The 56972-nt window shown below is 72.2% G+C and carries 56 protein-coding genes and 1 riboswitch (1 of these 57 cut by a window edge); of the genes, 44 read left to right on the forward strand and 12 right to left on the reverse strand.

Annotated features, from left to right (window positions below):
• Positions 1 to 166, reverse strand: partial view of a TetR/AcrR family transcriptional regulator gene (locus ACZ6S0_RS07885; RefSeq protein WP_465914454.1) — the beginning only. 440 nt of this gene lie to the left of the window's left edge; the window shows 166 of its 606 coding nt (coding positions 1-166); its start codon is at positions 164 to 166; its stop codon lies off the left edge, out of view.
• A gap of 97 nt (positions 167 to 263) precedes the next feature.
• Between ACZ6S0_RS07885 and ACZ6S0_RS07890 the strand changes: the two genes are divergently transcribed.
• Positions 264 to 1454: a cytochrome P450 gene (locus tag ACZ6S0_RS07890; RefSeq protein ID WP_465914457.1), complete on the forward strand. Its 1191-nt coding sequence runs from the start codon at positions 264 to 266 to the stop codon at positions 1452 to 1454.
• A gap of 6 nt (positions 1455 to 1460) precedes the next feature.
• Positions 1461 to 1652, forward strand: a complete 192-nt coding sequence (locus ACZ6S0_RS07895; protein WP_465914458.1) for a ferredoxin — start codon at positions 1461 to 1463, stop codon at positions 1650 to 1652.
• 854 nt (positions 1653 to 2506) lie between these two features.
• On the opposite strand, the gene ACZ6S0_RS07900 is transcribed toward ACZ6S0_RS07895, so the two are convergent.
• The 7 genes from ACZ6S0_RS07900 to ACZ6S0_RS07930 all read right to left on the reverse strand — a co-directional run bounded on the left by ACZ6S0_RS07900 (position 2507) and on the right by ACZ6S0_RS07930 (position 10835).
• Positions 2507 to 4318, reverse strand: a complete 1812-nt coding sequence (locus tag ACZ6S0_RS07900) for an SAV_6107 family HEPN domain-containing protein (RefSeq protein ID WP_465915221.1) — start codon at positions 4316 to 4318, stop codon at positions 2507 to 2509.
• Between the two features lie 297 nt (positions 4319 to 4615).
• A complete protein-coding gene (gene bldD / locus ACZ6S0_RS07905; RefSeq protein ID WP_026214021.1) occupies positions 4616 to 5110 on the reverse strand; it encodes a transcriptional regulator BldD in 495 nt (164 codons plus the stop codon).
• A gap of 312 nt (positions 5111 to 5422) precedes the next feature.
• Positions 5423 to 5602 carry a hypothetical protein gene (locus ACZ6S0_RS07910; protein ID WP_465914459.1) on the reverse strand — a complete coding sequence of 60 codons (180 nt, stop codon included), beginning with the start codon at positions 5600 to 5602 and terminating at the stop codon, positions 5423 to 5425.
• 600 nt (positions 5603 to 6202) lie between these two features.
• Positions 6203 to 7624, reverse strand: a complete 1422-nt coding sequence (locus ACZ6S0_RS07915; RefSeq protein ID WP_465914461.1) for an amino acid permease — start codon at positions 7622 to 7624, stop codon at positions 6203 to 6205.
• A gap of 10 nt (positions 7625 to 7634) precedes the next feature.
• Positions 7635 to 8570, reverse strand: a complete 936-nt coding sequence (gene arcC, locus ACZ6S0_RS07920; protein ID WP_465914463.1) for a carbamate kinase — start codon at positions 8568 to 8570, stop codon at positions 7635 to 7637.
• A complete protein-coding gene (argF, locus tag ACZ6S0_RS07925; protein ID WP_465914465.1) occupies positions 8571 to 9575 on the reverse strand; it encodes an ornithine carbamoyltransferase in 1005 nt (334 codons plus the stop codon).
• A 15-nt stretch (positions 9576 to 9590) separates the two neighbouring features.
• Positions 9591 to 10835, reverse strand: a complete 1245-nt coding sequence (locus ACZ6S0_RS07930; protein WP_465914467.1) for an arginine deiminase — start codon at positions 10833 to 10835, stop codon at positions 9591 to 9593.
• Positions 10836 to 11095: 260 nt separating this feature from the next.
• Between ACZ6S0_RS07930 and pyrR the strand changes: the two genes are divergently transcribed.
• The 29 genes from pyrR (at position 11096) to ACZ6S0_RS08075 (ending at position 42623) form a co-directional block, all read left to right on the forward strand.
• Positions 11096 to 11701, forward strand: a complete 606-nt coding sequence (pyrR, locus tag ACZ6S0_RS07935) for a bifunctional pyr operon transcriptional regulator/uracil phosphoribosyltransferase PyrR (protein ID WP_465914470.1) — start codon at positions 11096 to 11098, stop codon at positions 11699 to 11701.
• Entirely contained in the window at positions 11698 to 12615 is a 918-nt protein-coding gene (locus tag ACZ6S0_RS07940; RefSeq protein ID WP_344889647.1) for an aspartate carbamoyltransferase catalytic subunit, read from the forward strand. Before pyrR ends, ACZ6S0_RS07940 begins: the two co-directional genes overlap by 4 nt.
• 48 nt (positions 12616 to 12663) lie before the next feature.
• Positions 12664 to 13971 carry a dihydroorotase gene (locus ACZ6S0_RS07945; protein ID WP_465914476.1) on the forward strand — a complete coding sequence of 436 codons (1308 nt, stop codon included), beginning with the start codon at positions 12664 to 12666 and terminating at the stop codon, positions 13969 to 13971.
• Positions 13968 to 15113, forward strand: a complete 1146-nt coding sequence (carA, locus tag ACZ6S0_RS07950) for a glutamine-hydrolyzing carbamoyl-phosphate synthase small subunit (protein ID WP_465914480.1) — start codon at positions 13968 to 13970, stop codon at positions 15111 to 15113. Before ACZ6S0_RS07945 ends, carA begins: the two co-directional genes overlap by 4 nt.
• A 3-nt stretch (positions 15114 to 15116) precedes the next feature.
• On the forward strand, positions 15117 to 18404 hold the full coding sequence (carB, locus tag ACZ6S0_RS07955) for a carbamoyl-phosphate synthase large subunit (RefSeq protein ID WP_465914483.1): 3288 nt from the start codon (positions 15117 to 15119) through the stop codon (positions 18402 to 18404).
• 38 nt (positions 18405 to 18442) lie between these two features.
• Positions 18443 to 19294 (forward strand): dihydroorotate dehydrogenase electron transfer subunit, encoded by an 852-nt coding sequence (locus ACZ6S0_RS07960; RefSeq protein WP_465914484.1) that lies wholly within the window; start codon positions 18443 to 18445, stop codon positions 19292 to 19294.
• Entirely contained in the window at positions 19284 to 20261 is a 978-nt protein-coding gene (locus ACZ6S0_RS07965; protein ID WP_465914488.1) for a dihydroorotate dehydrogenase, read from the forward strand. Before ACZ6S0_RS07960 ends, ACZ6S0_RS07965 begins: the two co-directional genes overlap by 11 nt.
• A gap of 73 nt (positions 20262 to 20334) precedes the next feature.
• Entirely contained in the window at positions 20335 to 21027 is a 693-nt protein-coding gene (gene pyrF, locus ACZ6S0_RS07970; RefSeq protein WP_344889664.1) for an orotidine-5'-phosphate decarboxylase, read from the forward strand.
• Positions 21028 to 21520: 493 nt separating this feature from the next.
• Positions 21521 to 21844: an integration host factor, actinobacterial type gene (mihF, locus tag ACZ6S0_RS07975; RefSeq protein WP_020541698.1), complete on the forward strand. Its 324-nt coding sequence runs from the start codon at positions 21521 to 21523 to the stop codon at positions 21842 to 21844.
• 115 nt (positions 21845 to 21959) lie between these two features.
• A complete protein-coding gene (gene gmk / locus ACZ6S0_RS07980) occupies positions 21960 to 22553 on the forward strand; it encodes a guanylate kinase (protein ID WP_344889674.1) in 594 nt (197 codons plus the stop codon).
• A gap of 4 nt (positions 22554 to 22557) precedes the next feature.
• Positions 22558 to 22827 (forward strand): DNA-directed RNA polymerase subunit omega, encoded by a 270-nt coding sequence (gene rpoZ / locus ACZ6S0_RS07985; RefSeq protein WP_090930634.1) that lies wholly within the window; start codon positions 22558 to 22560, stop codon positions 22825 to 22827.
• A gap of 8 nt (positions 22828 to 22835) precedes the next feature.
• Positions 22836 to 24503 carry a bifunctional phosphopantothenoylcysteine decarboxylase/phosphopantothenate--cysteine ligase CoaBC gene (coaBC, locus tag ACZ6S0_RS07990; RefSeq protein ID WP_465914494.1) on the forward strand — a complete coding sequence of 556 codons (1668 nt, stop codon included), beginning with the start codon at positions 22836 to 22838 and terminating at the stop codon, positions 24501 to 24503.
• A 347-nt stretch (positions 24504 to 24850) separates the two neighbouring features.
• A complete protein-coding gene (locus ACZ6S0_RS07995; RefSeq protein ID WP_465914497.1) occupies positions 24851 to 25093 on the forward strand; it encodes a hypothetical protein in 243 nt (80 codons plus the stop codon).
• A gap of 128 nt (positions 25094 to 25221) precedes the next feature.
• Entirely contained in the window at positions 25222 to 26409 is a 1188-nt protein-coding gene (gene metK / locus ACZ6S0_RS08000) for a methionine adenosyltransferase (RefSeq protein WP_465914500.1), read from the forward strand.
• Between the two features lie 336 nt (positions 26410 to 26745).
• Positions 26746 to 29097, forward strand: coding sequence for a primosomal protein N' (locus ACZ6S0_RS08005; protein ID WP_465914504.1), 2352 nt, complete (start codon positions 26746 to 26748; stop codon positions 29095 to 29097).
• Positions 29098 to 29146: 49 nt separating this feature from the next.
• Entirely contained in the window at positions 29147 to 30616 is a 1470-nt protein-coding gene (locus ACZ6S0_RS08010) for a hypothetical protein (RefSeq protein ID WP_465914506.1), read from the forward strand.
• Between the two features lie 37 nt (positions 30617 to 30653).
• On the forward strand, positions 30654 to 31994 hold the full coding sequence (locus ACZ6S0_RS08015) for a hypothetical protein (RefSeq protein WP_465914508.1): 1341 nt from the start codon (positions 30654 to 30656) through the stop codon (positions 31992 to 31994).
• Between the two features lie 64 nt (positions 31995 to 32058).
• Positions 32059 to 32607 carry a peptide deformylase gene (def, locus tag ACZ6S0_RS08020; protein WP_465914509.1) on the forward strand — a complete coding sequence of 183 codons (549 nt, stop codon included), beginning with the start codon at positions 32059 to 32061 and terminating at the stop codon, positions 32605 to 32607.
• Positions 32608 to 32611: 4 nt separating this feature from the next.
• Positions 32612 to 33538, forward strand: coding sequence for a methionyl-tRNA formyltransferase (fmt, locus tag ACZ6S0_RS08025; RefSeq protein WP_465914511.1), 927 nt, complete (start codon positions 32612 to 32614; stop codon positions 33536 to 33538).
• Positions 33535 to 34962, forward strand: a complete 1428-nt coding sequence (locus ACZ6S0_RS08030; RefSeq protein WP_465914513.1) for an RsmB/NOP family class I SAM-dependent RNA methyltransferase — start codon at positions 33535 to 33537, stop codon at positions 34960 to 34962. The genes fmt and ACZ6S0_RS08030 overlap by 4 nt, the downstream gene beginning before the upstream one ends.
• 70 nt (positions 34963 to 35032) lie before the next feature.
• Positions 35033 to 36016 (forward strand): phosphatase PAP2 family protein, encoded by a 984-nt coding sequence (locus ACZ6S0_RS08035; RefSeq protein WP_465914515.1) that lies wholly within the window; start codon positions 35033 to 35035, stop codon positions 36014 to 36016.
• 69 nt (positions 36017 to 36085) lie between these two features.
• The gene (rpe, locus tag ACZ6S0_RS08040) at positions 36086 to 36766 is read left to right on the forward strand and encodes a ribulose-phosphate 3-epimerase (protein WP_465914517.1); all 681 of its coding nucleotides are present in this window, start codon (positions 36086 to 36088) and stop codon (positions 36764 to 36766) included.
• A gap of 73 nt (positions 36767 to 36839) precedes the next feature.
• Complete coding sequence (locus tag ACZ6S0_RS08045) at positions 36840 to 37649, forward strand: oxygenase MpaB family protein (RefSeq protein ID WP_465914518.1); 810 nt, start codon at positions 36840 to 36842, stop codon at positions 37647 to 37649.
• A gap of 78 nt (positions 37650 to 37727) precedes the next feature.
• Positions 37728 to 37858: riboswitch (FMN riboswitch) on the forward strand.
• A 109-nt stretch (positions 37859 to 37967) separates the two neighbouring features.
• A complete protein-coding gene (gene ribD / locus ACZ6S0_RS08050; protein ID WP_465914519.1) occupies positions 37968 to 39152 on the forward strand; it encodes a bifunctional diaminohydroxyphosphoribosylaminopyrimidine deaminase/5-amino-6-(5-phosphoribosylamino)uracil reductase RibD in 1185 nt (394 codons plus the stop codon).
• The gene (locus tag ACZ6S0_RS08055; protein ID WP_465914520.1) at positions 39152 to 39742 is read left to right on the forward strand and encodes a riboflavin synthase; all 591 of its coding nucleotides are present in this window, start codon (positions 39152 to 39154) and stop codon (positions 39740 to 39742) included. Before ribD ends, ACZ6S0_RS08055 begins: the two co-directional genes overlap by 1 nt.
• Positions 39739 to 40398, forward strand: a complete 660-nt coding sequence (locus ACZ6S0_RS08060) for a nicotinamide mononucleotide transporter family protein (protein WP_465914522.1) — start codon at positions 39739 to 39741, stop codon at positions 40396 to 40398. The genes ACZ6S0_RS08055 and ACZ6S0_RS08060 overlap by 4 nt, the downstream gene beginning before the upstream one ends.
• Positions 40395 to 41654, forward strand: a complete 1260-nt coding sequence (locus ACZ6S0_RS08065) for a bifunctional 3,4-dihydroxy-2-butanone-4-phosphate synthase/GTP cyclohydrolase II (protein ID WP_465914523.1) — start codon at positions 40395 to 40397, stop codon at positions 41652 to 41654. Before ACZ6S0_RS08060 ends, ACZ6S0_RS08065 begins: the two co-directional genes overlap by 4 nt.
• Positions 41651 to 42118 carry a 6,7-dimethyl-8-ribityllumazine synthase gene (gene ribH, locus ACZ6S0_RS08070; protein ID WP_344889831.1) on the forward strand — a complete coding sequence of 156 codons (468 nt, stop codon included), beginning with the start codon at positions 41651 to 41653 and terminating at the stop codon, positions 42116 to 42118. Before ACZ6S0_RS08065 ends, ribH begins: the two co-directional genes overlap by 4 nt.
• 19 nt (positions 42119 to 42137) lie before the next feature.
• Complete coding sequence (locus ACZ6S0_RS08075; RefSeq protein WP_465914526.1) at positions 42138 to 42623, forward strand: PH domain-containing protein; 486 nt, start codon at positions 42138 to 42140, stop codon at positions 42621 to 42623.
• 30 nt (positions 42624 to 42653) lie between these two features.
• On the opposite strand, the gene ACZ6S0_RS08080 is transcribed toward ACZ6S0_RS08075, so the two are convergent.
• A complete protein-coding gene (locus tag ACZ6S0_RS08080; RefSeq protein WP_344889826.1) occupies positions 42654 to 42902 on the reverse strand; it encodes a hypothetical protein in 249 nt (82 codons plus the stop codon).
• A gap of 294 nt (positions 42903 to 43196) precedes the next feature.
• Here ACZ6S0_RS08080 and ACZ6S0_RS08085 point away from each other — a divergent pair, with 294 nt between their 5' ends.
• Genes ACZ6S0_RS08085 through ACZ6S0_RS08100 form a run of 4 tightly spaced genes read left to right on the forward strand, consistent with a single transcriptional unit; the run spans position 43197 to position 46857 of the window.
• Entirely contained in the window at positions 43197 to 44087 is an 891-nt protein-coding gene (locus ACZ6S0_RS08085) for an AAA family ATPase (RefSeq protein ID WP_465914529.1), read from the forward strand.
• The gene (locus ACZ6S0_RS08090) at positions 44080 to 45180 is read left to right on the forward strand and encodes a vWA domain-containing protein (RefSeq protein WP_465914531.1); all 1101 of its coding nucleotides are present in this window, start codon (positions 44080 to 44082) and stop codon (positions 45178 to 45180) included. The genes ACZ6S0_RS08085 and ACZ6S0_RS08090 overlap by 8 nt, the downstream gene beginning before the upstream one ends.
• Complete coding sequence (locus ACZ6S0_RS08095) at positions 45173 to 46288, forward strand: XdhC family protein (RefSeq protein ID WP_465914533.1); 1116 nt, start codon at positions 45173 to 45175, stop codon at positions 46286 to 46288. Before ACZ6S0_RS08090 ends, ACZ6S0_RS08095 begins: the two co-directional genes overlap by 8 nt.
• Positions 46285 to 46857: a nucleotidyltransferase family protein gene (locus ACZ6S0_RS08100; RefSeq protein ID WP_465914535.1), complete on the forward strand. Its 573-nt coding sequence runs from the start codon at positions 46285 to 46287 to the stop codon at positions 46855 to 46857. Before ACZ6S0_RS08095 ends, ACZ6S0_RS08100 begins: the two co-directional genes overlap by 4 nt.
• Before the next feature lie 22 nt (positions 46858 to 46879).
• Here the strand turns inward: ACZ6S0_RS08100 and ACZ6S0_RS08105 are convergent, their stop codons facing one another.
• The gene (locus tag ACZ6S0_RS08105; RefSeq protein WP_465914537.1) at positions 46880 to 47767 is read right to left on the reverse strand and encodes an endonuclease/exonuclease/phosphatase family protein; all 888 of its coding nucleotides are present in this window, start codon (positions 47765 to 47767) and stop codon (positions 46880 to 46882) included.
• Positions 47768 to 47857: 90 nt separating this feature from the next.
• On the opposite strand from ACZ6S0_RS08105, the gene ACZ6S0_RS08110 reads away from it, so the two are divergent.
• The 3 genes from ACZ6S0_RS08110 (at position 47858) to ACZ6S0_RS08120 (ending at position 50437) form a co-directional block, all read left to right on the forward strand.
• Positions 47858 to 48901, forward strand: coding sequence for an LLM class F420-dependent oxidoreductase (locus tag ACZ6S0_RS08110; RefSeq protein ID WP_465914540.1), 1044 nt, complete (start codon positions 47858 to 47860; stop codon positions 48899 to 48901).
• An 82-nt stretch (positions 48902 to 48983) separates the two neighbouring features.
• Positions 48984 to 49082, forward strand: coding sequence for a putative leader peptide (locus ACZ6S0_RS08115; protein ID WP_425568729.1), 99 nt, complete (start codon positions 48984 to 48986; stop codon positions 49080 to 49082).
• 74 nt (positions 49083 to 49156) lie between these two features.
• Entirely contained in the window at positions 49157 to 50437 is a 1281-nt protein-coding gene (locus ACZ6S0_RS08120) for a dicarboxylate/amino acid:cation symporter (RefSeq protein ID WP_465914542.1), read from the forward strand.
• A gap of 68 nt (positions 50438 to 50505) precedes the next feature.
• Here ACZ6S0_RS08120 and ACZ6S0_RS08125 read toward each other — a convergent pair whose 3' ends face one another.
• Positions 50506 to 51474 (reverse strand): helix-turn-helix transcriptional regulator, encoded by a 969-nt coding sequence (locus tag ACZ6S0_RS08125; RefSeq protein WP_465914545.1) that lies wholly within the window; start codon positions 51472 to 51474, stop codon positions 50506 to 50508.
• Positions 51475 to 51537: 63 nt separating this feature from the next.
• Here ACZ6S0_RS08125 and ACZ6S0_RS08130 point away from each other — a divergent pair, with 63 nt between their 5' ends.
• Positions 51538 to 52011: a VOC family protein gene (locus ACZ6S0_RS08130; RefSeq protein ID WP_465914547.1), complete on the forward strand. Its 474-nt coding sequence runs from the start codon at positions 51538 to 51540 to the stop codon at positions 52009 to 52011.
• 77 nt (positions 52012 to 52088) lie between these two features.
• Here the strand turns inward: ACZ6S0_RS08130 and ACZ6S0_RS08135 are convergent, their stop codons facing one another.
• Positions 52089 to 52391: a hypothetical protein gene (locus tag ACZ6S0_RS08135; RefSeq protein ID WP_465914549.1), complete on the reverse strand. Its 303-nt coding sequence runs from the start codon at positions 52389 to 52391 to the stop codon at positions 52089 to 52091.
• A 192-nt stretch (positions 52392 to 52583) separates the two neighbouring features.
• On the opposite strand from ACZ6S0_RS08135, the gene ACZ6S0_RS08140 reads away from it, so the two are divergent.
• The 5 genes from ACZ6S0_RS08140 to ACZ6S0_RS08160 all read left to right on the forward strand — a co-directional run bounded on the left by ACZ6S0_RS08140 (position 52584) and on the right by ACZ6S0_RS08160 (position 56964).
• Complete coding sequence (locus ACZ6S0_RS08140) at positions 52584 to 54260, forward strand: serine/threonine-protein kinase (protein ID WP_465914551.1); 1677 nt, start codon at positions 52584 to 52586, stop codon at positions 54258 to 54260.
• A 71-nt stretch (positions 54261 to 54331) separates the two neighbouring features.
• Positions 54332 to 55369 (forward strand): M24 family metallopeptidase, encoded by a 1038-nt coding sequence (locus ACZ6S0_RS08145; protein ID WP_465914553.1) that lies wholly within the window; start codon positions 54332 to 54334, stop codon positions 55367 to 55369.
• A gap of 26 nt (positions 55370 to 55395) precedes the next feature.
• Positions 55396 to 55956: an elongation factor P gene (gene efp / locus ACZ6S0_RS08150; RefSeq protein ID WP_344889791.1), complete on the forward strand. Its 561-nt coding sequence runs from the start codon at positions 55396 to 55398 to the stop codon at positions 55954 to 55956.
• 1 nt (position 55957) lies between these two features.
• Complete coding sequence (nusB, locus tag ACZ6S0_RS08155) at positions 55958 to 56368, forward strand: transcription antitermination factor NusB (protein ID WP_465914556.1); 411 nt, start codon at positions 55958 to 55960, stop codon at positions 56366 to 56368.
• A 257-nt stretch (positions 56369 to 56625) separates the two neighbouring features.
• On the forward strand, positions 56626 to 56964 hold the full coding sequence (locus ACZ6S0_RS08160) for an MmcQ/YjbR family DNA-binding protein (RefSeq protein ID WP_465914558.1): 339 nt from the start codon (positions 56626 to 56628) through the stop codon (positions 56962 to 56964).
• Positions 56965 to 56972: the final 8 nt, after the last annotated feature.

Here is a 56972-nt window from a genome sequence, read left to right on the forward strand (position 1 = left end):
CCTTGCTGGCGAAGTAGCTGAAGAACGTGCGCGTCGAGACGTCGGCCCGCGCCGCGATCTCCGCCAGGGTGGTCTCTTCGAACCCCTTGTCGTCGAACAGCCGGAGCGCCGCCTCGATCAGCGCCTGGCGTGTGCGCTGCTTCTTGCGCTCCCGCAGTCCCACCATGGGCGGAACTATACTGCATGGTTTTATTGTTTTCACCCATTGAAATTTTGCATCCAGAGAGGTTTTCTGAGTGGTGAGCCAGGAAAGGAGCCGGAACATGTCCGAACTGACCCTGCCCACCGCTCGCCAGCGTCCCCTCGATCCACCCGACGAAGTCACGCGACTGCGACAACAAGCGGCGATCCACCGCATGACGTACGCCGACGGCCACCAGGGCTGGCTCGTCACCGGTTACGCCGCGGCCCGCGCGATACTCGCGCACCCCCGCTTCAGCAACCTCCCCGAGAACATGCACCCGCCCATCCCGGCCAGGATGGAGCTGCGCAAGGAGTCGGAGTTCCGGTCCCCACCCGGCTTCTTCCTGCGCATGGACGCGCCCGAGCACACGCGCTTCCGCAAGCTGCTGACCGGTCAGTTCACGGTGCGGCGGATGAAGATGCTCGAACCGCGCATCGAGGAGATCACCAACGCCTGCCTCGACGCCATGGCGGCCGAGGGCGGGCCGGTGGACCTCGTCGAGGCGTTCGCGCTGCCGATCCCGTCGCTGGTGATCTGCGAGCTGCTCGGCGTGCCGTACGAGGAGCGCGAACAGTTCCAGCAGGACTCCAAGATCCTGGTCAACCTCGAGACCAAGTCCGACGACGCCGTGGCGGCGATGCGGCGGATCTGGGCGTACCTGCACGGGCTCATCGAGCGCAAGCGCAAGGACCCGGCCGACGACCTGCTCAGCGGGCTCATCGAGGGCGGGGAGCTGACCGACGAGGAGCTGACCGGGGTCGGGGTCCTGCTGCTGATCGCCGGGCACGAGACGACGGCCAACATGCTCGGGCTCGGGACGTACGCGCTGCTCACCAACCCCGCCCAGCTCGCCGCCCTGCGCGAGGACCCTTCCCTGATCGACAACGCCGTCGAGGAACTGCTCCGCTACCTGACGATCATCCACCTCGGGCCGGTACGCACGGCGCTGGAGGACGTCGAGATCGAGGGCACCACGATCAAGGCGGGCGAGTCGGTCACCATCCACCTGCCCGTCGCCAACCGCGACCCCGCGCGCTTCGCCGACGGCGAGGACCTCGACGTCACCCGCCCCGCCGGCGGGCACCTGACCTTCGGCCACGGCATCCACCAGTGCCTCGGCCAGCAGCTCGCCCGCGCCGAGATGCGCATCGCCTACCCCGCGCTGCTGCGCCGCCTGCCTGGCCTACGCTTGGCGGTAACACCCGAGGAGGTGCCGATGCGCTCGGAAATGAGCATCTACGGAGTCCACCGCCTCCCTGTCACTTGGTAGGTCACCATGAAGATCAAGGCAGATGAATCGGTGTGCATCGGGGCGGGCATGTGCGCGCTGACGGTGCCGCAGGTGTTCGATCAGAGCGAGGACGAGGGCACGGTCGTCCTGTTGCAGGACGCGCCTGCGCAGGAGCTGGAGGACGCCGTCCGCCGCGCTGTGACGCTCTGCCCGTCGGGGGCCATCTCGGTCGAATGACCGCCTTGACGTCCCTTTGAGACACCGGTCCAGCACCGCTTCGCCGTCGCCGCAGCTAGACCCGCGGCGGCGGCCCTGTCGTTTCTGCGCGCCTCCCCGTCCGGGCCTGTACGCCTCCGCGTCCGGGCCTGCGCGCCTCCCCGTCCCGCTCTGTGCGCCTCCCCGCTCGGGCCAGAAGCACCCGCCCGACACCGAACCTCCAGGTGGGCCTCGCCAAGCACCAGAGCCCGCGGGGGGCTTCTCGGGCGCGAAGCGGTCGCCAGAAAGCCCGCGAAGGCAAGCCCGCGAAGGCAAGCCCATGAAGGGAGGTTCACGAAGCGCCGCACAAGTGCCCTCAACACGTGCCCGCTGCCCGCCCCCAACATGTGCCCCAGGCCCACCCTCAACACGTGCCTCAAATCCGTGAGCTGGGGTCCGGAGGCGGGTGGGCGTCCATGCCAGACCCTGATCGGCCCCACTGGGCACCGACCGGCGGCTCCGCGGAAAACGGCGGCTGCGGGCGGCGGGCGGGTTGTGAGGGACCGGATGGGCCATGAGGGGGGCGACCGCGCCATAGGCGGGCGACCCAGGCCAAGGAAGGGCGGACCCAGACGAAGGAAAGGCGGACCCAGGTTCGCGGACCCAGACGAAGGAAGGGGCCCAAGTCAAGGAAAGGCGGGCCCAGGTAGGGAGCGATGAACCAGGGGCCAAGGCGTGATAGTCCCCCGACCACGGAGCGATGGATCGGGGCGCGGAGGGAGGGCCGGGCTATGGGGGCCGGGCAGAGCTTGATGACCGGCGAGGGCTATGAGGGCGGATCGGGGGCTATGGGGGCGGTTCGGGGTCGCGGTGCCGGTCGTGGGCGGGCCCCGAGGTCAGCCCGCCAAAGGGACGTCCACCGGGATCTGGGGCTGACCGGGGACGCCCAGGAGGTCTTCGATCGTCGAGACGAAGGTCTCGGCCTCGGCGAGGATCTCGTCGGCGTCGGCCGCGCTGATCCGCCGCACCATCCCCGCCTCCGCGGCGGCGCGCTTGGCGGCGGTCATCGCGAAGTAGGCGGCCCACTCCGCCAGGCTCGGCTCCGCCTCGGGCAGCAGGTCCCAGGCGCTGCGCAGGCGGCGCCGACGGCCCTCCATGGGACGGGGACGGGCAGCCAGGATCGCCGCCGCCGCTCGCAGAGCCGCCAGGTGGGCGGCAACGTATCGGGATGCCGGGGTGCGAGCGCCGGTCGCCTCCGCCAGGCATGAACGTGAGTCGGTCAGGTGTGCCCGAACCGCAGGCGACAGCCGGGGCCCGGGCGTTTCTCTAGGCCGTGGTGCCATCTTGCGCGCCTCCTTTGGAGTCGTGGGCGGCGCCGGCGTCCGCGCCGGTGAAGCCAACAATCGCAGACGCCACCGACATTTCCGCCGGGCCGGCCGGACGAGGAGCTTCCCCTCTCCCCGTCCGGCCAGGACACGCCCACTCGTCTCCGCCGACGACGAGGACGCGCCCTTCGCCCGAGGAGCCTGGCCGCGGGGATCGCTTGGGGAAGCGAACGGCCCGCGACCAGGTCCTGGTGACGTTGAGCCGCGAGCCCCACCGTCACTGGATCGAACATAATTTCGATCACCCTCGGTGTCAACCTGTTCCACGAACATAGGTTCGATGATGTTGAAGAGAAGGCACCGACACGCGACAGAGCCCGCCGGTCCGCAGGGCCAGGCACGACCAGGGGCCCGCCGCTCCGCGGCACCCCGGCACCCCGGCACGTACGAGCGGAGGCAGCACCGGTCCGTGGGAGGGAGGGGCTTGGAGGCGGGCGTGCATGGGTGGAGGCCGCATCTTGGGAACGTCCCCAGCGTATGGCGTGCGGATCCGGGCACGAACGGCCGCGCCGCGTTGGCGCACCGAGCCCAGCGGACGTCCGCGAGAGCCCTCAGGGCTGGAACGGGTGCGTGCGGGGCGGGGATGGGCGGGTGCCGCTCGTGTGCGGGGCAGACGCCGCCCCTGGCGCGCTGGGCTGCGCCGCGGGCGCGCGGCGGGCAGTCCGTGGCGTGCAGCGGGCGGTGCGATGGGTGTGCGGCAGGCGGTCCGTGGGCGTGCGGCGGGCGGACGTGGGTGTGTGGCGGGCGGTGCGGTGGGCGTGCGGCGGGCGGACGTGGGTGTGTGGCGGGCGGGCGGTGCGGTGGGCGTGCGGCGGGCGGACGTGCCCATGATGTCCAAGGCGTCAAGGGAGGCCGGGGGCGCACACGGCCGGGTGGCGTGGCAGGGCGGGTCGTGCGGGGATCGCCGGACGGTGTGGGAGGTGGGTGATGCGGGAGGTGGGGCGACCCGCATGGCCGGGTGGCGCGGGAGGTGGGGTGACCTCGAGCACGCTGGTCGCGCGGGAGAGGAGGCGCGCGGGTATCGCCGGATGGCGCGGGAGGTGGGCGGTGTGGGAGACGGGCCACACCCACGTCGTCGGATGGTGCGGGAGATGGGTGGCGTGAAGGCCCGCAGGGTGGGTGCGGGAGAGGGGCGCGCGGGGTGGTGCGTGAGAGAGCGCGTGTGGAGATCTCGGGGTGGTGCGGGGGGGGAGGGGCGCGCGCGGGGTGGTGCGTGAGACGGCGCGCGTGGGGATCACGGGGTGGTGCGGGGGAGGGGTGCGGGATCGCCGGATGGTGCGGGAGGTGCAGTGCCCGTATGGCCGGGTGGCGCGGGAGAGGCATGCGCGAAGGCAGTCAGGTGGTGAGGGCCGGTGGGACGCGCAGGCGCAGCCGAATGTCGCGGGAGGAACGTCGCACGGGCTGAGGGGAACGTCGCGCGGGCGGGGAGGTGGGGTGCGCAGGCGCGGCCGGGTGGCGCGGAAAGTACGTCGCGCGGGTACGGCGGTGGGGTGCGTGGGTGGTGCCCGGGGGCTCGCGGGGAGGCGGGAGCCCTCGGTTGAGCGGTGGGCTCAAAGGCGACCTCGGGCCGGGCGGCGGGCGGAAGCGCCGGCCCGAGGTCACAACGACCTCAGGACGGCCTCAGAAGGACTCCACGGCCCGGCGGGCCTCGGCGTCGAGGACGCCCCAGCTGATGAGTTCCTCCGTCAGCTCGCTCGGCGACTTGTCGTAGATCACGGCCAGGGAGCGCAGGTCCTCCTGGCGGATCGACAGCACCTTGCCGTTGTAGTCGCCACGCTGGCTCTGGATCGTGGCGGCGTACCGGGCCAGGGCGCCGGCCTTCTCCTTCGGCAGCGTCGCCAGGCGCTCCAGGTCGATCACAAGCTTGGGCGTCGGCCCGAGCGGGCTGGGGGCGGCGCCGCCCGGCAGCAGCTCGGAGACGGGCACCCCGTAGAAGTCGGCAAGCTCGGCAAGCTTCTGCACGGTCACCGCTCGGTCGCCACGCTCGTACGAGCCCACGACCACGGCCTTCCACCTGCCACGCGACTTCTCTTCGACTCCATGCAGGGACAGGCCCTGCTGGGTGCGGATGGCGCGGAGTCGTGCACCCAGCGACTTTGCGTACTCAGACGGCATCGTGTGGCCCCCCGGCTCTCGTATGTATCGCTCTCAGTAGATTGTGCTCCCTTGCGGCGTATGCCCGGACCACCGGGGGGTCTGGTGCCAGGCTCGGCACCATCGGTAGCCATGGCCCTGGGTTTACCCCAGAACGCCGCGAGGTGTGGTTACGCACAGTGACGGTAAAGGGGTGGACGCCTGAGGTCAAGCTGATTGGAAAAAAGATGCCGAATCCGGTCCGGTAGGGATCGCCGCAAACGCCCCCCATGTCCCACTGGTAACCCTACTTCGTCACAGTTTGACGAGACTCCGCCGACCTGGTCAGGGCAGTCAGGACCGCCGGGTGCGAATCATGACCGGGCGGGTCGAGACCCTGATGATCTTGATCGAGGTGTCCCCGAGGAAGATCCGCCTGAGTGGCCCGGTGTCGCTGGAAGCGCATATGATCATCTCGCCGGGCAGCCACGAGGTCGTCCCGAGCGCCTGGGCCACGTCGCCGCCCTCCAGCACCTCGACCTCGACCTCGACGGTCGGTCAGTCGCCGCTGCCCCCGCGCTGCGGCACGCAGGTCCGCCGCGGCCTGCTCGCGCAGGCGTACGAGCGTCTCCTCCGCGATCCTCGCCCGCCTGCCGGCGCTGACCACCAGCGTGACCAGCCGCAGGGGCACGTCGAGCGCGAGGGCCGCCCTGGCCGCGTCCTCGACCGCCGGATCGCAGCGGGGCCGCGGCGGTAGGCGACGGTGAGGCGGTCGAAGGTGGTCGAAGGCGGTCGGCGGCGCCTCGCCGAAGCCGCACGGCGCGAGCAGACAGGACGGGAACGGAGGACGGGTGCGGGAGCTGGTCGGTGGTGCCGCCCACCGAGAGTCGGCTGTGCCGCCCACCGAGAGTCGGCTGTGCCGCCCACCGAGAGTCGGCTGTGCCGCCCACCGAGATGCGCCCTCTGCCGCCGCCCGGGGGCCGAGCCGATCACCACCACGCAGGCGCCGCGCACGCGTGCCGGTTCCACCGGCCCGCGTCCGCCGCCCCGGTGGGTATGGACGACGCACTCGGCCTGCCCGTCCCTCCCCCCGGGCCCCGGCACGTGGCCGGCCGGTACGTCGTCCAGCCTCGTTCACCGCGCCTCGGCGTTCAGCCGCGAATGACCGTAGCCGTACAGGAAGTAGCAGATCAGGCCCGCGAGCATCCACAGCCCGAACGCCACCCAGGTCACCCTGGCCAGCCCCGCCATGACCACGACGCACAGGATCGCGCCGAGCACCGGCGTGACAGGGAACAGCGGGGTGCGGAAGCCGCGCGGCAGCTCGGGACTGCGGCGGCGCAGCACGAGCACGCCGACGTTGACGATGGCGAAGGCGAACAGCGTGCCGATGCTGGTGGCCTCGGCGAGCTGCCCCAGCGGCACGAGCCCGGCCAGCACCGAGACGAACGCCGCCACGATGAGCGTGTTGGCGACGGGCACCCGGCGGCGCGGGTTCACCCGCTGGAAGACGCGGGGGATGAGCCCGTCGCGCGACATCGCGAACAGGATGCGGGTCTGGCCGTAGATGGTGGTGAGCACGACGCTGGCGATGGAGACGACGGCGCCGAACGACACGACCAGGCCGGGCCAGGTGGCCCCGGAGGCCAGGTCGGCGATGTGCGACAGGCTCGCCTCGGTGCTGCGGGGGTCGAAGTCGGTCCACGGCAGCGCGCCGACGGCGGCGACGGCCACGAGCACGTAGACGATCGTCACGAGGACCAGTGACAGGAGGATCGCCAGCGGCAGGTCCCGCCTGGGATTCCTGGCCTCCTCACCGGCGGTGGAGGCGGCGTCGAAGCCGATGTAGGAGAAGAAGACCTGCGAGGCCGCGGCCGTGATGCCGGCCACCCCCATGGGCGCGAACGGCGCCAGGTTGCCCGAGCGGAAGGCCGTGAACGCCACCACGCAGAAGAACACCAGCACCGCGACCTTGACCAGCACGAAGACGGCGTTGGCCGTGGCGCTCTCGGAGGCGCCGTACAGCAGCAGCCAGGTGGCCGCCAGCACGATGACGATCCCGGTCACGTTGACCACGCCGCCCTCCTGGCCAGGGGAGCGGGTGATCGCCTCCGGCAGCTCGAAGCCGGACAGCGAGCGCAGGAACGCGTTGAGGTACTCGCCCCAGCCCACGGCCACGGCCGCCACGGAGACGGCGTACTCGAGCATCAGGCACCAGCCGCAGACCCAGGCCACCAGCTCGCCCAGCGTCGCGTACGCGTAGGAGTAGGACGAGCCGGACACCGGGATCGTCCCGGCCAGCTCGGCGTACGACAGGGCGGAGAGCAGCGCCGTGACCGCCGCCAGCACGAACGCCAGCACCACCGCGGGCCCCGCCTTGGGCACGGCCTGCCCGAGGATCACGAAGATGCCGGTGCCCAGCGTCGCGCCGACGCTGAACAGCGTGAGCTGCCACAGCGACATCGTGCGCCGCAGTTCGCCGCCCTCGCCGCGCCCGCCCTCGGCCACGAGGCGCTCGGTCGGCTTGGTACGGAGGAGCCGCCGGGCCAGCGTCACCGGAGACCCCCTACAGCGTGCTCGTCAGGGGCCACCTGCCGTTGGGGGTGACGATCGTGCCCGCGGTGCCGGCGAGGATGCGTACGGCGTCGTCCAGCCTGCCGATGGCGGCCATGTCGCCGGTCTTCTCCACGAACCGGCAGGCCGCCTCGACCTTCGGCCCCATCGACCCCGCGGGGAAGTCGAGCGCGCGCAGCTCGTGCGGCGTGGTGTGGCCGATCTCGCGCTGCTCGGGCGTGCCGAAGCCGCGCATGACGCGCGGCACGTCGGTCAGGCTCAGGAACGCGTCGCACTCCAGGGCCTCGGCCAGCAGGGCGCCGGTCAGGTCCTTGTCGACGACGGCCTCCACGCCGGTCAGCCGGCCGCGCTCGTCGCGTACGACGGGGATGCCGCCGCCGCCCGCGCACACCACGATCACGCCCGCGCTGATCATCTTGCGGATGAGGCGGGTCTCGACCACGCGCTGCGGCGCGGGGGAGGGGACCACCCGCCGCCACTGCCGCCCGTCGGGCCGGACGGTCCAGCCGTGTTCGGCGGCCAGCTTCTCCGCCTGCTCGCGTTCGTAGACCTGGCCCACGAACTTGGCGGGCGCCTCGAAGGCCGGGTCGACGGCCGACACCAGCGTCTGCGTGACCATGGCCAGCACCGGCCGGCCGGGCAGCGCGTTCTGCAGGGCCTGCTGCATCCAGTAGCCGATCAGCCCCTGCGTCTGCGCGCCCAGCGCGTCGAACGGGTACGGCCTGCTCAGGCTGGGGTCGGCGGCGCTCTCCAGCGCGAGCAGCCCCACCTGGGGGCCGTTGCCGTGGGTGATGACCAGCTCGTGCTCCTTGGCGAGCTGGGCCAGCGGCTTGACGGCCGCGCGCACGTTGGCGAGCTGCACGTCGGCGTCCGGCCGCTGGCCGCGTCTGAGCACCGCGTTGCCGCCCAGCGCCACGATGACCCGCATTCAGTCTCCCAAGGTCGCGACCATGATGGCCTTGATCGTGTGCAGCCGGTTCTCGGCCTGGTCGAAGACGATCGAGCGCGGCGACTCGAACACGCTCTCCGTCACCTCCAGCGCGTCGAGCCCGGTCCGGTCGAGGAGGTCGCGCCCGACGGCCGAGCGCCGGTCGTGCAGGGCGGGCAGGCAGTGCATGAACTTGACCGACGGGTTGCCCGTGGCCCGCACCACGGCGTCGTTGACCTGGTAGGGGAGCAGCAGCTTGATCCGCTCGTCCCAGATGGCGGCCGGCTCGCCCATCGACACCCACACGTCGGTGTAGAGGAAGTCGACCCCTTTGACGCCCTGGTTCACGTCGTCGGTGACGGTGATCCTGGCGCCCGTCGAGGCGGCCACCTTCTCGGCCGGCCCGACCACCTGGCCCTGGTCGGGCCACAGGGCCCTGGGCGCGACCACGCGGACGTCCATGCCGAACATGGCGCCCGTCACCAGCAGCGAGTGGCCCGTGTTGTTGCGCGCGTCGCCCAGGTAGGCGAACGACAGCTCGCGCAGCGGCCGTTCGCCGTGCTCGGTCATGGTCAGCGCGTCGGCCAGCGTCTGCGTGGGGTGCCACTCGTCGGTCAGCCCGTTCCACACGGGCACCCCCGCCAGCGCGGCCAGCTCCTCGACGTCGGCCTGGCTGGCGCCGCGGTACTCGATGCCGTCGAACATGCGCCCCAGCACCCGCGCCGTGTCGCCGACCGACTCCTTGTGCCCGATCTGCGAGCCGGCCGGATCGAGGTACGTGACGTGCGCCCCCTGGTCGTGGGCGGCCACCTCGAACGCGCAGCGGGTGCGCGTGGAGGTCTTCTCGAAGATCAGCGCGATGTTCCTGCCCCGCAGCCGCTGCCGCTCGGTACCGGCGTGCCTGGCCGACTTCAGCTCGGCCGACAGCCGCAGCAGGAACCCGAGCTCCTCGGGCGTGAAGTCCAGCTCCTTGAGGAAGCTGCGGTTGCGCAGATCGGATGTCATCGGATCACGTTCCCCCTAGACGGCGTCACGTTCGAGCGGGCAGCTCATGCAGCGCGGCCCGCCGCGCCCCCGTCCAAGTTCGCTGCCCCTGATCGTGATCACCTCGATGCCGTTGTCGCGCAGGTGGTTGTTGGTGGTGGTGTTGCGCTCGTACGCGACGACCACGCCGGGCTCCAGCGCCAGCCCGTTGCAGCCGTCGTCCCACTGCTCCCGCTCGGCGGCGTACACGTCCTGGGTGGGTGTCAGGACCGTGATGTCCGGCAGGTCGAGGGCGTTCGCGATGGCTTTGTGCATGTGTTCGGGAGGGTGGTCGGTGACCTTCAGCTCCTTGGAGGTCTCCCCGGGCTCGATCGTGTACGCCGGCAGCATCCCCAGGCCCGCGTACTCGGTGAACACCCCCACGTCCAGCATCGTCATCACGGTGTCGAGATGCATGAACGCCCGCGCCTTCGGCATGTCGAGCGCGACGATCACGCGTGCGGAGCCGGCCTCGAACAGCCGCTGCGCCAGCATCTCGACCGCCTGCGGCCGGGTGCGCTCGCTCATGCCCACCAGCACCGCGCCCCGGCCGATGACCAGCACGTCGCCGCCCTCGATGGTGGCCGGTCCGACCGCCTGGCCCGGCATCCAGCAGTGGTATCCGCCCTGCCCCGGCCGGTCGAAGCCGTCCGCGAACGTCGGGTGATACATGTAGACGGCCTCCATGTTGACCGTCTCCCGCACGCGGGCCTTCTTCTTCATCGCGTTGATCGACACGCCGTCGTAGATCCAGCACGACGTGTCGCGCGTGAACAGGTGGTTGGGCAGCGGCGGCAGGATGAAGCCGTCGTCGGCCGTGGCGTGGAACGTCACCGACTTGGGGTCGCAGCCCAGCTCCCGCAGCTCGCGCTTGGTGATGCCGCCCGTGAGGTAGACCTGCAGCGTCGCGGAGTCCATCCCGTCGAGGGTGTTGCGGATGTCGTCGATGGCGACCGGGCCGAGCCAGCGCTCGTGGATGACCGCGTCGAGGATGTGCCTGCGCGCCTCGGGGATGTCGATCGTCTCCCTGAGCAGGTCGGACAGCAGGTGGACGCGTACGCCGTGGTCGGTGAGGACCCGCTGGAACTCCTCGTGCTCCTCGACCGCGCGGTGGACCCACAGCACGTCGTCGAAGAGGAAGGCGTCCTTGTTGTTCGGGGTGAGCCGTTTCAGCGCCAGGTCCGGCTCGTGCAGCAGGACCTGCCGCAGCCGCCCGACCTCGGAATCGACATGGAACGTCATCTCACCTCTATCCCCCTCCCCGGCGCGGAAGTCACGCGTGACGCCCGCCCCCGCGCCCGGGTGACGTGCCCCGCGCGGCCCGCCCCGACACGGGCGGGAGCCGGGAAATTACCTGATCCGGGAGGTCGCCCGGCGGCCGCCCGGGGTGCCCGCCCACGTGAGGGCGCTCACGTCGTGGCTGGTAGCCCCTGGTACTGTGTGTCCCGACCGACACCCTTTAAGACCCGTCCCGTGAGGCGGGAAAGGTGGTGAGATCCGTCATGTCCGATTCCAGAGTGCCCGATCCCGGAGGCCCCAATTCGCGGGGAGCCGACGTCAAGGGGACCGACTCCAGGGCCGTGCTCGAGGCTCCTGACATCCACCGGGCGCTGACCCGCATCGCGCACGAGATCCTCGAACGCACCAAGGGCGCCGACGACGTCGTCCTGCTCGGCATCCCCACCCGCGGCGCCACCCTGGCCCGGCGGCTCGGCGAGCGCATCGAGCAGTTCGAAGGCGTCAAGATCCCCGTCGGCTCGATCGACATCACGATGTACCGCGACGACCTGCGGCGCGGCCCCGTCCGGCCGCTCGGCCGCACCGAGGTCCCGTCCGACGGGATCGACGGCAGGGTCGTGGTGCTCGTCGACGACGTCCTCTACTCGGGCCGCACCGTGCGCGCCGCGCTCGACGCGCTCAACGACCTCGGCAGGCCCACCGCCGTGCAGCTCGCCACGCTGGTCGACCGCGGCCACCGCGAGCTGCCCATCCGCGCCGACTACGTCGGTAAAAACCTGCCCACCGCCAAGAGCGAGAAGGTCAAGGTCTACCTGCAGGAGATCGACGGCCGCGACGCGGTGCTGCTCATGAAGGGGGGCGCCAGGTGAACCGGCATCTGATCTCCGCGGGCGACCTGGTCAAGGACGACGCGCTGCTCATCCTCGACACCGCCGAGGAGCTGGCGAGGGTCTCGGAACGTTCCATCAAGAAGCTGCCGACGCTGCGCGGGCGCACGGTGGTCAACCTGTTCTTCGAGGACTCCACCAGGACGCGCATCTCGTTCGAGGCGGCGGCCAAGCGGCTGTCCGCCGACGTGATCAACTTCTCGGCCAAGGGGTCGAGCGTGTCCAAGGGCGAGTCGCTCAAGGACACCGCGCTCACCCTGGAGGCCATGGGCGCCGACGCGGTCGTCATCCGCCACAGCGCCTCCGGCGCGCCGCACCGCCTGGCCAACTGGGTGCACGGCAGCGTCGTCAACGCCGGCGACGGCACCCACGAGCACCCCACGCAGGCGCTGCTCGACGCCTTCTCCATGCGCCGCCGCCTGGGCAACCTGGAGGGGCGCAGGGTCACCATCGTCGGCGACGTGCTGCACAGCCGGGTCGCCCGCTCCAACGTGCTGCTGCTGCACACGCTCGGGGCGGAGGTCACGCTGGTCGCGCCGCCGACCCTGCTGCCCGTCTCGGTCGGGACCTGGCCGTGCGAGGTGTCCTACGACCTCGACGCCGTGCTGCCCAAGTCCGACGCGGTGATGATGTTGCGGGTGCAGAAGGAGCGGATGAACGCCGCGTACTTCCCGAGCGAGCGCGAATACTCCCGCCGGTACGGCCTCGACCGGGCGCGGTTCGCGAAGATGCCCGACGACGCGATCGTCATGCACCCGGGCCCGATGAACCGGGGCATGGAGATCGCCGCCGAGGTGGCCGACTCGGCGCGCTCCACGATCGTCGAACAGGTTGCCAACGGCGTGACCATCCGCATGGCCGTCCTTTACCTGCTGCTCGGGGGAGAGACCGCGTGAGCCGGCGCAGCGAACCAACCGAAGAGCCCAACCGAGGAGCGCAGCAGCATGATCATCCGTAACGTGCGGATTCTCGGCGGCGAGCCCGTGGACCTGCGGATCGCCGACGGGGCGATCGCCGCGATCACGCCCGCCGCCGAGCGGGCGGGCGCGGGCGGCCCCGGCGACCAGGTGGTCGACGGCGAGGGCGCGATCGCGCTGCCCGGCCTCGTCGACCTGCACACGCACCTGCGCGAGCCCGGCAGGGAAGACGCCGAGACCGTGCAGACCGGCACCCAGTCGGCCGCCCGTGGCGGCTACACCGCCGTGCACGCCATGGCCAACACCTCGCCCGTCGCCGACACCGCCGGCGTGGTGGAGCAGGTGTGGCGGCTCGGCCGCGAGTTCGCGCACTGCGACGTGCACCCGGTCGGCGCCGTCACCGTCGGCCTGGAGGGCAGGCAACTGGCCGAGCTGGGCGCGATGGCCGACTCGGCCGCCCGCGTTCGCGTCTTCTCCGACGACGGCAGGTGCGTCGACGACGCGGTGCTCATGCGCCGCGCCCTCGAGTACGTCAAGGCGTTCGACGGCGTCATCGCGCAGCACGCCCAGGAGCCCCGCCTCACCTCCGGCGCCCAGATGAACGAGGGCGTCGTCTCCGGCAGGCTCGGCCTGACCGGCTGGCCGGCGGTCGCCGAAGAGGCGATCATCGCCCGCGACTGCCTCCTGGCCGCCCACGTCGGCTCCCGGCTGCACGTCTGCCACGTCTCCACGGCCGGCTCCGTCGAGATCCTGCGCTGGGCCAAGTCCAAGGGCTGGAACGTCACCGCCGAGGTCACCCCGCACCACCTGCTGCTCACCGACGACCTGGTCGAGGAGTCGCCGGTGGGCGCGTACAACCCGATCTACAAGGTCAACCCGCCGCTGCGCACCCGCGCCGACGTCGAGGCCCTGCGCGCCGCGCTGGCCGACGGCACGATCGACATCGTGGCCACCGACCACGCGCCCCACCCGGTCGAGGACAAGGAGACCGAGTGGTCGGCCGCGGCCATGGGCATGGTCGGCCTGGAGACCGCGCTGAGCGTCGTCCAGGAGGCCATGGTCGAGACGGGCCTGCTCGACTGGGCGGGCGTCGCCGAGCGCATGTCCGCCGTGCCCGCCCGCATCGGCCGCCTGGCCGGTCAGGGGCGGCCGCTCGAGGTGGGCTCGCCGGCCAACATCACCCTCTACGACCCGACCGTACGCACGAAGGTCGACCCCGCCGCATTCGCGTCCAAGAGCAGGAACACCCCGTACGAGGGGATGACGCTGCCCGGCCGGGTGGTGGCCACGTTCCTGCGCGGCAGGCCGACCGTACTCGAAGGGAAGCTGGTTTGAACACAGCGGTGCTCGTCCTGGAAGACGGCCGGGTCTTCCACGGATCCCCGTACGGCGCCGAAGGCGAGACGTTCGGCGAGATGGTCTTCAACACCGGCATGACCGGCTACCAGGAGACCCTGACCGACCCCTCCTACCACCGGCAGATCGTCGCCATGACGGCGCCGCACATCGGCAACACCGGCGTCAACGACGAGGACCCCGAGTCGGGGCGCGTCTGGGTGGCCGGATACGTCGTGCGCGAGCCGTCCAGGGTGGTCTCGAACTGGCGGGCCAACCGCTCGCTCGACGCCTACCTCAAGGAGCAGGGCGTGGTCGGGATCGCGATCAGCGGTACCCGCGCGCTCACCCGCCACCTGCGCGAGCGCGGCGCCATGCGCGCCGGCATCTTCAGCGCGCCGTCCGAGCCGGTCGAGGAGCTGGTCGAGCGCGTACGCCGCGAGCCCGCCATGGAGGGCGCCGACCTGGCCGCGGAGGTGGCCACCGCCGAGCCCTACGTCGTGCCCGCCGTCGGGGCCAAGCGGTTCACCGTCGCGGCCGTCGACCTGGGCATCAAGGGCATGACGCCGCACCGGATGGCCGAGCGCGGCTGCGAGGTGCACGTGCTGCCCGCGACGGCCACCTACGAGCAGATCATGGCGGTCGGGCCCGACGGGGTGTTCTTCTCCAACGGCCCGGGCGACCCGGCCACGGCCGATGTGACGGCGCTGCGGAAGGTCCTGGAGTCGGGGGTGCCGTTCTTCGGGATCTGCTTCGGCAACCAGCTCTTCGGGCGGGCGCTGGGGCTGCCGACGTACAAGCTGCGCTACGGCCACCGCGGGGTCAACCAGCCGGTCCAGGACGTGCGCACCGGGAAGGTGGAGATCTCGGCGCACAACCACGGGTTCGCGGTCGAGGCGCCGCTCGACGGGCCGTTCGAGACGCCCTTCGGGCCGGCCGAGGTCAGCCACGTCAACCTCAACGACCGCTGCGTGGAGGGCCTGCGGCTGCTGAGCGGCCGGGCCTTCAGCGTCCAGTACCACCCCGAGGCGGCCGCCGGGCCGCACGACGCGGCCTACCTTTTCGACGAGTTCTGCTCGGTGATGGCGGCCGGGCGGCACGACACCGGGCAGCATCCGATTTCGAGTTCTGTGAGGTCATGAGCCGTGCCCAAGCGTGAGGACATCAGGTCGGTCCTGGTGATCGGCTCGGGGCCGATCGTGATCGGCCAGGCCTGCGAGTTCGACTACTCCGGCACCCAGGCGTGCCGCGTGCTGCGGGCCGAGGGATTCCGCGTGATCCTCGTCAACAGCAACCCCGCCACGATCATGACCGACCCGGAGTTCGCCGACGCCACGTACGTCGAGCCGATCACCCCCGAGTTCGTCGAGAAGATCATCGCCAAGGAGCGCCCCGACGCGCTGCTGCCCACGCTGGGCGGCCAGACCGCGCTCAACACCGCCGTGGCGCTGCACGAGTCGGGCGTGCTGGAGAAGTACGAGGTCGAGCTGATCGGCGCCGACTTCGACGCCATCCAGGCGGGCGAGAACCGCGAGCGGTTCAAGGAGATCGTCGCCGAGGTCGCCCGCGAGCACGGGTTCAACGCCGAGTCGGCCAGGTCGCTCATCTGCCACACCATGGACGAGTGCGTGGCCGCCGCCGCCGAGCTGGGCTACCCCCTCGTCGTACGCCCCTCGTTCACCATGGGCGGCGCCGGCTCCGGCTTCGCCTACCACGAGGACGACCTGCGCCGCATCGCCGGCGCCGGGCTCGACGCCTCCCCGACCACCGAGGTGCTCCTGGAGGAGTCGATCCTCGGCTGGAAGGAGTACGAGCTGGAGGTCATGCGCGACAAGGCCGACAACGTCGTCATCGTCTGCTCCATCGAGAACATCGACCCGATGGGCGTGCACACCGGCGACAGCGTCACCGTCGCGCCCGCGCTGACCCTGACCGACCGCGAATACCAGAACATGCGCGACGTCGCCATCGCCGTCATCCGCGCGGTCGGCGTCGACACCGGCGGCTGCAACATCCAGTTCGCGGTCGACCCCCGCACCGGCCGCATGATCGTCATCGAGATGAACCCCCGCGTGTCCCGGTCGTCCGCGCTGGCCTCCAAGGCCACCGGCTTCCCGATCGCGAAGATCGCGGCCAAGCTGGCCATCGGCTACACCCTCGACGAGATCCCCAACGACATCACCAAGGAGACCCCGGCCTCCTTCGAGCCGACGCTCGACTACATCGTGGTGAAGGTGCCGCGCTTCGCCTTCGAGAAGTTCAGGGGCGCCGACCCGACCCTCACCACGCACATGAAGTCGGTGGGCGAGGCCATGGCCATCGGCCGCTCGTTCCCCGAGGCGCTGCAGAAGGCGCTGCGCTCGCTGGAGAAGAAGCACTCCTCCTTCACCTGGGCGGGCGACGTCCAGCCCAAGGACGAGCTGCTCGCGGCCTGCCGCACCCCGCACGACGGGCGGCTGCGTACGATGCAGCAGGCCATCAGGGCGGGCGCCACGCCCGAGGAGCTGCACGAGGCCACCAGCGTCGACCCGTGGTTCGTCGACCAGCTCTTCCTGCTGCACGAGGAGGCCGAGGCCGTCGCCGCGGCGCCCGAGCTGACCTCGGAGGTGCTCGAACGGGCCAAGCACCTCGGGTTCAGCGACGCGCAGCTCGGCGAGATCCGCGGCATCGACGAGGCCAGGGTGCGCGACCTGCGCCACGCGCTCGGGTTGCGGCCGGTCTACAACACCGTCGACACGTGCGCCGCCGAGTTCGCCGCCACGACGCCCTACCTCTACTCGACCTACGACGAGGAGAGCGAGGTGCCTGTCGGCGAGCGGCAGAAGGTCATCATCCTCGGCTCCGGGCCCAACCGCATCGGGCAGGGCATCGAGTTCGACTACGCGTGCGTGCACGCCTCCTTCGAGCTGTCCAGGGCCGGGTTCGAGACCGTCATGGTCAACTGCAACCCCGAGACCGTCTCGACCGACTACGACACCTCCGACCGGCTCTACTTCGAGCCGCTCACCCTGGAGGACGTCCTGGAGGTCGTGCACGCCGAGCAGCAGACCGGGCCGGTCGCGGGCGTGATCGTGCAGCTCGGCGGGCAGACGCCGCTCGGTCTCGCGCAGGCGCTCAAGGACGCGGGCGTGCCCGTGGTCGGCACCTCGCCCGAGTCCATCCACCTGGCCGAGGAACGCGGCGCGTTCGGGCGGGTGCTGGCCGAGGCGGGGCTGCCCGCGCCCAGGCACGGCACCGCCCTGACGGTGGCCGAGGCCACGGAGATCGCCGAGGAGATCGGCTACCCCGTGCTGGTCCGGCCCTCGTACGTGCTCGGCGGCGCGGGCATGGCCATCGTGTACGACGAGCAGACGCTCACCACGTACATGGCGGCCCAGGAGGGCGGCCACCCGGTGCTCATCGACAAGTTCCTCGACGAGGCCATCGAGATCGACGTCGACGCCCTCTACGACGGCGAGGAGCTCTACCTGGGCGGCGTCATGGAGCACATCGAGGAGGCCGGCATCCACTCCGGCGACTCGGCGTGCGCCCTGCCGCCCATCACGCTCGGCGGCGCCGACATCAAGGCCATCCGCGCCGCCACCAAGTCCATCGCCCACGGGGTGGGCGTGCGCGGGCTCCTGAACGTCCAGTACGCGATGTCCGCCGGCGTCCTGTACGTGCTGGAGGCCAACCCGCGCGCCAGCCGTACGGTGCCGTTCGTGTCCAAGGCCACGGCGGTGCCGCTGGCCAAGGCGGCGGCCCGGGTGATGCTGGGGGCGTCGATCGCCTCGCTGCGCGAGGAGGGCATGCTGCCCGCCCACGGCGACGGCGGCACGCTGCCCCTCGACGCGTCCATCGCGGTCAAGGAGGCGGTGCTGCCGTTCAACCGGTTCCGCGGCGTCGACACCGTCCTCGGGCCCGAGATGCGCTCCACGGGCGAGGTCATGGGCATCGACGAGTTCTTCGGGATCGCGTACGCCAAGTCGCAGGCGGGCGCCTACGGCGAACTGCCGACGAAGGGACGCGCGTTCGTATCCGTGGCCAACAGGGACAAGCGTGCGATGATCTTCCCTGTGAAGGCGCTGGCGGATCTCGGATTCGAGATCCTGGCCACCGAGGGTACCGCCGAGGTGCTGCGCCGTAACGGTGTCCATGCCAAGATCGTGCGAAAGCACAGCGAGGGGACGGGTCCCGGAGGTGAGCCCACGAGCGTGCAGGCCATTCTCGACGGCGAGGTCGACCTGATCGTCAACACGCCCTTCGGCAGCCCCGGGCAGTCGGGGCCGCGGCTCGACGGCTACGACATCCGCACGGCCGCCGTGCTGCGCGGCATCCCGTGCATCACCACGGTCTCCGGGCTCGCCGCGGCGGCGGCCGGCATCCAGGCGATCGTACGCGGCGACATCGGCGTACGGTCCCTGCAGGAGCACGCACAGGCACTCCGGGGCTGACCCCGCACGGGAGGTGAAGACGACTGGCCGGCACACCGGTGCAGGTGACGGGCACGGTGCTGACCACGCGCCGGGTCGACGCCTACCATGCGCTGACGGTGGTGGCGCCCGGCATCGCCGAGCGTTACCGCCCCGGCCATTTCGTCTCCGTGGCGGTCGGCGGGGCGTACACCTCGATGGTGACGCGCCGCGCGCTGTCCATCCACGACGTGAAGTCCGACTACGGCGGCACGGTCGAGCTGGTCTTCACCACCCGTGGGCCCGGCACGGCGTGGCTGGCCGAGCGGCGCGCCCGTGACACGCTCGACCTGGTCGGGCCGCTCGGGCGGCCGTTCCCGCTGCCGCGCGACCCCGTCCACTGCGTGCTGGTCGGCTCCGAGTACGGCTCCGCCGTGCTGTTCCCGCTGGCCGACGCGCTGCTGGCGCGGGGCTGCCGGGTCGACTTCGTGCTCGGCGGGGCCGGCGCGGAGCGGGTGTTCGGGGCGATGCGGGCCCGCAGGATGTCCGAGACGACCACGCTGACCACCGAGGACGGCTCGCTCGGGCTGCGCGGCAAGGTCACCGACGCGCTGCCCGCGGTGATCGCCGACACGCGGGCCGACGCCGTCTACGCCTGCGCGCCGATGGAGACGCTGCGGGCGGTGACGGCGGTGGCGATGGAGTTCGACATCCCGGTGCAGGTGGCGGTCGAAGAGGCGATGGCGTGTGGCATCGGCGTGTGCATGACGTGCGTGCTGCCCGTCATCGGCGACGACGGGACGACCAGGATGGTCAGGGCGTGTGCGGAGGGGCCGGTGTTCCGGGGGGAGCGGGTGCGCTTCGAGGACGTGGGAACGATCCCGTTCGACGCGCTCGGCGCCCCCGGGGGCGGTGCACGACATGTCGGTTGATATGCGGACATTTCTGGCGCATGTGGAGCTGGCGAACCCGATCACCACGGCCGCCGGCTGCGCCTCCTCGGGGCGGGAGCTGGCCCAGTTCTTCGACCTGCACCGGCTCGGCGCGCTGACCACCCGCTCCATCACTATGGCGCCGCGCGCCGGCCGGCCCACGCCCCGCATGGCCGAGACGCCCTCGGGCATGCTCAACGCCGTCGGGCTGCAGGGGCCGGGCATCGAGGCGTTCCTGGAACGCGAGCTGCCATGGCTGGCCCAGCGGGGCGTCAAGACCATCGTCTCGATCGGCGGCGGCACCGTCGCCGAATACTCCGAGCTGGCCCGCAGGCTCGCCGACGCGCCTGGGGTGACCGCGCTGGAGGTCAACCTCTCCTGCCCCAACATGGAGGACCGCGGGCGCGTCTTCGCCCGCGAGGGCAGCGCCGCGGCCGAGGTCATCGCCTCCGTACGCTCCATCATGCGCTACGACGTGCCCGTCATCGCCAAGCTCGCCCCCGACGTGGCCGACATCGTCTCCGTCGCGCGGGCCTGCGTGGACGCGGGGGCCGACGCGCTGTCCATGATCAACAATCCGCTGGGCATGGCCATCGACACCGAGGCGCTGCGGCCGTCCCTGGCCGCCGTCACCGGGGGGCTGTCGGGGCCGGCCATCCTGCCGCTGGCCGTACGGTGCGTCTGGCAGGTCCACGCCGCCCTGCCCGGCGTGCCCCTGATCGGCGTCGGCGGCGTGATGAGCGGCAGGGACGCCTTCCAGCTCGTCCTGGCCGGCGCCTGCGTGGTCGGGGTGGGCACGGCGCTGTTCCACGACCCGTACGCCTGCCTGCGCATCGAACGCGAGCTGGAGGACCTGCTGCGGGCCCGCGGCTTCCACCGGCTGGCCGACGCCGTCGGCCTGGCCCACCGCCCGCCCGGGAGCGCCCCCCGGCACCTGCTCGTCGACACCGAGGACAGCACGCCTTGACCTCGACCAGTGCGAACGTGGCCCGGCGCCGAGCAGAGCCTGACCTGATCCCCGAACCTTTGGAGAGCCCGCCTTGACCCCCGCCCCCATAGCCGTCGCCCTCGACGCGCCCGACCTGGAGACCGCCGCCCGGTGGGCCGCCCTGGTCACGCCCCACGTCAGCACGGTGAAGGTGGGCCTGGAGCTCTACCTGCGCTACGGGCCCGACGTGATCGCCTCCGTACGGGGGGCCAGCGGCGTACGCCTGTTCCTCGACCTCAAGCTGCACGACATCCCCAACACCGTCGCGGGCGCCGCGCGGGCCGTGGCGCGGCTGCGGCCCTCGATACTCACCGTGCACGCCGCAGGGGGGCCCGCCATGATCAGGGCCGCCGTGGAGGCCGCGCCGCACACCCAGATCGCCGCCGTCACCATCCTGACGTCCCTGACCGAGGACGACCTGGGACGCATCGGCCTCCTGGGACCGGCCGACGACGCCGTCCGCCGCCTGGCCGCGCTGTCGGTCGAGGCGGGCGCGACCGCGCTCGTGTGCTCGCCGAACGAGGTGCGGGCGGTGCGCGCGGAGGTGGGCGAGGGGATCACCCTCATCACTCCCGGCGTCCGGCCCGCGGGGGCCGCCACCCAGGACCAGGCGCGCGTGGCCACCCCTGAACAGGCGCTCGCCGACGGGGCCGACCTGCTGGTCATCGGCCGCCCCATCACCGGCTCCCCGGACCCGGGGGCCGCCGCGGCCGCCATCGCCGCCTCGCTGCGCCGGGCCTCCTGACGTGACCGCGCCGACGACCCCGCACCCGTGCCGCCCGCGACCGATCCGCAGCGGAACCCTGGAAGGGCGCACGCCCCGTGGGCACCGCATGCCCCGAGCCCGTCCGGCACCACCGGGCGCCACGAACGGCCCCCCGGACGGACGGCCGCCGCGACACGCCCGCAGGGCCCCGCTAACAAGATCGTAATGCATCCGCGCAGCCCTCCGCACGCCACCGCCCGCCCGGGTTTCGGCCCTGGTCTGGGCTGGATTTCGGACATCGGCGCGGGACGGGACCCCGATCGACGTCGCATTTCGCGACGTCGTCGCGGGCCGATGGGCGAAGGGGGAAGTGAGGGCGATTTGATCAGCGCAATGTGATTTTACGAACACGGAGAGTGATGAAGTGGATTTTGTGGCGAGAGAAACCGCTCTTGACGTTGCTTAGGGGGCGATGACCAGCTAGTTTCCCTTCCCGTCCGAGTACATCGACAGAAATTCGAGGTGACCCGGCGTGGCTCTTCCTCCCCTGACCCCTGAGCAGCGCGCCGCAGCCCTGGAGAAGGCTGCCAAGGCCCGTAAAGAGCGTGCCGAGGTCAAGAACCGGCTCAAGCATGGCGCGGTTTCTCTGGCTGAGGTGCTCAAGGATGGGCAGACCGATGACGTCATCGGCAAGATGAAGGTCTCGGCCTTGCTTGAATCGCTCCCCGGAGTGGGCAAGGTCCGCGCCAAGCAGCTCATGGAGCGGCTTGCGATCGCCGAGTCCCGCCGTGTGCGGGGCCTCGGCGCGAACCAGAGGGCCTCCCTCGAGCGCGAGTTCGGTGGCAACGAGAGCTAATCTCTGTTCCACACGAAACCGCGGGTTCAACGGGGGGTAGGAAGTGACCGAGAGGTCCTGGTCCGGCGACGTCAGCGCCCACGAGGCGGTCGGACCGGGAGCCGAGGTCGGCTTCCTGCCCTCATGCGAAAGACGGCTGACGGTCCTGTCGGGGCCGTCGGGCGTCGGTAAGTCCACGGTCGTCGCCGAGCTCCGGCGGGCACATCCAGAGGTGTGGCTGTCGGTCTCGGTGACCACCAGGCGGCCCCGGCCCGGCGAGGTCAACGGGGTCCACTACTTCTTCGTCGACGGCGAGGAGTTCGACCGGCTCGTGGCGGCCGGAGACCTGCTCGAATGGGCGGAGTTCGCGGGCAACCGCTACGGCACGCCGCGTGAGCCGGTGCTGAAGAAGCTCGCCGAGGGCATCCCGACACTGCTCGAGATCGACCTCGAGGGCGCCAGGCAGGTACGGCGGAGCATGCCGGAGGCGCTGCTGGTGTTCCTGGCCCCGCCCACGTGGGAGGAGCTGGAGAAGCGGCTGCGCGGTCGCGGCACCGAGCCGGAAGACGTCATCACGCGCCGGCTGGACGCCGGACGGGTCGAGATGGCCGCCGAGTCGGAGTTCGACCTCACGCTGGTCAACACAAGCGTCCAAGATGTGTGCCATCGGCTGATAGCCTTGATGACTGACCCTCAGGGGGTCACGACAACCACCAACCGAGAGGTCTGACATCGTGGCAGGTAGCACCCCGGCCGCGGAGGGCATCACCAACCCGCCGATCGACGCGCTGCTCGACATCGTCGACAGCAAATACTCCCTGGTGATCATGGGCGCCAAGCGCGCTCGCCAGATCAACGCCTACTACTCCCAGCTCGGCGAGGGCCTGCTGGAATACGTCGGGCCGCTGGTCGAGACGCATGCACAGGAAAAGCCGCTGTCCATCGCGCTGCGCGAGGTCTCCGAGGGCCTGCTCAACGCCGAGCCCATCGAAGGCGCGGTCTGACCCCTTCGATGAAGGTCGTCCTGGGCGTCAGCGGCGGCATCGCCGCTTACAAGGCGTGTGAGCTGCTGCGCCTGTTCGCCGAGTCCGGGCACGAGGTGCGGGTCGTGCCGACCCGCGAGGCTCTGAAGTTCGTGGGCGCGTCCACCTGGGCCGCCCTGTCGGGCAACCCCGTGTCAGCCGAGGTGTGGGACGACGTCCACGAGGTGCCCCACGTACGCATCGGCAAGAGCGCCGACCTCGTCGTGGTGGCGCCCGCGACCGCCGACGTGCTCGCCAGGGCCGCCCACGGCCTGGCGGGCGACCTGCTGACCAACACGCTGCTGACGGCCACCTGCCCGGTCGTGTTCGCGCCCGCGATGCACACCGAGATGTGGCAGCACCCCGCCACCCGCGCCAACGTCGCGACGCTGCGCGAGCGGGGCGCCGTCGTGATCGACCCGGCCGTGGGCCGGCTCACCGGCGCCGACACCGGCCCGGGGCGGTTGCCCGACCCGGCCGAGATCTTCCAGCTCTGCCTGCGCGTGCTGCGCGGGCGGCCCCGCGACCTGGCCGGGCGCAAGGTCGTGATCTCCGCGGGCGGCACCCGCGAGGCCATCGACCCCGTCCGCTACATCGGCAACCGATCCTCGGGCCTGCAGGGATACGCGCTGGCCCGCACGGCCGCCGCCAGGGGCGCGGAGGTGACGCTGGTGTCGGCCAACGTCACGCTGCCCGACCCGGCGGGGGCCACGGTGGTGCGGGTGGAGTCGGCGGCCGAGCTGCGCGAGGCGGTGCTCGCGGCCTCGGCCTCGGCCGACGTGGTCGTCATGGCCGCCGCGGTGGCCGACTTCCGGCCCGCGACGCGGCAGGACGCCAAGATCAAGAAGACCGGCGGCGAGCCCGAGCCCATCCGGCTGACCAAAAACCCCGACATCCTCGCCGAACTCGGCGAACGCCGCCGCAGCACCACTCAGACGAGCACGGCCGTGCCCGGTACGGCCGCTCAGACGAGTGCCACCGCGCCCGATACGGCCGCTCAGGGGAGCGCGGCCGTGCCCGGTACCGCCGCTCAGGTGAGCGCCACTGCGGCGGGCGCTGTCACATCCGGTGCTGCCGGGCCCGACGCCGCCGCGTCCGGTGCTGCCGGGCACGTGGGGCCGGGCGACGCGCCTGGCGACGCCGCGCGCCCGATTGGGGGCGAGGCGCCTGGCGGCGTGGCGGGGGCGGCCGAGGGTGGGACGCTTAGTGGCTCCGCACGGCTTGGCGAGGGCGACGCGCCCGAAGGCGGCACGTCCGGCGGTGGTGGTGTCGTGCGGTCCGGTGGGGGTGACACGCGCGAAGGCGGCACGTCCGGCGGGGGTGATGTCGTGCGGTCCGGTGGGGGCGGAGGCGCGGGATCCGGCAGGGAGGCGGGGAGCGTCGGTTCGCGGGTGGCGGCTGTGGGCGCGGGGCCCCGGGTGATCGTCGGATTCGCGGCAGAGACGCATGACGTGCTCGCCAACGGGCGGGCCAAGCTCGCGCGCAAGGGCTGCGACCTGCTGGTCGTCAACCAGGTGGGGGAGGGGTTGGCCTTCGGCACCCCCGGCAACGCCGCCACCGTGCTGGTGGCGGGCGGGGAGACGGTCGAGGTGCCGTTCGGGCCCAAGGAGGACCTGGCCGACGTGGTGTGGGACCTGGTCGCGGCCCGCCTCGTCTGAGCCGTCCTGAGCCCGCCTGCGCCGTCACCGTGCGCCGTCACCCTGAGTCGTCACCCTGGGCCGTCGCCACCTCAGGATCGCCACGCGGACGCTTCGGTTGGCGCAGTGCCTCGGTGGCAGCGGATATCGTCCCCTATTTGGCGTGCAAAGCGTACAGATCTCATTACTCGATCACCTGTTGCACCACCCCCATACGCCTACGGATACTTGGGGCGAAGGGGGATGGAATGCCGGTGGGTTCTGCTGTCAGAGATCGTTGTAGAACATTGCTCGGCGACCAAGGGGAAATTCACTACGTCTTTCCCGCGTTCTCCGCGGGGCCCGCTGGGACGGGGAATTTTCTCATCGTGGTCACGGCTTCGGCCATTTCCGTGCTGGCGACCAGGACGCTGAGGACCGATCGGCCGGTGTCGGTGTTCGCGGAGTTCCCGCGGCAGACCAGGCTCGGCCCGATCCTGCCCGGCCACGTTCTCGAGCTGGGCTCGATGGTGCTGGAGTTCGATGAGGAGTACGCCGCGGTGGTGTCGGCGGCCGACGCGGAGATCTTCGCGCCCGGGACTCTGCCGCCCGACCCTCTGCCCGAATTGTGATGGGAGACAGATGGTGGACAGTTTCGCGACCTGGCACCGGGTAGGGCTAGACTTCGGCGAGGCCCGGCCATGTCCATTGGTCACGGGCCTGACATCCGTCAGCAGCCGCTGCATGAGGAGCCACTGAGTTGTCACGTCGCCTGTTCACCTCCGAGTCGGTCACCGAAGGCCACCCGGACAAGATCGCCGACCAGATCAGTGACGCGATTCTCGACGCCATGCTCAAAGACGACCCCAAGAGCCGGGTCGCAGTCGAGACGCTGATCACCACCGGCCAGGTCCACGTCGCAGGCGAGGTCACGACCGAGACCTACGTCGACATCCCGGGCGTCATCCGGGAGAAGATCCTGGAGATCGGCTACGACGCCTCCCACAAGGGCTTCGACGGCGCCTCGTGCGGCGTGTCGGTGTCGATCGGCGCGCAGTCGCCCGACATCGCCCAAGGTGTCGACGACGCGTACGAGCACCGTGAGGGCGGCGACGCCGACGAGCTCGACCGCCAGGGCGCCGGAGACCAGGGCCTCATGTTCGGCTTCGCCTGCCGCGAGACCCCCGAGCTGATGCCGCTGCCGATCACGCTCGCCCACCGGCTGGCCCAGCGCCTGTCCGAGGTGCGCAAGACTGGCACCGTCCCCTACCTGCGTCCCGACGGCAAGACCCAGGTCACCATCGAATACGACGGCGACACGCCCGTCCGCCTCGACACCGTGGTCGTCTCCACGCAGCACGCGGCCGAGATCGACCTCAAGGAGATGCTGGCCCCCGACATCAAGGAGCACGTGGTCGACCCCGTGCTCGCCGATCTCGACCTCGACACCGAGGGCTACCGCCTGCTGGTCAACCCGACCGGCCGCTTCGAGATCGGCGGCCCGATGGGCGACGCCGGCCTCACCGGTCGCAAGATCATCATCGACACCTACGGCGGCATGGCCCGTCACGGTGGCGGCGCGTTCTCGGGCAAGGACCCGTCCAAGGTCGACCGTTCGGCCGCCTACGCCATGCGCTGGGTCGCCAAGAACGTCGTCGCGGCCGGGCTCGCCGACCGGTGCGAGGTGCAGGTGGCGTACGCGATCGGCAAGGCCCAGCCGGTGGGCCTGTTCGTCGAGTGCTTCGGCACCGAGAAGCTTCCGGTGGAGAAGATCCAGGAGGCCGTGCTGCAGGTGTTCGACCTGCGTCCCGCGGCCATCATCCGCGACCTCGACCTGCTGCGCCCGATCTACTCGGAGACCGCCGCCTACGGGCACTTCGGCCGTGAGGGCTTCTCCTGGGAGTCCACCGACCGCGCCGAGGCCCTGCGGACCGCCGCCGGTCTCTGAGCCCCAGCGGTAGCCCCAGCCGGCGGCCTGCGGCCCGCCGCCCCGTGCGTTGGTCGCGGGGTGCCGGGTCGACGCCCGCTCGTCGAGGGGCCGCCGCTCGACGCGCTGTCGGCTGACGCGCTGTCGGCCGAGGGACTGTCGGCTGAGGGGTGGCTTGCCTACGGACCGGTGTCGTCCTCGTCGTGAGAGGCGCGGCACCGGTCGTGTGCGTCTGCCGCCGTCGCCGATGGCCTTCGGTGCGCCGCGGCTGGTGCGGTGTCCCGCCGGTTGGTCCCGTGGGTCGCGTCCGGACGTTCGTGGGCGTGTGGCGGGGTGGGGGTCTGGTAGACGTTATGCGTGACCGACTCCTCCGACGACGCCCTTCTGCCGCTCGAAGCCGTGCGGCCCCCGGCCTCGTCGAAGGACACCAGGTCGAAGGAGACCAAGGGGGCTCCCGTCCCCGCCCCGAGCGACCCCGTGGCGCGGGTGGCGGTGGACAGTCCGTTGCCGCACCTCGACCGGCCCTTCGACTATCTCGTTCCGGCCGGGATGCACGAGACGGCCGAGCCAGGCGTGCGGGTGCGGGTGCGGTTCGCGGGCAAGCTGGTCGACGGCTTCCTGCTGGAACGCGTCGCCGAGAGCGAGCACGAGGGCAGGCTGACGCCGCTGGAACGCGTGGTGTCGCCGGAGCGCGTGCTCACCCCGGAGATCGCCGGGCTGGCCAGGGCCGTGGCCGACCGGTACGCGGGCACCCTGACCGACGTCCTGCGCCTGGCCATCCCGCCCCGCCACGCCAAGGCCGAGGCGCAGACCCCGGAGGCGCTCCCCACGCCCACCCCGGCCCCCGCGCCCACCCCGGCCCCCGCGCCCACCCCGGCCCCCGAATCCGTCCCGGCCCCCGCGCCTGCCCCGGCCCTCGAGTCCGTTCCGGCCTCCGCGCCTGTCTCGGCCCCTGCGCTCGCGCCTGGCCCCGCGCCCGCCTCAGCCCCAGAGCCCGCCCCTGGTCCCGCGCCCACTCCAGCGGTCCCCGAGCCCTCGGCCCCGGCGGGCGAGCAGGCTCCACGACGTGAGCAGGTCCCACGACGCGAGCACCCCCCCGAGGGCACGCGGGTCGCGAGTGCCTGGGACGCGTACCCGACCGGCCCCTCGTTCCTCGACGCCCTGCGCCAGGGGCGGGCCCCGAGGGCCGTGTGGTCGGCGGTGCCCGGCGCCCAGGGCTGGGCGGTCCCGGTCGCCGAGGCCGTACGCGCCACCCTGGACGGCGGCAGGGGAGCTGTCGTCGTGGTCCCCGACGGCAAGGACGTGGCGCTGGCCGACGCCGCGTTCGAGCGGTTGCTCGGCCCGGGCAGGCACGTGGCGCTCACCGCCGACCTGGGCCCGGCCGAGCGCTACCGGCGATGGCTGAAGGTGCTGAGAGGCCAGGTGCGCGCCGTGGTCGGCACACGGGGCGCCATGTTCGCCCCGGTCGCCGCGCTCGGCCTGGTCGCCATCTGGGACGACGGCGACGACCTGCACGCCGAGCGCCTGGCCCCCTACCCGCACGCCCGCGAGGTGCTCGGGCTGCGCGCCCACAGGACGGGCGCGGCGATGCTGATCGGCGGCTACGCGCGTACGGCCGAGGCCACCCAGCTCATCGCCTCCCGCTGGGCCAGGCCGATCGTGGCCGCCCGTACGACGATCAGGAGCCTGGCCCCCCGCGTCCACCCCGCGGGGGAGGACGCCGAGCTGGCCAAGGACCAGGCCGCCCGGCAGGCCCGCCTGCCCAGCCTCGCCTGGCGGGCCCTGCGCCACGGGCTGGAGCGCGGCCCCGTGCTGGTGCAGGTGCCCAGGCGGGGCTACCTGCCGGCGCTGGCCTGCCGGCACTGCCGCGCCCCGGCCCGCTGCGTCCTGCCGCCCACCCGGACGGCCGCGCGGCTCGTGGAGGCCGACGGCGAGGCGCCGCGCTGTCACGGGCCGCTGGCGCTCAGGGGCGGCCACGCGGCTCCCTACTGCCGCTGGTGCGGAAGGGTGGACGCCGACTGGCGGTGCCCGAACTGCGGCAGTCCCCGGCTGCGGGCGGTCGTCACGGGCGCCCGGCGTACGGCGGAGGAGCTGGGCCGGGCGTTCCCGTCCGTTCAGGTGCGCACGTCCGGGCGCGACGGCGTCCTGGCCACCGTGCCGGCCGCGCGCGCCCTGGTCGTCGCAACGCCGGGCGCGGAGCCGGTGGCGGAGGGCGGCTACGCGGCGGCCGTGCTGCTCGACGGATGGGCGCTGCTGGGGCGGGCCGACCTGCGGGCCGCCGAGGAGACGGTGCGCCGCTGGATGAACGCCGCCGCCCTCCTGCGTCCCGCCGCCGAGCTGGTGGTGCTCGGTGACGCGGGGCTGCCCGCCGTACAGGCCTTGCTCAGGTGGGACCCGGTCACCCACGCGGAGCGCGAGCTGGGCGACCGGGCCGAGCTGGGGTTCCCGCCCGCGGTGCGGATGGCCACGCTCACGGGCGTCGCCGCCGCGGTCAGGCAGATGCTCGACGAGGTACGCCTGCCGCCCGACGCCCAGGTGCTCGGCCCGGTGCCGGTGGACGACTCGGGCCAGGAACGTGCCATGATCCGCGTGCCCCGTACCGGCGGCCTGGCGCTGGCCGCCGCGCTCAAGGGAGCCAGCGGGGTACGTGCTGCGCGTAAGACGCCAGATGTCGTGAAGGTGAGTGTCGACCCGCTCGACCTGATTTAGACCGTTTCCCCGATTCGCTCATCCGTTGGCCAGCCGTTAGCGTGCCCCTGTGTCGATCGAATGGGTGAACCAGGCCATCGACGACCTGCGTGCATGGGGGCGCACGCGGGAAGTCGAGGTGGACGCGGACGAGGTCCGCCTGCTCTGCGACTACGCCAGCGACTACCTCAACGTCAACGAACCGGGCGACTTCTCTCCTGAGACCTTCGACGAGCTGCTGCTGTCCATCTACCCGCGCAAGGTCATCGCCCCGCCCGAGAGCGCTCCCGAGACCGTCGCGGCCGCCCGCACCCTCGTCGACTACCTCAGCGAGTCCGGCCAGGTGAGCCCGGAGACCGCCGGGCTCATGCGCGAGCGGCTCGACGACATCGAGCCCCGAATGCCCGGGGCGCTCGCCGACCCGGCGAACTTCGGGATGGCCAAGAGCCTGTTCAGCTCCATCGGCCCCGAGTCGCTCGAGCAGTCGATCGCCATCCCCTCCGGCGAGCTGCCCGACCTGGGCGAGGCGCCCTGCGACTGCCCGGCGTGCACGCCGCTGCCCGCCGTGCGGCTGGCCGATCCCGGCGACCTGCGCGCCGCGCTGGAGGCCGTCCCCATGCTGGCCGAGCAGCCGCTGCCCGACGGCGACGAGCCGCTGACGGCCTGGGCGCAGCGCGTCGCCCACCTGCTGGAGCAGGACACCGGCGGCGCGGTCACCGGCTCGGCCGAGCTGGACGAGGGCCTCTACGACCTGTGCGACATGCTCTACCGGCTCCAGGTGCGGGTGCCCGTCACGGTCATCCACGACCACCTCGACGAGATCGCCGGCGACGGCGAGGTCGACCTGCCGCCCGTGCTCGGGCGGCTGGAGTGGTCGGGCCTGCTCCGCGTCACAGGCGACTCCGCCGAGCTGACGCCCCAGGGCGTCTGGGCGCTGCGCGAGCACTACCTCTCCCTCGGCATCGACGCCCCCCAGGCCCCCGACCTGGCCGAGGCCGACGCGCTCGGGCTCATCGAGGGGCTGCTCGAAGGCGTGCCCACCGAGCTGGCCGAAGACGACATCACCCGCTGGCTGACCGGCCGCGTGTCCGGCGAGGCCGCCGCCGAGCTGCTGGCCGCCGCCTCCGGCGCGCCCGCCGTGGCCCGCGGCATCGCCATCACCATCGTCGACCGGCTCGGCCCAGACGCCGAGCCCGCCGTCCGCGGCTACCTCGAAGACCAGGAGCTGCGGCCGCACGCCATCCACTGGCTGGCCGCCAGAGGGCTGCCCGCGCCGCCCCTCACCCAGGACGAGCTGCTGTGGGTCAGCGTCGACATGCTGGCCCTGGCCATGCCCGCGGCCGAGGAGGACCCCGAGATCTTCGCCGAGAACATGGCCGCCTCCGGCCCACCCGCCCACCTGATCGAGGAGATGTGGCGGGTCGACCACCCCGACGTCGTCGACGTGCTCGAACTCCTCGGGCGCTCCATCCCCGACGGCACGGTGGCCAAGGCGGCACGCAAGGCCGCGTTCAAAGCCCGGTCGCGAGCCATCCGTTGAGTACGCTCATGTGACCGGTGTGCAGTAAGTTTCGTGGGTGGCAAACAACGTCTTCGACCTCGCCGAGCTGCGCAAGCTGATCGATGAGCAGGCCGCCGTGCCGCCACGGCCCCCTGAGGAGACTCCGGTGGAGCACGAGGCGCTGACCTTCCCGCCGGTGCTGCCGGCGTCCGACGCCGAGCTGGCCAAGGCGGTGCCCACGGTGCCGCTCGTGGCCGACGCGATCAGGCTCACGGCCTGGACGGGCACCCGCCAGGTCGCCCCGCACGGGCACCTGGCCGAGGCCGACGCCGCTGCCGCCGCGGTCGAGCTGGGCCTGTCCGCCGCCCGCGTCCGCCTGGTCTGGATCGTCGCCGTCAACACCGGGCTGCTGCAGATCGTCGGCGGCCGGGCCGCACGGGGTCCGCTGTCGATGCAGCTCACGGTCGAGGCCACGCTGGAGTTCTGGGACGGCGTGGTCATGGACGTGCTCGACCGCGCCGACGACGGGCTCACCGGGTCGGCCGTGGTCGACGGCCACCTGGCCGAGATGCTGGCCACGATCTACTCCGTACGGTCGGGCGTCGCCACCGCCAACCTCGCCCGCGGCATCCTCCAGTCCCACGAGGTGGCCTGCGCGCCGGGGCCCGCCGAGATGCGCAAGATCGCCGCCGCGCTGCCCGCGGAGCTGCTGGAGGCGCTGAGCCTGCTGACGTACTGCGGGCTGGTCGAGCAGACCGTCGCGGGCCGTACCGCGCTCACCCCGCTGGGCGTCTGGGCCATCCGCCGCGACCTGCTGCGCGAGGGGCACGACGCGCCCACGACGGCCGAGGTGGAGGTGTTCGCCGACCTGTCGGCGGCCGAGCTGGTCGACGCCCTCGTCAAGGGCGGCGCCACGCAGAGCGCGGTGGCCGGGTGGCTGGAGCGCCGCTCGCCCGAGTCGGCCGCCCGCGACCTGATCGAGATCGCCGCCTCCGGCACGGCCGGCCAGCGCGGCGCGGTGGGGGCGGTCCTGGAGGAGCTGGGCCCGGAGGCCGAGCTGCCGGTCAGGCAGGCGCTCGACCATCCGCTCATGCGCCGCTACGCCGCCTCCTGGCTGCACATCCGCGACCTGAAGGCCCCGGCGCTCAGCCCCGACGACCACACCTGGATCGCCGTCGACTCCCTGGCCGCGCTCATGCACCTGTCCGGCCCGGCCGCGGTCCGCATCGACCCGCCCGAGCCGGGCGAAGACCTGATCAAGCTGGTCGGCGAGATGCCCGCGGTCGGCCACCCCGACACGGTCGCCGTGCTCGACATGCTCGCCACCGCCCACGACGACCAGGCCGTGGTCAAGGCGGCGCGCAAGGCCGCGATGAAGGCCCGCTCGCTGGAGCACGCCAGGGCGCACGGCGGCTGACGGCCCCGCGCGCCCGCACCCACTAAACTGGGTTGGTCCACGCTTGAGAAACGGAGTGACCCCCTTGGCGATCCAGTCGATCCGGCTGTTCGGTGACCCGGTGCTGCGCACCCCGGCGGCCCCGGTCGTCGACTTCGACAAGGAGCTGCGCAAGCTGGTCAAAGACCTCACCGACACGATGATGGACGCCCCGGGGGCCGGCCTCGCGGCCCCGCAGATCGGCGTCGGGCTCCGAGTCTTCACCTACTACGTCGACGAGCAGCTCGGCCACCTGATCAACCCCGATCTAGACCTCTCCGCCGACCTCGACGAGGAGGGCGAGGAGGGCTGCCTGTCGTTCCCCGGCCTGTCGTTCCCCACCCCGCGGGCCGTCCGCGCCGTGGCCAAGGGCTTCGACCTGCACGGCGAGCCCGTCACGATCGAGGGCACCGACCTGATGGCGCGGTGCTTCCAGCACGAGACCGACCACCTCGACGGCATCCTGTTCATCGACCGCATGGACCCCAAGCAGCGCAAACTGGCCATGAAGGCCGTGCGCGAGGCGGAGTGGAGCGGCCTGGCCGCACCCGTGATCAAGGTCTCGCCCCACGTCACCGGCGGAAAGGCGCTCTGAACGCATGCGTCTGGTCTTCGCGGGCACTCCCGAGACGGCGCTGCCGTCGCTGCGCGCCCTGATCGACTCGCCCCGGCACGAGGTGGTGGCGGTCGTCACCCGGCCCGACGCCCAGTCGGGCCGCGGCCGTAAGGTGCACCCCTCGCCGGTGGCCGCGCTGGCGGAGGAGACCGGCATCGAGGTGCTGCGCCCGCAGAAGGCCGGTGACCCGGCCTTCCTCGACCGGCTGCGCGCCCTTGAGCCCGACTGCTGTCCCGTGGTGGCCTACGGCGCGCTGCTGCCGCAGTCGGCCCTCGACGTGCCCCGGCACGGCTGGATCAACCTGCACTTCTCGATCCTGCCCGCCTGGCGCGGGGCCGCCCCCGTCCAGCACTCGATCCTGCACGGCGACGAGATCGGCGGCGCGACGACGTTCCAGATCGTCAAAGAGCTGGACGCCGGTCCCGTCTACGGGGTGGTGACCGAGGAGATCCGCGCCTCCGACACCAGCGGGTCGCTGCTGGAGCGGCTGTCGGTCTCGGGAGCGGGGCTGCTGTCGGCCACCCTCGACGGCGTCGAGGACGACACCCTCGAGGCCCGCCCGCAGCCCGCCGACGGCGTCACCGTCGCCCCCAAGATCACTGTCTCGGACGCCCGCGTCGACTGGGCCAAGCCCGCCATGCACGTCGACCGCCTGATCCGCGCCTGCACGCCCAATCCCGGGGCCTGGGCCGAGTTCCGCGGCCAGCGGGTCAAGCTCGGGCCGGTGCGCGTGCTAGCGGGTGAGCGCCTGGCGCCGGGGGAGATCACGGCCACGAAGACGTCGGTGATGGTCGGCACCGCCACCGGCGCGGTCGAGCTGGGCGAGGTGCAGCCGCAGGGCAAGAGGCTGATGGGAGCGGGGGAGTGGGCCCGGGGGGTCCGCCCCGAGAGCGGCGAGGTCTTCACGTGACCGACGGCCGTCCGCGCAAGCCTCGCCGGCCCACCCGCGACCCGGCGCGCAACGCGGCCTTCGACGTCGTGCGCGCGGTCGACGAGCGCGACGCGTACGCCAACCTGCTCCTGCCGCGCCTGCTCCGCGAGCGGGGCATCAGGGGGCGCGACGCCGCGCTGGCGACCGAGCTGACCTACGGGACCCTGCGCGGGCTCGGCACCTACGACGCCGTCATCGAGGTGTGCAGCGACCGCGCGCCCGACCCCGACGTACGCGACGCCCTGCGCCTCGGCGCCCACCAGCTCCTGCGCATGCGCGTCCCGCCGCACGCGGCCGTCGGCACCACCGTCGACCTCGTACGCCTGCGCGTCGGCGCCGGGGCCGCCAAGTTCGTCAACGCGGTGCTGCGCAAGGTCGGCTCCAGGACACTCGACGAATGGGTGCCCATCGTCGCGCCCGACCCGGCCGACGACCCGGTCGGCCACCTGGCCGTCGCCCACGGCCACCCCCGATGGATCGTCTCCGCCTTCCGCGACGCCCTGGGCGCGCCCGACGAGTTGGCCGACCTGCTCGACGCCGACAACGCCCGTCCCCTGGTGACCCTGGTCGCGCGGCCGGGGCGCAGCTCGGTGGCCGAGCTGGCCGACGCGGGGGCCGTGCCGGGGCGCTACTCGCCGTACGCCGCCTACCTGCGCGAGGGCGATCCCGGGCAGATCGCGGCCGTGGCCGAGACCCGCGCCGCGGTCCAGGACGAAGCCAGCCAGTTGGTCGCGCTCGCCCTCACCCGGGTGCCGCTGAACGGCGGCCGTGACCGTGACCGTGACCGTGACGGCGAGCTGTGGCTCGACATGTGCGCGGGCCCCGGCGGGAAGGCCGGGCTGCTCGACGCCATCGCCACCCACGGAGACCTGACCGAGGCGGGCGATCCCGCGCCGGAGGGCTTTCCCGGCGGCGCGCGGTTGCTGGCCGCCGACGTCCAATACCACCGGGCGCGGCTGGTCTGGCAGACCACCCGGGAGGCCGCGGTGGTCACCGCCGACGGCCTCGAGCCCGCCTGGCGGCCGGAGGCGTTCGACCGGGTCATGCTCGACGCGCCCTGCACCGGGCTCGGCGCGCTGCGGCGACGGCCCGAGGCCAGGTGGCGGCGCGACCCGTCCGGCATCGCCGACCTCGGCAAGCTGCAGCGGCGGCTGCTCGACACGGCCGTCGACGCCGTCCGCCCCGGCGGCGTCGTGGCGTACGTCACGTGCTCGCCGCACCTGGCCGAGACGCGGGTCGTGGTGAGCGACGTCCTGGCGCGCAGGCCTGACCTCGAGCAGCTCGACGCCCGCCGCCACCTGCCCGAGGTGGCGGGGCTCGGTGACGGGCCGCACGCCCAGTTCTGGCCGCACCGGCACGGCACCGACGCGATGTTCCTGGCCCTGCTGCGCAAGCGCTCCTGACGGCGTGCCGGGGGCGGTCCTGGTGGTGGGGATCTGGCACCGGAGAGGTTCCTGTGGTCCGATCTACGACGTGGATCTTCTCGATGACCTTCACCGGGCCGAGCTGACGCCGATCATCTGGCTGCAGGGGCTGCCCGATGCCGTCCGTCCTGTGATGGAGCTGGTGTCGGTGTTCGGCACGGACACCTTCTTCCTGCTCTGCCTGCCGGTCCTCTACTGGTGCGTCAGCCCGGCACTGGGCCTGCGCCTGGGCCTCACCGTCCTGCTGGCGGCGGGCACGAACGCGATCGGCAAGCTCGCCGCGCACCAGCCCAGGCCGTACTGGATCGAGCCCGGGATCCGTCCGCTGTCCGTCGAGGGGGCCTTCGGGCTGCCGTCCGGGCACGCCCAGATCGGCACGGCGGCCTTCGGACGGCTGGCGGCGGTGGTGGCCAGGCCGTGGGCGTGGTGGACGGCGGGGGCGCTCGTCGCGCTGGTGTGCCTGAGCCGGGTGTACCTGGGGGTGCACTTCATCTCCGACGTGGTCGTCGGGGTGCTGCTCGGGCTGGTGGTGCTGGCGCTGGTGAGCAGGTTCGAACGGCCCGCGACGCACTGGTGGCGGCGGCGGCCGCTGTGGGCGCAGCTCGCCGTGTCCGCGGCGCTCTCCGGCGCGCTGATCGGCGCGGCGGTGCTGGCCAACCTCCCGTACGCCGGGTGGACGCCGCCCCTGAGCTGGAGGTTCGCCGGGGCGATCGATCCCCAGCGGCTCGACACGGTCGTCAGCCTGGCGGGCGTGCTGCTCGGCACGCTGGCCGGGGCTTCGGTCATGTACCGGCTCGGCTGGTTCGACGCGGGCGGGCCGCTCGGGCAGCGGGCCGCCCGCTGGGCGCTCGGGACGGCGGTGGCGGCGCTCATCTGGTACGCCGAGCGCGAAGTGCTGCCACAGACCGAGGCGGCCACGTTCGTCGGGTACGCCGTGCTGGCGCTGTGGGTGCAGGTGGGCGCGCCGGTGCTGTTCATCAGGCTCGGGCTGATGTCACGGGTGGAACGGCGGTCCAGGGCGGCCGTCCATTAGCGGTCACGGCGGCGGTTGATCGGCGGGGGCGCGGCCGGAGTGCGGGGCGTTCACTACACTTGGCGCATCATGGCCGTACAGATCTCGCCCAGCATCCTCGCCGCCGACTTCGCCCGGCTCGCCGACGAGGCCGCCGCCGTGCCCAATGCCGACTGGCTGCACGTCGACGTCATGGACTACCACTTCGTGCCCAACCTGACCCTGGGGCTGCCCGTGGTCGAGGCGCTGCGCAAGGCGACCGCCACGCCGCTCGACTGCCACCTCATGATCGACGACCCCGACCGCTGGGCCCCGCAGTACGCGGAGGCGGGGGCGGGCAGCGTGACCATCCACGCGGAGGCGGCTAAGGCCCCCATCCGTACGTTGCGGGAGATCCGCTCGCTCGGTGCCCGGGCGGGCCTCGCGCTCAACCCGGCCACGGCCGTGGAGCCGTACGAAGACCTGCTGGGCGAGGTCGACATGCTGCTGCTGATGACCGTGGAGCCGGGGTTCGGCGGGCAGAAGTTCCTCGACGTGGTGCTGCCGAAGGTCCGGCGGTCGCGTGAGCTGATCGAGCGGCACGGCGGACGCGTCTGGTTGCAGGTGGACGGCGGGGTCGACGCCGAGACCATCGTGCGGTGCGCCGAGGCCGGCGCCGACGTGTTCGTGGCGGGCAGCGCCGTCTACGGGGCCGCCGATCCGCTGGCCGCCATCGACGATCTCCGCGCCGCCGCCGTCCGCGCCCAGTCGGCGTCCGCGCCCTCGCCGTGAGCCTGTGAGGCCGTGGGGCCGTGGGGCCGTGGGCTGTGACTGAAACGTCCCTTACCTGGGTAACTCTTTACTTATGGGCGACTATGGGATCTTCGGGCCCCGCTCGGTGACGTGGCGGGTGATGGGTGAGCCGATCCTGCTGGTGGGCGGCTTCCGGGCGCTGCTGATGCAGGGTCTGCACCCGAGGGCGATGCGCGGGGTGCTGCAGAACTCCGCGCTCATGGATCCGCACGAGTCGTGGTCGCGGTTCGCCCGTACCACCGAGTTCGTCCGCGTACGCACGTACGGCACCCGGGCCGAGGTCGAGCGCGCCGGCCGCCGCGTACGCAAGATCCACGCCACCCTGACCGCCCGCGACCCCGACACCGGAGAGACGTTCCACCTCGACGAGCCCGAGGCGCTGCGCTGGGTGCACGTGGGCGAGGTCGACTCCTACCTGTCGGTCGCCCGCCGCGCCGGGGTACGCCTGTCCGACGCCGAGGCCGACGCGTTCGTGGCCGAGTGGCGCGGGGCCGCCGAGGTGGTGGGGCTGTCGCCGGACGAGGTGCCCGGCTCGGTGGCCGAGTTGCGCGACTACATCGAGGCCGCCCGCCCAGGGCTGCGCTTCGTCCCCGAGGCGGCCCATCCGCTGCGCCTGTCGTTCAACGCCCCGCTCCCGCTGCTGCTGACGCCGCTCAAGCCCGCGTTGCCGGCGTTGACGCTGCTGGCGTTCGCGACCCTGCCGCGCTGGGCCAGGCGGCTGTACGGGCTGCCCGCCACGCCGGTCGGCGACCTGTGGGCCACCGCCACGCTGCGTACCCTGCACACCGGGATCGGGCTGGTCCCCGGGCAGGTCCGGTACAGCCCGGCGGCGCGTCGTGCGCACCGGCTCATGGCCGCTTGAAACGAGCGCTTGGTCGGTTAGGTGGGGGCGGTCGCGCGCTCGGTTCCGGGCATGGCACACTGATAGCGGAAAGAGAGCTAGCGTGCTCCGGGGTCGGTGAAAATCCGAACCGGCGGTGACAGTCCGCGACCCGGCCGATGCCATCGGCCGGTTGACCCGGTGAAATTCCGGGACCGACGGTTAAAGTCCGGATGGGAGGAAGCGCGCGAGGTGTCCGGCGTCCCAGCCGGCCGCCTGCCGTGGTGCCTTCGGGTGTCGCGGTGAAGATCCCCCGGGGCCCGCCGTGGCTTTGAGCTACTGGCGAGTAGGAGGCCCGGGGTGGAGAGACCCGAGCGTGACGCCGCGCACATGGCGCGCGCCGTCGAGCTGGCCCGGAGCGGGCACGGCGGCACCAGCCCCAACCCGGTCGTGGGCTGCGTCGTGCTCGACGCCGCCGGGCAGGTCGCCGGTGAGGGCTTCCACGCGTACGCCGGAGGGCCGCACGCCGAGGTCGTCGCGCTGGCGCAGGCGGGAGAGCGGGCCCGGGGCGGCACCGCCTATGTGACGCTCGAGCCCTGCGACCACACCGGGCGCACGGGGCCGTGCAGCGGCGCGCTGCTGGCGGCGGGCGTGGCGCGGGTGGTGATCGCCGTGTCCGACCCCAACCCCGAGGCGGCCGGCGGCGCCGCGCGGCTGCGTTCCCACGGGGTCGCGGTCACCACCGGGGTGCTCGCCGAGGCGGCGGAGCGGGTCAACGAGGAGTGGCTGACGTACGCGCGGCTCGGGCGTTCGCACGTGACCTGGAAGTTCGCCGCGACGCTCGACGGCAGGTCGGCCGCCGCCGACGGCACCAGCCAGTGGATCACCTCGCCGCAGGCGCGGGCCGACGTGCACCGGATGCGGGCCGCCGCCGACGCGATCGTCGCCGGGATCGGCACGGTACTGGCCGACGACCCTCGCCTTACGGCGCGCCCCGGCCCGTCCCAGAGCGACGACCCCCGCCTTACGGCGCGCCCTGGGCCGTCCCCGGCCGAAGGCGCTCCCGCAGCCGACCAGAAGGCCGGACCGGGTGGTGGGAGGCGGGTGCCGGTGCGGGTCGTGGTCGATCCCGACGCCAGGACACCGCAGTCCGCCCGCGTCCTCGACGACCAGGCCCCCACGCTCGTCGCCGTGGCCGACGACGCCGACACCGGCCTCAAGGCCGACCTGCTGCGCCTGCCCCGCCACGACGACGGCCTCGACCTGCGCGCCCTCCTGAGCGAGCTGGCCGCGCGGCAGGTCGTGAGCGTGTTCCTGGAGGGCGGGCCCACGCTGGCCGGTTCGTTCGTCAGGCAGGGGCTGGTCGACCGCGTGGTCGCGTACGTGGCCCCGGCGCTGCTCGGCTCCGGCAGGTCCGCGCTCGGCGAGGCCGGGGTGCGGACGATCGGCGAGCTGCACCGCCTCAGATTCGACGAGATTTCCCCCATCGGGCCGGACGTACGGCTGATCGCCCGGCCCGCCACCCACCCAGGCAGGGAGAAGTGATGTTCACCGGGATCATTGAGGAAAAGGGCGACGTGGTGGCCATCGAGCAGGCGGGCGGCGGAGCCCTGCTGTCGGTGCGCGGCCCGATCGTCACCTCCGACGCCAAGCACGGCGACTCCATCGCGGTCAACGGCGTGTGCCTCACGGTCGTGGCGGTCGAGGGCGACGTGTTCACCGTCGACGTGATCAGGGAGTCGCTCGACCGCAGCTCCCTGGGCGGCCTGGCGGCGGGCTCGGCGGTGAACCTGGAACGCGCCGTACGCGCCGACCAGCGCCTCGGCGGCCACATCGTGCAGGGCCACGTCGACGGCACCTCCGTCCTGCTGTCCCGCGACCCGGGCGAGAGCTGGGACGACCTGCGGTTCACGCTGCCCGAGGCGCTCGGCCCGTACGTCGCCGAGAAGGGCTCGATCGCCGTCGACGGAATCAGCCTGACGGTCACGACGGTTGACGACGAAAGCTTCGGCGTGAGTCTCATCCCGACCACGCTGAAGCTCACCACCATGGGCGAGCGCCAGGTGGGCGACGTGGTGAACATCGAGGTCGACGTGATCGCGAAGTATGTGGAGAGGCTGGTGGTCAGACAGTGAACTGGCTCAACGCCGGGTTCGAGGTGTTCGGCACGCGCGTGCTGTGGACCGACCTGGTCGGCAACATCGCCGCCCTGGCCACGGTCGTGCTGGCCATGAGCAGGTCGATGTGGACGTGGCCGGTGCAGTTCGCCGGGTCGGTGCTGCTGCTGATCGCCTCGATCAACGCGCAGATCACCGGCAACGCGCTGAAGCAGGCGCTGTTCGCGGTCCTGGCCGTCTACGGCTGGCTGGCGTGGCGGCGCGGCACCCAGGACGGCAGGCCGCTCGCGGTCCGGCCCGCCCAGTGGTGGGAGCGTTCGCTGCTGGTCGGCGTCATGCTGGTGGGCACCGCCGTGATCGGGCTGCTGTTCTACGTGACCGGGCTGTCGTGGGGCGCGCACGAGCCGCTGCCGAAGGGCGCGTTCCTGGTGGCGGCCGACGCCTACATCTTCGTCGGCAGCGCCCTGGCGACCTGGGCGCAGGGCAGGGCGCTGGTCGACTTCTGGATCGTGTGGGTGGCGGTCGACCTCGTCGGGGTGCCGCTGGCGTTCAGCTCGGGGCTGGTGGTCTCCGGAGCCGTGTACGGCGTGTTCTTCCTCCTGGTCCTGGTGGGTTTTGTGAAGTGGTTGCGTGAATACCGAGCCGCGGCCCCGAACGTGGCGGTGGCCCAATGAACGAGATCAAGCTCGACCCCGAACGCGGCGGTGAACCAGTGAGTGACATCAAGCTCGACCCGATCGAGCGCGCCATCGACGACATCCGGCAGGGCCGGCCCGTGGTCGTGGTCGACGACGAGAACAGGGAGAACGAGGGCGACCTCATCTTCGCCGCCGCCAGGGCCACGCCGGAGCTGTGCGCGTTCACGATCCGGCACACCAGCGGCGTGATCTGCGTGGCCATGGAGGGCAAGGAGCTCGACCGGCTCGGCCTGCCCCTCATGGTCTTCCAGAACAAGGAGCACATGCGCACGGCGTACACGGTCACCGTCGACGCCCGTGACGGCATCACCACGGGCATCTCCGCCGCCGACCGGGCCAGGACGATCCGTACGCTGGCCGACTCGGCGACCGAGCCCGACGAGCTGGTGCGTCCCGGCCACATCTTCCCGCTGCGCTACCGCGAGGGCGGCGTGCTGGCCCGGCGCGGTCACACCGAGGCGGCCGTCGACCTGTCCAGGCTCGCCGGGCTGTCGGCGGCCGGGGCGCTGGCCGAGGTGGTCAACGACGACGGCACCATGGCCAGGCTGCCCGAGCTGCGGCGCTTCGCCGACGAGCACGACCTGGCCCTGGTCTCCATCGAGCAGCTCGTCGACTACCGGCGGCGGGCCGAGAGCATGGTCACCAGGGTCGCCGAGACGCGGCTGCCCAACGCGTACGGGACGTGGCGGGCGTACGGCTACGCCAGCGCGCTCGACGGCGGAGAGCACGTCGCGCTCGTCTACGGCGACCTGTCCGACGGCGAGAACGTCCTCGTCAGGGCCCACTCCGAGTGCCTGACCGGCGACGTGTTCGGGTCGCTGCGCTGCGACTGCGGGGTGCAGCTCGACCACGCGATGGCGGCCGTCGCCGAGGAGGGCCGCGGCGTGATCGTCTACCTGCGCGGCCACGAGGGGCGGGGGATCGGGCTGCTGGCCAAGCTGAAGGCGTACGGCCTGCAGGACAACGGCAGCGACACCGTCGACGCGAACCTGGAGCTGGGGCTGCCGGTCGACGCGCGGGAGTTCTCCAACGCGGGCCAGATCCTGGCCGACCTCGGCGTCCGGTCGGTTCGGCTGCTCACCAACAACCCGGCCAAGCTCAAGGGCATGGACGGCTACGGCATCAAGGTCCTCGGCCGCGAGCCCATGCCCGTGGCCATGAACCCGTACAACGAGCGGTACCTCAAGGCCAAGCGCGATCGGCTCGGCCACGACATCTCGGAGGCGTCATGAGCGGCGAAGGAAGGCCGGGCGTCGCGGCGCCCGACGCGTCGGGGCTGACGGTGGGGGTGGTGGCGGCGAGCTGGCACGCCAAGATCACCGACCAGCTCGTGTCGCGGGCCCTGCGGGCGTGCGACGACAGCGGCGCCACGGCGACGGTCGTGCGGGTGCCGGGGTCGCTGGAGATCCCGGTGGTCGCCCAGGCCCTCGCCCGCCGCTGCGACGCGGTGGTGGCGCTGGGCGCGGTGATCCGCGGTGAGACCGCCCACTTCGACTACGTCTGCGACTCGGTGACGGCGGGCCTGACCCGCATCTCGCTCGACGAGGAGACGCCCGTCGGCAACGGCGTGCTCACCTGCGAGACGATGGACCAGGCGCTCGACCGCTCGGGACTGCCGGGAAGCAAGGAGGACAAGGGGTACGAGTCGGCCATCGCCGCGCTCGAGACCGCCCTCCTTCTGAGAGACCTCCACTGAGCTGCGGTAGGTTTCCCTCGTGCCAGAGCCCGTTTCCCCTCCTCCCCTGCCCGTCACCTGGCGTCCGCGCCGGGGCCGGCTCGTCGCCTACGGCTTCGCCACGCTGATCGTGGTGGGGTCGGTGATGATGGCGATCTTCATCGCCCAGCCGTTCAAGCTGCCCGACCGGGTGGCGCTCGTCGCGTTCGGCTGCGCGGTGGCGTTCGTGCTGCACCTGCTGGGCCGGGTGCGGGTGGAGGCCGACGAGCGGGGCGTCACGATCGTCAACGCCCTGCGTACGCACCGGTACGAGTGGGCGGAGATCCTGGAGGTCACGCTGGTGGTCGGCGACCCGTGGCCGCGGATCGACTTCTCCGACGGCCGGACGATCGGGGCCATGGGCATCCAGGGGTCGGAGAAGTCGCGCGCCCGCCGGGCGACGGCCGAGCTGCGCGCCCTCATCAGCGCACGCGGCGAGGCCCGCGAGGGCGACGCGCCAGGGGCCGGCCAGGACCGGCAGGGGTGACCCGGAGGCGGCCGGAGACCTGCACGGGGGTCAGCCCGCCTCGAGGAACAGCTCGTCGACCGAGTCGACCGTGAGAACGTGGATGAGCCACTTCTGCAGCAGCTCGAGATCCTCGCAGGCGGAGATGGCCTCCCGTTTCTCACTGCTGACCCACAGGAAGCGCGACTGCAGGGCGACGTCGATCGCCCGCCGCGCGGCGGTGATCTTGCTGCGCTGCCTGACCTCGGGGGAGACGGGGAACGTGTCCCAGGGGTCGGGCGCGCTGAGGTGCGCGTGCATCACGACCCGCCCGACACTTCCGCGACCGGCGCACCGGCCGCGCCGGCTGTGACGTGGTGGGGGCGTGCGGGACGACTGCCGACGTGGATCATCTCTTCTCCGGTTGCTCGCTGATGTCCTCGCTGTCAAGCCCCGGTCCCGGTGGCGCCGGATCTTGCCGATGGGGAACCTCGGGAGGCGAGGCTCGGGGGCGGGCCTTGTCCGTCATCTCTTTCGGTGAGCGCCAGCTTACCGTGGGTGACGGCCGTTTCGGGCGAATATCGCGAACGCGAAGTGTCGTCGTAGCCTGAAAGCGTGCTGCGGCGGACAATCAGGCCGGTGGACATCGAGTCTCCGGCGAAGCTCATCGAGCTGCTCGACCGGCATGCGTACCTGGCCGACGAGGGGCTGGCCACGGCCGCCTTCCTGGCCCTGCGCATGGGGCGGCCCCTGTTCCTCGAGGGCGAGGCGGGCGTCGGGAAGACCGAGCTGGCCAAGACGCTGGCGGCGCTGCTGAAGGCGCCGCTCATCAGGCTCCAGTGCTACGAGGGGCTGGACGCCGCCCAGGCCCTGTACGACTGGGACTTCGCCCGCCAGCTCCTGCACCTCAAGGCCGCCGAGGCCGCGGGGGTCACCGACGTGAGCCGGTTGGAGGGGGAGATCTACGACCGGCGCTTCCTGATCGCCAGGCCGCTGCTGAAGGCGATCGAGACGCAGCCGAGCGTGCTGCTGGTGGACGAGATCGACCGGGCCGACGACGAGTTCGAGGCGTTCCTGCTGGAGGTGCTCTCCGACTTCACGATCTCCATCCCCGAGCTGGGCACGGTCAGGGCCGAGACGCCGCCGGTGGTCGTGGTGACCTCCAACCGCACGCGCGAGGTGCACGACGCGCTCAAGCGGCGCTGCCTGTACCACTGGCTGGAGCATCCCGGCTTCGACCGCGAGGTCGCCATCCTGCTGCGGCGTCTGCCAGACTGCACCGAGGCGCTGGCCACGCAGGTGGCGCGGGCGGCCGAGCGACTGCGGCGGGCCGACCTGGTCAAGCCGCCGGGCGTGGCCGAGACGCTCGACTGGACCGAGGCGCTGCTGACGCTGGGCGCCAAGGAGCTGGATCCCGGCATGGCCGCCGCCACGCTCGGCGCGGCGCTGAAGTACCGGGAGGACGTGGCGACCGTGATCGGCAACGGACTGCTCGGCCATGGCTGACCGGGACGGCCCGGGTGCGGGCGGACCGGCCGCCACCATGACGGGGTTCGCCAGGACCCTGCGCGCGGCGGGCGTCGCGGCCGACCACGAGCGCACCCAGAACCTGCTGCGGGCGCTGGCCCACCTCGACGTGACCGACGCGGGCGAGGTGTACTGGGCCGGGCGCCTGACGCTCTGCGCCACCCCTGACGACCTGCCCCGCTACGACCGCTGCTTCGCCGCCTACTTCGGCGGCCACGGGGCCGCCCTGACCCGTACGGCCGCCACGAGCGTCACCCGCCACCTGGCCGGGTGGCAGGGCGGGGAAGGCGACGGCGACGACGACGGGACGGCGGCCCCGGCCACGGCCAGCCGGATCGAGGTGCTGCGCCACCGCGACGTCGCGCGGCTGACGGACGCCGAGCGGGCCGAGGTGCACCGCATGCTGGCCATGCTGAGGGCGGGCCGGGCCCGGCGGCGCTCGCGCCGGTTCGAGAGCGCCCACCGGGGCGTCCTCGACCAGCGGCGGACGATCCGCGACGCGCTCAGGAAGGGCGAGGTGGCCGGGCTCCGCCGCCGCCGGCACACCACGAGGCCGCGCCCGGTCGTGCTCTTCGTGGACGTCAGCGGCTCGATGGCCCCGTACGCCGAGACGCTGCTGCGCTTCGCCCACGCGCTGGTCAGGAGCGAGCCCAGGGCCACCAGGGTCTACTCGGTCGGCACCAGGCTCACCCCGATCACCGCCGAGCTGCGCCACCGCGACCCGGGCACCGCGCTGAACGAGGCGTCCAAGGTCATCCCCGACTGGAGCGGCGGAACCCGGCTGGGTGACGAACTCAAGGAGTTCCTCGCTCGTTACAGCGCCAGGGGAGCGATCGCGGTGATCGCCTCCGACGGATGGGAACGCGGTGACCCCGAGCTGCTGGGCGCGCAGATGGCCCGCCTGGCCCGGCAGGCGTACCGGGTGATCTGGGTCAACCCGCACAAGGGGTATGACGACTACCAGCCGCTGACGGGAGGCATGCGGGCGGCGCTTCCGTACCTCGACGACCTGGTGGCCGGGCACAGCCTGGCCGCCTACGAGCGACTCAGTGAAAGGCTCGCCCATGCGTGACGTGCTGCCGGAGATCATGAAGTGGTGGCGGTCGGGGCTCAGGTTCGGGCTGGCCACGGTGGTGGGCACGTGGAGCAGCGCGCCCAGGCAGCCGGGCGCGTCCATGGCCGTGTGCGGCGACGAGGTGGTCGGCAGCGTCTCCGGCGGCTGCGTCGAGGGCGCGGTGTTCGAGCTGGCCGCCGGGATCGACACGCCCGTCCTGCAGCGGTACGGCGTGAGCGACGACGACGCCTTCGCCGTCGGGCTCACCTGCGGCGGCATCATCGACATCCTCGTGGAGCCCGTCTCCGTCGAGACCTTCCCCGAGCTGGGGGAGGTGGCGGCCTCCATCGAGGCGCGCGAGCCCGTCGCCGTGGCCACCATCGCCTCCGGCCCCGGCCGGGTCGGCGCCCGCCGCGTCATCTGGCCCGGCCGCACGTCGGGCACCCTCGGCCTCGAACGCCTCGACGCCGCCGTGGACGACGACGCCCGCGGCATGCTCGCCCAAGGGCTGACCGGCCTGCGGCACTACGGCGGGCAGGGGGAGCGGCGGCTGGACGACCTGGCCGTGTTCGTGCACTCCTTCGCGCCGCCGCCCAGGATGCTGGTGTTCGGCGCCATCGACTTCGCCGCGGCGGTGGCCAGGGTGGGCAAGTTCCTCGGCTATCACGTCACGGTGTGCGACGCGCGGCCGGTCTTCGCCACCGCCAAGCGGTTCCCCGACGCCGACGAGGTCGTGGTCAAGTGGCCGCACGACTATCTGGCCTCCGTGGAGGTGGACGAGCGTACGGTGATCTGCGTGCTGACCCACGACCCCAAGTTCGACGTGCCGCTGCTGGAGGTGGCGTTGCGCACCGGGGCCGGTTACGTGGGGGCCATGGGCTCGCGGCGTACCCATGAGGACCGGCTGGCGCGGCTGCGCGAGGCGGGACTGACGGAGGCCGAGCTGGCCCGGCTGCGTTCGCCGATCGGGCTCGACCTCGGCGCGCGCACGCCGGAGGAGACGGCCGTGTCGATCGCCGCCGAGCTGATCCAGCTCCGCTGGGGCGGCTCAGGCCGCCCGCTGTCCGCCACCGAGGGACGCATCCACCACGAGCCCGGCCCCGGGGCGCGGGGTGCGGCGAGGTGAGGGGTTCCAAGGTCGCCGGACTGCTGCTGGCCGCCGGCGCCGGGTCGCGGCTGGGGCAGCCCAAGGCGCTGGTCGAGTACGAGGGCGAGCGGCTGGTCGACCGCGGGATACGGCTGCTGGAGGAGGGCGGCTGCCATCCGGTCGTGGTCGTCCTGGGCGCGGCCACGGTGCAGGTGCGCCGGGCGGTGACCGTACGCAACCCGGACTGGGCCTCCGGCATGGGCTCCTCCCTGCGCGTCGGGCTGGCCGCGCTGCCGGAGGAGGCCGAGTCCGTGGTGGTCGCGCTGGTGGACCAGCCGCTGATCCGGCCCGGCGCGGTCCGCGCGCTGATCGCCTCGGGCGCCGGGCTGGCCGTCGCCACCTACGCGGGGCGGCGCAGGAACCCCGTGCTGATCTCCCGTACGCACTTCGCCGGGGTCGCGGAGCTGGCCGTGGGGGACGTCGGGGCGCGGCCGTACCTGAAGGCCCATCCCGAACTGGTCACCGAGGTGCCGTGCGACGAGCACGGAGACCCGGCCGACGTCGACACGCCCGACGACCTCGACCTGCTTTCGAGGAGTCACCCCTGAGGGGGCGCGGACCGGCAGCGGATCAGAGGCGGAGTGAGGCGATCGCGGCCCGGTGGTCGCTGCCCGTGGCCGGTGCGACCCCCGCCTTGGTCGCCGTCATCCCCCGGTAGAGGATGTGGTCGGGCCTGGTGACCGGGAACTCGGCCGGCCAGGTGAACCCGAACCCCTCGCCCGCCGCGCTCTGGGCGTCGGTCAGCGGCGGGGTCAGCCCGCGCATGCCGCGGTCGGTGGTGGCGGTGTTGAGGTCGCCGAGCAGCAGGATGCGCTTGCTGGGGTCGGCGTCGATGAGCTTGCGCGCGTGCGCGAGCGAGGAGTCGCGTGAGGCGGTCTCGCCGGGCCTGGCCGAGGCCAGGTGCATGACGTAGACGGTCACCTTGCCCTTGGGGGTGGTGATCACCGCGCGCAGGGCGCGCGGCCAGCCCAGGCCGACGTCGAGCGGCTTGGTCTCGCTGATCGGGTAGCGGCTCCACAGGCCGACCGTGCTGACCGGATAGTGGTACTTGAACATCTTGTTGAGCTGCTTGGCGGCCGGCCCGCCCCTGGTCAGCTCCTGGGCGGCCAGGACGTCGAGGTCTTTGGCGATCGCGCGTACGGCCTCGCCCGAGGCGCTGTTGCGCACCCCCACGTTGACCGTGCCGACGTCGATGTCGCTCGGGCCGCCCGGCGGGGTGCGCAGCAGCGTGGAGCCGAACATGAGCGCCCACACCGCCCCCGGCACCAGCGCCGCGAGGGCCGCGGCCGTCGACCTCGCCATCGCGGCGGCCGTGAGCAGCAGCGGCACGGCCAGCCCCATCCAGGGCAGCAGGCTTTCCAGCACGGGCGTGAACCCGCCGAGCGCGGGGATCAGCCTGTGACCCGCCAGGGCCGCGGCCACCACGGCGGAGACGATGACGACGACCCGACTCAGCACTCGAACCAGGCTAGCGGCTCCTGCCTGCCGCGCCCGCGCGATAACATGGTGCCACCTCAACAGAACATCATTCGGTCGGTGGGAGCCCGCATGCGCATCGGTATGGCACTCAACTACTCGGGCGGTTTCAAGGAGTCGGTCGAGGAACTGGCCGACTACGAGAAGGCCGGGCTCGACATCGTGTTCGTGCCGGAGGCGTACTCGTTCGACGCGGTCAGCCAGATGGGCTACATCGCGGCCAAGACCGAACGGCTGGAGATCGCCTCGGGCATCCTGCCGATCTACTCGCGCACCCCGGCGCTGCTGGCCATGACGGCGGCGGGGCTCGACTACGTCTCCGACGGGCGGTTCACGCTGGGGCTGGGCGCGTCGGGGCCGCAGGTGGTCGAGGGTTTCCACGGGGTGCCGTACACCGCGCCGCTCGGGCGGACGAAGGAGATCATCGAGATCTGCCGCCAGGTGTGGCGGCGCGAGCGCCTGGAGTACGAGGGCCGCCACTACACGGTGCCGCTCCCGCCCGGCGAGGGCACCGGCCTCGGCAAGCCCCTGAAGATCATCAACCGTCCGGTACGCTCCCGCATCCCCATCGTGGTGGCCGCCATCGGCCCCAAGAACGTCGAGCTGACCGCCGAGCTGGCCGAGGGCTGGGAGCCGATCTTCTACGTGCCCGAGAAGGCCGCCGAGGTCTGGGGCCCGTCGCTGGCCGCGGGGAGGTCCCGGCGCGACCCCGAGCTGGGCGAGCTGGACGTGATCGCCCAGGCGTCGCTGGCGATCGGCGACGACGTGGCGGGGCTGCTGGAGTTCGGGCGGCCGATCGCGGCCCTGTACATCGGCGGCATGGGCGCCAGGGGCAAGAACTTCTACAACGACCTGGCCAGGCGCTACGGCTACGAGAAGGAGGCCGCGCTGATCCAGGACCTCTACCTCCAGGGCAGGAAGGACGAGGCCGCCGCGCAGGTGCCGGCCGAGCTGCTGGAGAAGATGTCGCTGGTGGGCAGCGAGGGGTTCGTGCGCGATCGCGTACAGGCGATGAGGGAGTCGGGGGTCACCACGCTGAACGTGACGCCGTTCGGCAGGACGCATGAGGACCGGGTGCGGCTGATCGAGCAGATCAAGGAGATCGCCGCTGGATGAGGGTAGATTATCGCAGAGTATGGATGATCATGCCATTGTGAGGTAGATCACGCTTTTTGCGGGAATTGTCCACATTTAGTGGATGTTGGGGCAGCTCGTGAGGTTCTCCCCCGTGTTCGTGTGGCTCGTCGAGCGACTGCACATCGACCTGTGCCGGCTGCAGGGCTCGCTCTGTCGCTGACGTCGCCGCCGCGTTCGTCCAACCCCTCACCTGGCGTGCCTTCGGCATGCCCTCCTTTCGGAGGCTTCCTCCCCGTGAAGAGATTCTCCTTCTCCCTGCAACTGCTGCTGGGCCTCGTCGTCGGCATCGCGCTCGGCTTCGCCGCCAAGCTCTGGGACGTGGTCTGGCTGACCGAGACCCTGACCCGCGTCGGCCAGATCTTCGTACAACTCCTCAAACTCGCCGTTCCGCCGCTCGTCTTCACCGCCGTCCTGGTCAGCGTGGCCAACCTGCGCAACGTCAACGGCGCCGCCCGGCTCGCCTCCAAGACGCTGCTGTGGTTCCTGATCACCGCGTTCGTCTCGGTGGCGCTCGCCATCGGGCTCGGCCTGCTCCTCAACCCCGGCCAGGGCGTCACGCTGGACACCGGCGCCGCCAAGGCCCCCGAGAACACCGGCACCTGGCTCGACTTCGTCACCGGCATCCTGCCCACGAACGTCGTCACCGCCTTCACCGAGGTCAACGTCCTCCAGATCGTCTTTCTGGGGGTCGTGGCCGGCGCCGCGGCGCTGGCCGTCGGTGAGAAGGCCGAGCCGATCCTGAGCCTCGCCCGTTCCGCGCTGGAGCTGGTGCAGAAGGCGCTGTGGTGGGTCATCCGGCTGGCCCCCATCGGCACGGCGGGCCTGATCGGCAAGGCCGTGGCCACGTACGGGTGGGACCTGCTGGCGCCGCTGGCCAAGCTCAGCCTCGGCGTCTACATCGGCTGCTTCGTGGTGCTGCTGGCCGTGTACCCGACGCTGCTGGCGGTGTGGGGCAAGGTCAGCCCCGTGCAGTTCTTCCGCAACGCCTGGCCCGCGATCGAGCTGGCCTTCGTCTCCCGTTCGTCGGTCGGCACGCTGCCGCTGACCCAGCGGGTCACCGTCGAGCGCAACGGCGTGGACCGCGACTACGCCTCGTTCGCGGTGCCGTTCGGGGCCACGACCAAGATGGACGGCTGCGCCTCCGTGTACCCGGCGCTTGCCGCGATCTTCGTGGCCCAGGTGTTCGGGGTGGAGCTGGGCGTGGGCGACTACCTGCTGATCGCGTTCGTCTCGGTGGTCGGCTCGGCCGCCACGGCGGGCCTGACCGGCGCCATCGTCATGCTGACGCTCACGCTCAGCACGCTGGGGCTGCCGCTCGAAGGCGTCGGTCTGCTGCTGGCGATCGACCCGATCCTCGACATGATCCGTACGGCCACCAACGTCGCGGGGCAACTGGTCGTACCGGTGCTGGTGGCCCGTTCCGAGGGCCGGCTGGACACGGCGGTCTTCAACGCGCCGCCGCAGCCGCTGGACGAGGCGCCCGCGCGCCGCGCGCCGGAGCCCGCGACGGCCTGATCCGCGGACGACGAGGGCGGGAAGCGGCCGGCTTCCCGCCCTTCGCGCTGCCTGGAGGAGCGCACGGGTCAGGGGGCGCGTGAGTCCCGCGGCGCCGGGGTTCCCGCGGCGCGGGTGAGGCGGGCGGCCAGTGTGTGCAGGTGTGCCGCGAGTTCGGGCGGCTCGTGCACCTCGAACTCGGAGCCCAGCGCCAGCAGGTGGAAGGCGAGCCAGTCCAGGGTGTCGCCGCGCGTGTGCAGCCGGCAGCGCCCTCCGTCGAGAGGGGTGACCTCGCCCAGTGCCCTGATCGGCTCCGTGGGGGCGGTGTGCAGGGTGACGACGGCCTCGTACGTGGGGGCGAGCGTGTAGAGCCGGTCGGCGACGTACGCGGCGGCGTCCCCGTCGGGCGGCTCGCGCGGCGTGATCCTGGCGCCCGTCGCGCGCGGGCCGGTGACGCGGTCGATGCGGAAGATCCGCCAGTCGTCGCGGCCGTGGTCGTGCCCCAGCAGGTACCAGCGCCGGCCGGTCGCGACGAGGCGGTGCGGGTCGACGAGCCGCTCGCTGTCCGTGCCGTCGTTCGCCCGGTACCCGAACCTCACCCGTTCCCGGTTGGCCACGGCCGCCGCCAGTGTGGTGAGCGCTCCGGGATCGACCTGGGGCCCGCCCTCCGCCGGCAGCGGGGCGGTGGCGTCGCGCAGTGACCTGACCCGGTGGCGCAGGCGGGACGGCAGCACCTGCTCCAGCTTGGCCAGGGCGCGTACGGACGCCTCCTCGATGCCCTGGACCGGGTTGCCGGCGGCGGTGGACAGGCCGACCGCGATGGCCACGGCCTCCTCGTCGTCGAGCAGCAACGGCGGCATGGCCGCGCCCGCGACCAGCCGGTACCCGCCGGTGGCGCCCATGCCGGCCTCGACCGGGTAGCCGAGGTCGCGAAGGCGTTCGACGTCGCGACGGACCGTACGGCGGCTGACCCCGAGGCGCTCGGCCAGTTCGCTGCCCGGCCACTCGCGCGGGCTCTGGAGCAGCGACAGCAGTGACAGGAGCCGGGAGTCGGTCATGGAATCCAGCGTAGGCGGAGATGTAGGACGGGATCTGGCCTACTTCCCGAATAGCCTCCGGACATGGACATTCCAGAGGGCTACACCGCCATCACGCCGTGGGTCATCGGGCGCGACACCGCCGGGCTCATCGACTACCTCAAGGCCGCGTTCGACGCCGTCGAACTGGCCAGGCTGGCCAATGACAAGGGGAGCATCGAGCACGCGGAGGTGCGGATCGGGGACGCGGTGGTGATGTTGTTCGACGCGGCCCCCCACTGGCCGCCCACCCCGGCCCTGCTGCGCCTGTACGTCCCCGACGCCGACGCCGCCCACCGCCGCGCCGTCGAGGCGGGCGGGACGTCGGTGACCGAGGTCACCCACCTGTTCTGGGGCGACAGGGTCGGGCGGGTACGCGACCCGTTCGGCAACCTGTGGTGGATCCAGTCCCGCGTCGAGGAGGTCTCGCCGCGGGAGATGGAGCGCCGCATGAGCGACCCCGTGTTCACGAAGGCGATGGAGTACGTGCAGAGCATGGACCTCTTCCCCGCCCGATGAGCCGGATGATCGCCGCCTTGCGACGCGTCAGAGCCCCGACGGCCTCGCCCGGCGCGGGTGGTGGCGTGGTGAGATGATCAAAAATCATCCCAATTGCGGATGAGGTTAACGGCCAGCACGCCGACCAGCGCCAGCCCTCCTACACCCAGGGCGACGATGAACGCCGTGTAGCTCACGGCCAGCGCGCCCAGGAGCACAACTCCCGCGCAGAGGAAGGCCGCGATGACGGCGCCGTTCCGGGTGAAGGAGATCGGCGCCGGTGCCGGTGCGGGAGCGGCGGCCGTGGCCGGAAGCGGCTCCCACATCGTGCCGCACTCCGGGCACGTCCACGGATCGGTGGCACTCGCCAGCGCCGAAAGGTCGCACTGGTGCTCGTTCAAGCTGTCGCTCCTTCGTCAGTGCCGCCCGCGGCTTCCTCCCGTCGCGCCGCGGACGGTTCCTTCGGCGGCTTCCGGATCTTCGCCACGCGGAAGTATCGCCCACCCGGGCCGGTCGCGCGATCGCGGGGCGGGGGAGGCCGTGGGGGCCTATGGTGGGTCGGACATCCTGATGTTCGAGTCATTGGCGGGGATATGTCCGACGCGACGCCTTCATTGGTCGCTGACCGGTACCGGCTGGACGAGCGCATCGGCAGCGGGCCGATGGGCGAGGTGTGGCGAGGGTACGACACGCGGGCCGACTGGGTCGTGGCCGTGAAGGTGCTCGGCGCCAGGGCGGCGGGGGCCACCACGCGCGAGGTGCTCCGCCAGCACGCCCAGGCCGTGGCCCGGGTGATCCATCCGAACGTGGCCATGGTGCTGGACGTCGGTGAGCACGACGGGGCGCCGTTCCTGGTGATGGAGTACCTGACCGGGCTCAGCCTCGGCGAGGAGCTGGCCGCGCGCAGGACCCTGAAGATCGTCGAGGTGTGCGACCTGGTCGGGCAGGCGGCGGCCGGGCTCGAGGCCGTGCACCGGGCCGGGGTCGTGCACGGGCAGGTCGACCCGGACGCCTTCCGGATGGCCGCGAGCGGCGTGCTCAAGGTCGTCGGCTTCGGGATGGACGGCCGCGAGCCGGTACGGGGCAGCGGCCGGTACGCCGCCCCGGAGCGGACCACCGGGGAGCCGGCCCAGGCCCCAGGAGACGTGTACGCGCTCGGCTGCGTCTGCTACGAACTGCTCTGCGGCCGTCCCCCCTTCGCGGACGAGCCGGGGGAGGGCCCGCGGCCGCGGGCCGTCCCGCCCAGCGCGATCAGGGCGGAGGTGCCGGCCGAGCTGGACCGGCTGGTGCTGGCCATGATCGCCGAGGATCCCGCGGCGCGGCCCGTCAGCGGGGAGTCGATCAGGCGGACGCTGGCCGCCATCGCCCGCCCGAAGCCAGGAGCAGCCACGGCGGCCCCGCCGCAGATGCCCCAGACGCCTCTGGCCGGGGCCGGGATCTCTCAGCCTCGGACGGGGGGTTCTCTGCCCCAGACGGGGGCCTTCCAGCGCGACCTGGGCCTCCGCCCGGGAGCCCCTGGCGTCGGAGGGCCGGGGTACACGCAGGCGGCGACCGAGATCCACCCCGTCGGCGCGGGTGGCGCCCATGGTGGCGCGGACGGGGCGGCTCGCGCCGGGGACACCGCGGTCTTTCAGGCGGGTGACCTGGGGCCGCCTCCTTCCTCCGCCCCCAACCGCAAGACCGTCATCCAGATCGCCGCCGCCGGGGTCGTCATCGCGGTCGTCACGGTGGGCATGGTGCTCCTGACCGGTACGCGGGACGAGCAGCCGCCCGTCCCGACCCCGATCCCCACCAGCGCGGTCCCGCTCCCCGCCACCCTGCCCCCGATCCCCACCGCCGAACCGACCCCGGACGTCCTGACCAGCGTCGAGCCCAGCGGCGATCCGACCGCCCTGATCGGCACGGTCGCGCCCAAGGCGACCCTGGGCGAGGCGATCCCGCCGGGCGGCTACGGCGAGTGGCTGAAGGCGTTCGACGACGCGCTGACGGCGCAGCAGGCCATGGGCGGCATCAGCCCCGACGTCGCGGGCAAGGCCCGCGACAAGCTGCGCAAGGTGGCCAGGAAGGTCGCGGAGGGCAAGGTCGACTCCACCCTCGGCGACATCGCCGGCGTCTATCGCGACCTGGCGCGGGCACAGGAGAAGGGCGAGATGAACGCGTCCGGCCCCGCGTCCGAGTTCCTCAGGGACTGGCGTCTCCCGGACAACGACCGGCGCGTCGACCGGTCCGTCGACCGGCGGGGCGACGGAGACGACGAGGACGACGACTGACCGGTTGTCGGCACCCGATGGGACAAGGCGGGCAATAGTGATATGAGGGGCATAGCGCGTAAATTAGCCAAATGACCTTCGACTACCGCGCACGCCGCGCGCGGCTCGCCGAGCTGCTGCCCGCCCGCGAGGTCCACGCCCTGCTCGTGACCTCTCCCGTCAACGTCCGCTACCTCACCGGGCTGGCCAGCTCGAACGCCGCAGTCCTGGTCAGGGCCGACGGGACGGCGATGCTGGCCACGGACAACCGCTACATCGAGGCGGCACGCGGGCTGGAGGTGCCCGCGGTGGAGGTGGCCGACGTCGCGGGCCGGTTGGCGGCGCCGGGCGTCGGGATCGAGGCGGCGAACCTGAGCGTGGCCGAGTTCCACCGGCTGGGGGAGGGCCTCGTGCCGCTGGACCCGGTGGTGGAGCTGCTGCGCGTGGTCAAGGACGACGGCGAGCTGGACCTCATCCGTACCGCCTGCGCGATCACCGACCAGGCGTTCGCCGACGTCTGCGGCGCGATCGCCCCCGGGATGACGGAACGCGAGCTGGCCCGCCTGCTCGACCGCCGCATGACCGAGCTGGGCGCCGACAAGCCCGGCTTCGACACGATCGTGGCCGCGGGGGAGAACGGCGCCATCCCGCACCACGCCCCCACCTCCCGCGAGCTGCGCGCGGGAGACCTCGTCACGATGGACTTCGGCGCCCGCTACCAGGGTTACCACGCCGACATGACGCGTACGGTCAGCCTCGGCGAGCCCGCGGGCTGGCAGCGCGAGGTGTACGACCTGGTGGCGCGGGCGCAACGCGCGGGACGGCACGCGCTCACCCCCGGAGCCGAGGCCAGGGAGGTGGACGCGGCCGCCCGCCGGGTCGTCGAGGACGCGGGCCACGGCGCCCACTTCCGGCACGGCCTGGGCCACGGGGTCGGCCTGGCGATCCACGAAGAGCCGTTCCTCGGCCCCGCTCGGACCGGTAGACTAGAGGATCGAGTTCCGATCACCGTCGAGCCCGGGGTCTACCTCCCGGGTCGGGGCGGGGTCCGCATCGAGGACACCCTCGTGACACGTGGGGGCGGGCCGGAGCTTTTCACCAAGACGACCAAGGAGCTGCTCGTCCTTTAGAGCGGCCGCACGCGGGAGAAGAACGAGTGGCGACGACCAACGACCTCAAGAACGGCATGGTGCTGAAGTTCGAGGGCGGTGAGCTCTGGAGCGTTGTCGAGTTCCAGCACGTCAAGCCGGGTAAGGGCGGCGCGTTCGTGCGCACCAAGCTCAAGAACGTGCTCTCCGGCAAGGTCGTCGACAAGACCTTCAACGCCGGGGTCAAGGTCGACGTGGCCAACGTCGACAAGCGCGAGATGCAGTACTCGTACAAGGACGGCGACGAGTTCGTCTTCATGGACACCGAGACCTACGACATGGTCAACGTGCCCAGCAACACCGTCGGCACGGCGGCCAACTACATGCTGGAGAACACGCTGGCCACGGTCGCGTTCAACGAGGGCTCCGCGCTCTACGTCGACCTGCCCGCCGCCGTCGAGCTGACCATCTCCAACACCGAGCCCGGCCTCCAGGGCGACCGCTCCACCGGCGGCACCAAGCCCGCCACGCTGGAGACCGGCGCCGAGATCAAGGTGCCGCTGTTCATCACCACCGGTGAGAAGGTCAAGGTCGACACCCGTAGCGGCGAATACCTCGGCCGGGCCTGAGGTGTCGGCACGCGGCAAAGCACGTAAAAGAGCGCTTGACATCCTCTTCGAGGCCGAGCTGCGAGGCGAGGATCCGCTGAAGATCCTCGCCGAGCGCGTGGAGCGTCAGGAGCCGCCGGTCAACGAGTACACCTCCACCCTCGTCGAGGGCGTGGCCAGGCACCACGCCCGCATCGACGAGCTGATCACCACCTACGCCGAGGGCTGGACCCTCGACCGCATGCCCGCGGTCGACCGCAACCTGCTGCGCGGTGGCACGTACGAGCTGCTGTGGATGCCCGACGTGCCCGAGGGCGTGGTGATCAGCGAGTGGGTGCACCTGGCGGGGGAGTTGTCCACCGACGAATCGCCGCAGTTCGTCAACGGTCTGCTGGCCCGCTTCAAGCAACTCAAGCCAAGCCTCACCCTTTAGACACCCCCATTCGGCGGGCCGAGACCGCGTGTTCGGGGTACGTTCCAACCACGTCGGCCAGCACGGCTCGCGAAGGCGAGGGCGTGCGCCGTCGCGCGGTCGCTCTTCCCACCGCCGCCCCGGGCGAGCCCGGCCGGGTGGCCGCGCACCCGCCGACCGTACGGAGCAGGGGCGCGTCACCAGCCGCGACGCGCCCTTTTCCGCGCCCGCCGGGCTGTTTCTCCGGACTGTCGGAGCGCCTGGCTAGGGTGTGCCCCATGGTGACGGAAGACGACGTGCGCGCGCTGGCCCTGGCGCTCCCCGAGACCGCCGAGAAGACCATGTACGGCACCCCCGCCTTCTACGTGCGGGGCAAGTGGTTCGCCCGGATCAGGGACGAGGGCGACCTGCTGGTGCTCCCCGTCATCTCCACCGAGGAGAAGGACGGGCTCATCGCGGCCGAGCCGGGCAAGTTCTGCACCGTCCCCCACTACGACGGCCACGCCATCGTGCTCGTGCGGTTCGGGGCGGTGGACGCCGAGGAGATGGGCGAGCTGCTGGCCGACGCCTGGCGGCTGCGGGCGCCCAAGCGGCTGGCGGCCGGTTTCGACGGCTGAGCGGGCCG

It is taken from the genome of Nonomuraea sp. NPDC051298, assembly GCF_055586305.1.

Coding starts and splice junctions, on each gene's coding strand:
- bldD (WP_026214021.1), bottom strand. CDS start 5,110: ATGCCGTCTGAGTACGCAAAGTCGCTGGGTGCACGACTCCGCGCCATC.
- ACZ6S0_RS08115 (WP_425568729.1), top strand. CDS start 48,984: ATGTTGGGGCAGCTCGTGAGGTTCTCCCCCGTGTTCGTGTGGCTCGTC.
- ACZ6S0_RS08145 (WP_465914553.1), top strand. CDS start 54,332: ATGACCTTCGACTACCGCGCACGCCGCGCGCGGCTCGCCGAGCTGCTG.
- ACZ6S0_RS08130 (WP_465914547.1), top strand. CDS start 51,538: ATGGACATTCCAGAGGGCTACACCGCCATCACGCCGTGGGTCATCGGG.
- ACZ6S0_RS08125 (WP_465914545.1), bottom strand. CDS start 51,474: ATGACCGACTCCCGGCTCCTGTCACTGCTGTCGCTGCTCCAGAGCCCG.
- ACZ6S0_RS08045 (WP_465914518.1), top strand. CDS start 36,840: ATGGGCGACTATGGGATCTTCGGGCCCCGCTCGGTGACGTGGCGGGTG.
- ACZ6S0_RS07930 (WP_465914467.1), bottom strand. CDS start 10,835: ATGACGTTCCATGTCGATTCCGAGGTCGGGCGGCTGCGGCAGGTCCTG.
- rpe (WP_465914517.1), top strand. CDS start 36,086: ATGGCCGTACAGATCTCGCCCAGCATCCTCGCCGCCGACTTCGCCCGG.
- argF (WP_465914465.1), bottom strand. CDS start 9,575: ATGACATCCGATCTGCGCAACCGCAGCTTCCTCAAGGAGCTGGACTTC.
- coaBC (WP_465914494.1), top strand. CDS start 22,836: ATGAAGGTCGTCCTGGGCGTCAGCGGCGGCATCGCCGCTTACAAGGCG.
- ACZ6S0_RS08065 (WP_465914523.1), top strand. CDS start 40,395: ATGAACGAGATCAAGCTCGACCCCGAACGCGGCGGTGAACCAGTGAGT.
- ACZ6S0_RS08160 (WP_465914558.1), top strand. CDS start 56,626: ATGGTGACGGAAGACGACGTGCGCGCGCTGGCCCTGGCGCTCCCCGAG.
- ACZ6S0_RS07890 (WP_465914457.1), top strand. CDS start 264: ATGTCCGAACTGACCCTGCCCACCGCTCGCCAGCGTCCCCTCGATCCA.
- ACZ6S0_RS08090 (WP_465914531.1), top strand. CDS start 44,080: ATGGCTGACCGGGACGGCCCGGGTGCGGGCGGACCGGCCGCCACCATG.
- ribH (WP_344889831.1), top strand. CDS start 41,651: ATGAGCGGCGAAGGAAGGCCGGGCGTCGCGGCGCCCGACGCGTCGGGG.
- arcC (WP_465914463.1), bottom strand. CDS start 8,570: ATGCGGGTCATCGTGGCGCTGGGCGGCAACGCGGTGCTCAGACGCGGC.
- ACZ6S0_RS08080 (WP_344889826.1), bottom strand. CDS start 42,902: ATGCACGCGCACCTCAGCGCGCCCGACCCCTGGGACACGTTCCCCGTC.
- ACZ6S0_RS08095 (WP_465914533.1), top strand. CDS start 45,173: ATGCGTGACGTGCTGCCGGAGATCATGAAGTGGTGGCGGTCGGGGCTC.
- ACZ6S0_RS08140 (WP_465914551.1), top strand. CDS start 52,584: ATGTCCGACGCGACGCCTTCATTGGTCGCTGACCGGTACCGGCTGGAC.
- ACZ6S0_RS08055 (WP_465914520.1), top strand. CDS start 39,152: ATGTTCACCGGGATCATTGAGGAAAAGGGCGACGTGGTGGCCATCGAG.
- ACZ6S0_RS07965 (WP_465914488.1), top strand. CDS start 19,284: ATGTCGGTTGATATGCGGACATTTCTGGCGCATGTGGAGCTGGCGAAC.
- pyrR (WP_465914470.1), top strand. CDS start 11,096: ATGTCCGATTCCAGAGTGCCCGATCCCGGAGGCCCCAATTCGCGGGGA.
- fmt (WP_465914511.1), top strand. CDS start 32,612: ATGCGTCTGGTCTTCGCGGGCACTCCCGAGACGGCGCTGCCGTCGCTG.
- ACZ6S0_RS07945 (WP_465914476.1), top strand. CDS start 12,664: ATGATCATCCGTAACGTGCGGATTCTCGGCGGCGAGCCCGTGGACCTG.
- ACZ6S0_RS07895 (WP_465914458.1), top strand. CDS start 1,461: ATGAAGATCAAGGCAGATGAATCGGTGTGCATCGGGGCGGGCATGTGC.
- ACZ6S0_RS08110 (WP_465914540.1), top strand. CDS start 47,858: ATGCGCATCGGTATGGCACTCAACTACTCGGGCGGTTTCAAGGAGTCG.
- ACZ6S0_RS07900 (WP_465915221.1), bottom strand. CDS start 4,318: ATGCCTCTCCCGCGCCACCCGGCCATACGGGCACTGCACCTCCCGCAC.